The organism is Pseudomonas marginalis (genome assembly GCF_001645105.1).
Classification (GTDB): domain Bacteria; phylum Pseudomonadota; class Gammaproteobacteria; order Pseudomonadales; family Pseudomonadaceae; genus Aquipseudomonas; species Aquipseudomonas petroselini.
In genome coordinates this window covers 57,672-111,585 of sequence record NZ_LKEG01000015.1, presented here as the reverse complement: position 1 = coordinate 111,585, position 53,914 = coordinate 57,672, and the positions used below count along the sequence as shown (strand labels likewise).

Sequence of the window (53,914 nt, the reverse complement as noted above, 5' to 3'; positions counted from 1 at the left end):
AGCGACAAGATGGACAAAACCATCACCGTTTTGATCGAGCGTCGCGTTAAGCACCCGATCTACGGTAAATATGTTAAGCGTTCGACTAAGCTGCACGCGCACGACGAAACCAACCAGTGCCACATCGGCGACAAAGTCACTATTCGTGAAACTCGTCCGCTGGCCAAGACCAAGTCTTGGGCGCTGGTTGATGTTCTCGAACGCGCTGTGGAAGTCTAAGGACTAGGGGTCGGAGAAATTATATGATTCAGACTCAATCCATGCTCGATGTGGCCGATAACAGCGGCGCTCGCCGCGTTATGTGCATCAAGGTGCTGGGTGGCTCCCATCGTCGTTACGCTGGTATCGGTGACATCATCAAAGTTACCGTGAAGGAAGCAATTCCTCGCGGTAAAGTGAAAAAGGGCCAAGTGATGACTGCTGTTGTAGTCCGCACTCGTCACGGTGTACGCCGTGCTGATGGCTCCATTATCCGCTTTGATGGCAACGCTGCTGTTCTTCTGAACAACAAGCAAGAGCCGATCGGCACCCGTATCTTTGGGCCAGTGACCCGTGAACTTCGTACTGAGAAGTTCATGAAGATCGTCTCGCTCGCCCCAGAAGTGCTGTAAGGAGATCCGACATGCAAAAGATTCGTCGTGACGACGAGATCATCGTGATCGCCGGCAAAGACAAAGGTAAGCGCGGTAAGGTGCTTAAGGTTCTCGCTAATAACCGTCTGGTTATCGGTGGTCTGAACCTGGTTAAGCGTCATACCAAGCCTAACCCGATGTCGGGCGTACAAGGCGGTATCGTCGAAAAAGAAGCTCCACTGGACGCTTCTAACGTCGCCATTTTCAACGGCGAAACCAACAAGGCTGACCGCGTTGGTTTCAAAGTAGAAGATGGCAAGAAAATTCGTGTCTTCAAGTCGACCCAAAAAGCGGTTGATGCTTGAACACTGCTAGGTAGAAGACCATGGCACGACTAAAAGAGATTTACTGGAAAGAAATCGCACCGAAACTTAAGGAAGAACTTAAGCTTTCGAACGTGATGGAAGTTCCACGCGTTACCAAAATCACCCTGAACATGGGTCTTGGCGAAGCGGTCGGCGACAAAAAAGTCATCGAACACGCTGTAGCTGACCTGGAAAAGATCACCGGTCAAAAAGTCGTTGTGACTTACGCTCGGAAATCCATCGCTGGCTTTAAAGTCCGTGAAGGTTGGCCGATCGGCGTCAAAGTGACTCTGCGCCGTGAGCGTATGTACGAATTCCTGGATCGTCTGCTGTCGATCTCCCTGCCTCGGGTTCGCGACTTCCGCGGCCTGAATGCCAAGTCCTTCGATGGTCGTGGTAACTACAGCATGGGCGTGAAAGAGCAGATCATCTTCCCGGAAATCGACTACGACAAGATCGATGCTCTCCGCGGTCTGGACATCACCCTGACCACCACTGCCAAGAACGATGATGAAGGTCGCGCCCTGCTGCGTGCTTTCAAATTCCCGTTCCGCAACTGATTGGAGTAGGACCATGGCCAAGATGAGCATGAAAAACCGCGAGCTGAAGCGTCAGCTCACGGTTGCCAAGTACGCCAAGAAGCGTGCAGCACTGAAAGCAATCATCGTTGATCTGAACGCAAGTCCAGAAGCGCGTTGGGAAGCTACAGTTGCCCTGCAGAAGCAGCCACGTGACGCAAGCGCTTCGCGCATGCGTAACCGCTGCCGCCTGACCGGTCGTCCACACGGCGTTTACCGCAAGTTCGGCCTCGGCCGTAACAAACTGCGTGAAGCGGCAATGCGTGGTGACGTACCAGGTCTGGTTAAAGCCAGCTGGTAAGTACTTTCAACGTCCGGGTGGTCTGAGTCGCAAGATACTGACCGCCGGTGACCTTGAATCTGGAACAAGCCCCTTTTGGGGCTTGTTTCATTTCCGTAGTGTGTCTAAAATACGCGGCTCGCCTGAGCCCGTGTTTTTTACGCTCGGAGATTCTCGGCGACATATGTAGCCGCAAGGCTAATTTTTTTGTATTAGGAGCGTCTAGCCCATGAGTATGCAGGACCCGTTAGCGGACATGCTAACTCGTATCCGTAATGCCCAGATGGCTGAAAAGTCCGTCGTAAGCATGCCATCTTCCAAGTTGAAGGTAGCTGTTGCCAAAGTCCTGAAAGACGAAGGCTACATTGCGGGTTATCAGATCAGCAGCGAAACCAAGCCACTGCTGTCCATCGAGCTGAAGTACTTCGAAGGCCGTTCGGTCATCGAGGAAGTGAAGCGCGTTAGCCGTCCAGGCCTGCGTCAGTACAAGTCCGCCGAAGATCTGCCGAAAGTTCGTGGCGGTCTGGGTGTGTCTATCGTCTCCACCAACAAAGGTGTGATGACGGATCGTGCTGCGCGCGCTGCCGGTGTCGGCGGCGAAGTTCTTTGCACTGTGTTCTAAGGGGGGATAAGCATGTCACGCGTCGCTAAGAACCCCGTTAAGCTGCCAGCCGGTGTCGAAGTCAAATTCGCAGGCCAACAGCTTTCGGTGAAGGGTGCCAAGGGTACTCTTGAACTGAACATCCATTCGTCCGTTGAGATCGTTGAAGAAGCTGGTGAGCTGCGTTTCGCTGCTCGCAATGGCGATCAACAAACTCGCGCAATGGCCGGTACCACGCGTGCGTTGGTAAACAACATGGTCCAAGGCGTAAGCCAAGGCTTCGAGCGTAAGCTCCAGCTGGTCGGTGTTGGTTACAAAGCGCAAGCAAAAGGCACGGTTTTGAACCTGGCCCTTGGCTTCTCGCACCCAGTGGATTACGAACTGCCGGAAGGCATCACCGCTGAGACCCCTAGCCAAACCGATATCCTGATCAAGGGCATCGATAAGCAGCTGGTAGGTCAGGTGGCCGCTGAGATCCGCGACTTCCGTCCACCAGAGCCGTACAAAGGCAAAGGTGTGCGCTACGCGGACGAAGTCGTCCGTCGTAAAGAAGCCAAGAAGAAGTAGGGCATAGCAAATGACCGACAAAAAAGTTACTCGACTGCGTCGCGCTCGCAAAGCACGCCTGAAAATGCACGAACTCGAAGTCGTGCGTCTCTGCGTGTATCGCTCGTCGCAGCACATCTACGCCCAGGTCATCTCGGCCGACGGCAACAAAGTCCTGGCAAGCGCCTCGACTTTGGATAAAGAACTGCGTGATGGTGCCACTGGCAACATCGACGCGGCCACAAAGGTTGGCCAGCTGGTCGCTACGCGTGCTAAGGCCGCCGGCGTCTCGCAAGTGGCTTTCGACCGCTCTGGCTTCAAGTACCACGGTCGCGTGAAAGCGCTGGCTGATGCTGCTCGTGAAGCTGGGCTGGAGTTCTAAGTTATGTCAAATAACGACCAAAAGCGCGACGAAGGCTACATTGAGAAGCTGGTTCAAGTTAACCGCGTAGCCAAAACCGTTAAAGGCGGCCGTATCTTCACTTTCACCGCGTTGACCGTGGTAGGTGATGGTAAAGGGCGTGTTGGCTTCGGCCGTGGCAAGTCACGTGAAGTGCCTGCTGCGATCCAGAAGGCAATGGAAGCTGCTCGTCGCAACATGATCCAAGTTGATCTGAACGGCACCACTCTGCAGTACGCAATGAAATCCGCCCATGGCGCTTCCAAGGTGTACATGCAGCCTGCTTCTGAAGGTACCGGTATCATCGCTGGCGGCGCTATGCGTGCTGTCCTCGAAGTGGCTGGTGTTCAGAACGTTCTGGCCAAGTGCTACGGCTCGACTAACCCGGTAAACGTGGTTCACGCCACTTTCAAAGGTTTGAAAGCTATGCAATCTCCTGAGTCCATCGCTGCCAAGCGTGGTCTGACTGTCAAGGAGATCTTCTGATCATGGCTACCGTTAAAGTAACGCTGATCAAAAGCATGACCGGCCGCATCCCTAACCACAAACTGTGCGTTAAAGGTTTGGGTCTGCGTCGCATCGGTCACACTGTAGAAGTCCAGGATACTCCCGAGAATCGCGGGATGATCAACAAGGCTTACTACATGCTGCGTGTAGAGGGTTAATCGATGAAACTCAATGATCTGAGTCCAGCGCCGGGTTCCCGTCGCGAAAAGCATCGTCCGGGCCGTGGTATCGGTAGCGGTTTGGGTAAGACTGGTGGCCGTGGCCACAAAGGTCAAACCTCCCGCTCCGGTGGCACCATCGCTCCAGGCTTTGAAGGCGGTCAACAGCCGCTGCATCGTCGCCTGCCTAAGTTCGGTTTCGTATCCCTGAAAGCTATGGATCGCGCAGAAGTGCGTCTGTCCGAGCTGGCTAAAGTGGAAGGCGACATCGTTACTGTGCAGACCCTGAAAGATGCCAACGTGATCAACGTCAACGTACAGCGTGTGAAAATCATGCTGTCCGGTGAAGTGACTCGCGCTGTCACTATCGGCAAGGGAATCGGCGCCACCAAAGGTGCGCGTTCGGCTATCGAAGCAGCTGGCGGCAAGTTCGAGGAATAAATGGCTAAGCAAGGTGCTCTCTCAGCGCTCGGCAAAGGCGGTATGTCTGAACTTTGGGCTCGTCTGCGTTTTCTGTTCCTGGCGATTATCGTCTACCGAATAGGCGCACACATCCCGGTTCCAGGTATCAACCCGGACCGACTCGCAGACCTGTTTCGACAGAATGAGGGGACCATTCTTAGCTTGTTCAACATGTTTTCCGGCGGCGCGCTGGAACGGATGAGCATCTTTGCACTGGGGATCATGCCGTACATCTCGGCATCGATCATCATGCAACTGATGACCGCCGTCAGCCCGCAGCTGGAGCAGTTGAAGAAGGAAGGTGAAGCTGGCCGTCGCAAGATTAGCCAGTACACCCGCTACGGCACTGTCATCCTCGCCCTGGTTCAAGCTATCGGCATGTCCGTTGGCTTGGCCGGGCAGGGTGTTGCGTTCACTGGTGACTTTGGCTTCCATTTCGTCGCGGTATCCACGTTTGTGGCTGGTGCGATGTTCATGATGTGGCTGGGTGAGCAGATTACTGAGCGTGGTGTTGGTAACGGTATCTCGATGTTGATTTTCGCAGGTATCGTCGCCGGTCTTCCGAGAGCAATCGGGCAGTCTTTCGAGTCTGCGCGTCAGGGTGATATCAATATTTTCGCCCTGGTTGCCATCGGTTTGCTGGCAGTAGCGATTATCGGTTTTGTGGTGTTCATTGAGCGTGGCCAGCGTCGTATTGCTGTTCACTACGCCAAGCGTCAGCAGGGCCGTAAGGTCTTTGCTGCGCAGACCAGCCACTTGCCGCTGAAAGTGAATATGGCCGGTGTTATTCCGGCAATTTTCGCGAGCAGCATTTTGCTGTTTCCGGCTTCGTTGGGTACCTGGTTTGGTCAGTCTGAAAATATGGGCTGGCTGCAGGACCTCTCTCAGTCGATCGCTCCTGGTCAGCCGTTGAATATTCTGCTGTTTAGTGCAGGGATTATTTTCTTCTGCTTCTTCTATACGGCGTTGATGTTCAATCCGAAAGACGTAGCGGAAAACCTGAAGAAGTCCGGTGCCTTTATTCCGGGCATCCGTCCAGGTGAGCAGTCTGCGCGCTACATTGATGGCGTTCTGACTCGTTTGACCCTGTTCGGTGCTCTATATATGACGGCCGTGTGCTTGCTTCCCCAGTTCCTGGTGGTTGCAGCAAACGTTCCGTTCTACCTTGGCGGGACCTCGTTGCTGATCGTGGTCGTGGTTGTGATGGACTTCATGTCCCAAGTACAATCGCACCTCGTTTCGCACCAGTACGAATCCCTGATGAAGAAAGCCAACCTGAAGGGCTACGGCAGCGGCATGTTGCGCTGAGTACCCCATAAGGTTCGAGGAGTTGGTGATGAAAGTTCGTGCATCGGTGAAAAAGCTGTGCCGTAACTGCAAGATTATTCGCCGCGAAGGTGTTGTTCGAGTAATTTGCAGCGCGGAACCGCGTCACAAACAGCGCCAAGGCTGAGTGTGATCCGCTTGAAGCCCGGCAGCTAGTGCGCTGCCGGGTTGATTATTTGTTATTACAGCGATATTATCTCGCGCCCTATTTCTTGGCTTCCGGGGCGTAGGTAGCTGTCAATTGGAGTCCCACTGAATGGCCCGTATTGCAGGCGTTAACATTCCAGATAACAAGCACACTGTTATCTCGCTGACCTACATCTATGGTGTTGGTCGCACTACTGCGCAGAAAATTTGCGCAGATACTGGGGTAAACCCAGCCGCAAAGATCAAAGATCTGAGCGACGAGCAGATTGAGCTGTTGCGTGGCGAAGTGGCGAAGTTCACCACTGAAGGTGACCTGCGTCGCGAAATCAACATGAAAATCAAGCGTTTGATGGACCTCGGTTGCTACCGTGGTCTGCGTCATCGTCGTGGTCTTCCAGTGCGCGGTCAGCGTACCAAGACTAACGCGCGTACCCGTAAAGGTCCGCGTAAGCCGATCCGCAAGTAATCGCCCACGCGAATCGACAGGAAAATTATCATGGCAAAACCTGCTGCTCGTCCTCGTAAAAAAGTTAAAAAGACAGTGGTTGATGGCATCGCCCACATCCATGCATCTTTTAACAACACCATCGTGACCATCACCGACCGTCAAGGTAACGCGCTTTCTTGGGCTACCTCCGGTGGTTCGGGTTTCCGCGGTTCCCGCAAGTCCACCCCGTTTGCTGCTCAAGTAGCTGCTGAACGTGCTGGTCAAGCTGCGCTGGAATACGGCCTGAAAAACCTCGACGTTAACGTCAAAGGTCCAGGTCCAGGTCGTGAGTCTGCTGTCCGTGCTTTGAACGGCTGTGGCTATAAGATCGCCAGCATCACCGACGTGACGCCAATCCCGCACAACGGGTGCCGTCCGCCGAAGAAGCGCCGCGTGTAATCCAGGAGATTGTAAAGAATGGCTCGTTACATTGGTCCAAAATGCAAACTCGCTCGTCGTGAAGGCACCGATCTCTTCTTGAAGAGCGGCGTGCGCGCGATCGAATCGAAGTGCAACATTGAAGCAGCACCTGGTATCCACGGCCAACGCCGCGGTCGCCAGTCCGATTACGGCACCCAACTGCGTGAAAAGCAGAAGGTCCGTCGTATCTACGGCGTTCTCGAGCGTCAGTTCAGCGGCTACTACAAAGAAGCTGCTGGCAAGAAAGGTGCAACCGGTGAAAACCTGCTGCAACTGCTCGAATGCCGTCTGGACAACGTTGTATACCGTATGGGCTTTGGTTCGACTCGTGCCGAATCCCGTCAGCTGGTATCGCACAAATCGATCAGCGTTAACGGTCAGACCGTAAACGTTCCGTCCTACCAGGTTCGTGCTGGTGACGTGGTCGCAGTCCGCGAGAAAGCAAAAAACCAACTTCGCATTGTCCAAGCTCTCGATCTGTGTGCCCAACGTGGCCGCGTAGAATGGGTAGAAGTAGACACTGAGAAGAAGTCGGGCGTTTTCAAGAACGTTCCTGCTCGCAGTGATCTGTCCGCCGACATCAACGAAAGCCTGATTGTCGAGCTCTACTCCAAGTAAGGGCTAGAAAATAGGTGCATCCATGCAGATTTCGGTAAATGAGTTCCTGACACCCCGCCACATTGATGTGCAGGTTGTCAGTCCAACCCGCGCCAAAATTACTCTCGAGCCTCTCGAGCGTGGTTTTGGCCACACCCTGGGCAACGCGCTGCGCCGCATCCTGTTGTCCTCAATGCCCGGCTGTGCAGTAGTCGAGGCCGAGATTGACGGTGTGCTCCACGAGTACAGCGCCATCGAAGGTGTACAGGAAGACGTAATTGAAATCCTGTTGAACCTTAAAGGTCTGGCTATCAAGCTGCACGGCCGTGACGAAGTTACGCTGACCTTGTCGAAGAAGGGTTCGGGGGTGGTTACCGCTGCCGATATTCAGCTGGATCATGATGTCGAGATCGTTAACCCCGATCACGTAATCGCTAACCTGGCGTCTAACGGCGCCCTGAACATGAAGCTCACCGTAGCTCGTGGTCGTGGTTATGAACCGGCCGACTCGCGTCAGAGCGATGAAGACGAAAGCCGCAGCATTGGTCGCTTGCAGCTTGACTCTTCGTTCAGCCCGGTTCGCCGTATCGCATACGTGGTGGAAAACGCCCGTGTCGAGCAGCGTACTAACCTGGACAAGCTGGTTATTGATCTGGAAACCAACGGTACTCTGGACCCTGAAGAGGCTATCCGTCGCGCTGCAACCATCCTGCAACAGCAGTTGGCTGCGTTCGTCGACCTCAAAGGTGACAGCGAACCAGTGGTAATCGAGCAGGAAGACGAGATCGATCCGATCCTGCTTCGCCCGGTTGACGATCTGGAACTGACTGTACGTTCGGCTAACTGCCTTAAGGCGGAAAACATTTACTACATCGGTGACCTGATTCAGCGTACCGAAGTAGAACTGTTGAAGACTCCGAACCTGGGCAAGAAATCCTTGACTGAAATCAAGGACGTTCTGGCCTCCCGCGGTCTGTCCCTCGGCATGCGCCTCGACAACTGGCCGCCTGCAAGTCTTAAGAAGGACGACAAGGCGACTGCCTGATCGTCGTAATCACCGAACGTGAGTTTGGTAAGGAATGAACCATGCGTCATCGTAAAAGTGGTCGTCACCTGAGCCGTACCAGCTCGCACCGCAAGGCCATGTTCCAAAACATGGCGGTGTCGCTGTTCGAGCACGAGCTGATCAAAACTACACTGCCGAAAGCTAAAGAACTGCGTCGCGTTGCTGAGCCGCTGATCACTTTGGCCAAGACAGACAGCCTGGCTAACCGCCGTCTGGCTTTCGACCGTACTCGTTCGAAAGCTATCGTTGGTAAGCTCTTCAACGACCTGGGCAAGCGTTACGCTACCCGTGAGGGTGGCTACCTGCGCATCCTCAAGTGCGGTTTCCGCGCTGGCGACAACGCGCCTATGGCGTACGTCGAGTTGGTTGATCGTGCTACTGCCGGCGAAGCTGTAAGCGCCGAGTAAGACGACAAGCTGTAACGAAGAACCGGGCCTAGTGCCCGGTTTTTTGTGCGCGTAATAAAAGCGCGATTTGTACAAGCTTACTTGCGCTGTGCTCGGCACTATGAGGCCTGGGGATATTGGTAGTTATTTTCTATCGGTGACTACAATTTAATGAATTTGTAGACGTCATATTGATGATCAATACTCCCTCCAAGCCGATTAGCCGGCAGTTCCAAGTCCGACCTGAGGGAAATTGAGCATGAGCCAGAATAAAATCCTTACTACCGCCAGCGGAGCTCCCGTTGCGGACAATCAGAATTCCCGTTCCGCCGGCCCGCGTGGCCCGTTGCTGCTCGACGATTTTCACCTGATCGAGAAGCTTGCCCACTTCAACCGTGAAAACATTCCTGAGCGTCGTGTACATGCCAAGGGTTCGGGCGCCTATGGCACCTTCACGGTCACACAAGACATCACGCAATACACCAGCGCCAAGCTGTTTGAGTCCATCGGCAAACAAACGCCGACGTTCCTGCGGTTTTCCACGGTGGGCGGTGAGCGCGGTTCGGCTGACACCGAGCGTGACCCTCGTGGTTTCGCCCTGAAGTTCTATACCGAAGAGGGCAACTGGGACATCGTGGGTAACAACACCCCTGTGTTCTTCATTCGTGACCCATTGAAGTTTCCTGACTTCATCCACACCCAAAAGCGCCTGCCGCAAAGCAACCTGAAAAGTGCGCAGATGATGTGGGACTTCTGGTCGCACTCCCCTGAGGCGTTGCACCAAGTCACCATCCTGTTTTCGGACCGTGGTATCCCGGACGGCTACCGTCACATGCACGGCTTCGGTAGCCACACCTACAGCCTGATCAACGCCAAGGGCGAGCGTCATTGGGTCAAATGGCACTACAAGACCAAGCAAGGCATCAAGAACCTGTCGCCTGCTGACGCTGCACGCTTGGCCGGTACCGACCCTGATTACGCCCAACGCGATCTGTTTGGCGCTATCGAGCGCGGTGATTTCCCGAAATGGCGTGTGTGCATCCAGATCATGACTGAAGCCCAGGCCAGCGCTCACTACGAGAACCCCTTCGACGTGACCAAGACCTGGTCGCAGAAAGAGTTCCCATTGATCGAAGTCGGTGAGCTGGAGCTGAACCGTAACCCGCTTAACTACTTCGCTGAGGTTGAGCAGGCTGCTTTCGGTCCAAGCAACATGGTTCCAGGCGTTGGTTTGTCGCCGGACCGCATGCTGCAAGGTCGTGTGTTCGCTTACGCTGATGCCCACCGCTACCGTGTCGGCACCAACCACCAGCACCTGCCGGTGAACGCGCCACGCAGCCCGGTTAACAGCTACCAGCGTGATGGTTCGATGGCATTCGGCAGCAATGGCGGTGCGGCTCCAAACTACGAGCCAAATAGCTACGCCGATGCACCGAAGCAGGCTCCGCAGTATGCCGAGCCGGCATTGGCACTGAGTGGCGCGGCGGATCGTTATGATCATCGCGAAGACAGCGATTACTACAGCCACGCGGGTGCGTTGTTCCGCCTGATGAATGATGAGCAGAAAGCCCTGCTGATCAACAACATTGCCGGCGCCATGGCGGGCGTTTCCAGCGACGTTGTTCAGCGTCAGTTGCAGTACTTCTTCAAGGCAGATCCTGCTTATGGAGAAGGGGTCGCATCTGCACTGGGTGTATCGCTTAACTAACTCTAAACGATAAGCAGAACCGCCCTCATTTGGGCGGTTTTTGCGTTATTTCAGCTACTTTTCTCCGGAAATGTTCACTTTTCTGCCGTTGGTCCCGTGACCTTCAAGTCATCATGGTTCAAACTACAGACTTTCAAGCAGGGAGATGTAGGGCGATGCAAGGTCACCCCGACGTAATCGATTACCTCAACACGTTGCTGACGGGCGAACTGGCTGCTCGTGACCAATATTTCATCCACTCGCGCATGTACGAAGACTGGGGCTTTACCGAGCTCTACGAGCGTATCAACCACGAGATGGAAGAAGAGGCACAGCACGCCGACGCACTGATGCGCCGTATCCTCATGCTCGAAGGCACGCCGCGTATGCGTCCCGATGATCTGGATGTGGGCACCACGGTACCTGACATGCTCGCTGCCGACCTGCGCCTCGAGTACAAGGTCCGTGCCGCGCTCTGCAAGGGCATCGAGCTCTGCGAGCAGCACAACGACTATGTCACTCGGGAAATTCTACGGGTGCAGTTGAATGACACCGAAGAAGATCATACCTACTGGCTTGAAAAGCAGCTGGGCCTGATCAAGCTGGTGGGCCTGGAGAATTACCTGCAATCGCAGTTCTGATTCCGGCTATAAAAAAGCCCCTGTCACTTTGCAGTGACAGGGGCTTTTTATTGGGCCTGAATAACTCAGGCCCGGTCGCGTGCCAACAACGGTTTCAAGTAGTAACCGGTGTGCGACTGCGGCATTTCGGAGACCTGCTCCGGTGTGCCAACGGCGATGATCTGGCCACCCTTGGAGCCGCCTTCCGGGCCCAGGTCGACCAGCCAATCCGCGGTCTTGATCACATCAAGGTTGTGCTCGATCACCACCACGGTATTGCCGTGGTCGCGCAGGCGGTGCAACACGTCCAGCAGTTGCTGGATATCCGCGAAGTGCAGGCCGGTGGTCGGCTCATCGAGGATATACAGGGTCTTACCGGTATCGCGCTTGGACAGCTCGCGAGACAGCTTGACCCGCTGCGCCTCACCACCCGATAGCGTAGTCGCCGATTGGCCCAGCTTGATATACGACAAACCCACGTCCATCAGTGTCTGCAGCTTGCGCGCCAACGCCGGGACCGCATCAAAGAACACCCGTGCTTCCTCGATGGTCATTTCCAAGGTTTCGTGGATGCTCTTGCCCTTGTACTTGATCTCCAGGGTTTCGCGGTTGTAGCGCTTGCTCTTGCATACATCGCACGGCACGTAGATGTCTGGCAGGAAGTGCATCTCCACCTTGATCAAGCCATCGCCCTGGCAGGCTTCACAGCGACCGCCTTTGACGTTGAACGAGAACCTGCCAGGCCCGTAACCCCTTGAGCGGGACTCCGGCACGCCAGCAAACAGCTCACGAATAGGCGTGAACAACCCGGTGTAGGTCGCCGGGTTGGAGCGCGGCGTGCGGCCAATCGGGCTCTGATCGATATCGACCACCTTATCCAGGTGTTCCAGGCCTTTGATGCTGTCATGGGCCGCCGCTTCCAGGGTGGTCGCGCCATTCAGGGCGGTGGCACTCAAGGGGAACAGCGTATTGTTGATCAGCGTCGATTTGCCCGAGCCGGAGACACCGGTCACGCAGGTCAGCAGACCCAGTGGAATCTCCAGGTCGACGTTGCGTAAGTTGTTGCCACGCGCGCCCTTGAGGTGCAGCGCCAGCTTCTTGTTGCGCGGTGTACGTTTTGCCGGCACTGCGATCTTCACACGGCCGGAAAGGTATTTGCCGGTCAGTGAATCCGGATGAGCCATGACTTCAGCGGGCGTGCCCTCGGCGACAATATGGCCGCCATGCACGCCAGCGCCCGGGCCAATGTCGACGACGTAATCCGCCAGGCGAATCGCGTCTTCATCGTGCTCGACCACAATTACCGTGTTGCCGATATCCCGCAGGTGTTTCAACGTGCCCAGCAGGCGATCATTGTCACGCTGGTGCAGGCCGATCGACGGTTCATCAAGGATGTACAAGACGCCCACAAGGCCGGCACCAATCTGGCTGGCCAGGCGAATCCGCTGGGCTTCACCGCCGGACAAGGTATCGGCACTGCGATCCAGCGACAGGTAATCCAGGCCAACGTTGACCAGGAACTGTAGCCGTTCGCGGATTTCCTTGAGAATCTTATCGGCGATTTCCCCACGGCGACCGGTCAGCTTGAGCACACCGAAGTACTCGCAGGCATCACCAATCGGCAGGTTGGTCACCGCCGGCAAGGTTTTCTCGCCCACCCACACATGCCGGGCTTCACGGCGCAGGCGAGTACCGCGGCAATCCGGGCAAGGCTGGGTGCTGAGGAATTTCGCCAACTCTTCGCGTACGCTCGCCGACTCGGTCTCACGGTAGCGACGCTCGAGGTTCGGCACGATACCTTCGAACGGGTGTGAGCGTTTGACGATATCGCCACGGTCGTTCAGGTACTTGAAGTCGACATTCTGTGAACCGCTGCCGTGGAGAATGACCTTCTGCTGGTCCGCCGGCAGTTGGTTGAAGGGCACTTCCAGGCTGAATTTATAGTGCGACGCCAACGACCCGAGCATCTGGAAGTAATAGACGTTGCGCCTGTCCCAGCCGCGAATCGCCCCCTCCGCCAGCGTCAGGTCACCGTTGACCAGGCGCTTGATGTCAAAGAATTGCTTCACCCCCAGGCCATCACAGGTCGGGCAGGCGCCAGCCGGGTTGTTGAAGGAAAACAGCTTGGGTTCCAGCTCGCTGATGGCGTGGCCGCAGATAGGGCAGGCAAAGCGCGCGGAGAAGATGATCTCTTCGCCCGGCTCGTCATCCATCGGCGCCACCAGGGCAATGCCGTCGGCCAGCTTCAACGCGGTTTCGAAAGATTCCGCCAGGCGCTGCTGCAGGTCGGCGCGCACTTTGAAGCGGTCGACGACTACATCAATCGAGTGTTTCTTCTGTTTGTCGAGTTTCGGCGCTTCGTCCAGCTCATACAGCTTGCCGTTGATCCGCGCGCGCACAAAACCTTGCGCACGCAGCTCTTCGAAGACGGAAAGGTGTTCGCCCTTGCGCTCACGGATCACCGGTGCCAGCAGCATCAGCTTGGCGCCTTCCGGCTGGGCCAGCACCAGGTCCACCATCTGGCTGACGGTCTGGGCTTCCAGGGGAATGTCATGGTCGGGGCAACGCGGGATACCTACGCGCGCATACAGCAGGCGCAGGTAGTCATAGATCTCGGTAATGGTGCCCACGGTGGAGCGCGGGTTATGGGAAGTCGACTTCTGCTCGATGGAGATCGCCGGCGACAGGCCTTCAATGGTGTCGACGTCGGGTTTTTCCATCATCGACAGGAACTGGCGGGCGTAGGCCGACAGCGATTCCACATAGCGACGTTGGCCTTCGGCATACAGCGTGTCGAACGCCAGGGACGATTTGCCGGAGCCGGACAAGCCGGTGATGACGATCAGTTTGTCCCGGGGTAGGGTCAGGTCGATATTCTTCAGGTTGTGGGTTCTAGCCCCACGAATCAGGATCTTGTCCAAGATGGCCTCGCACGGCGGGCGTAAATAATGCCGGAGTATACGGCTAAAGACTGGATGAATATACACTGTCAAAAGGCCGCTTGCAGCCTTAGATGAAAGCTGCGCGGCAAAGCGCCGCATATACCCTCTCAATCGATGGGACTGGTAGAATCGCCGCCGGTTCACACGAGGTTTTTCCATGCACGATCCCCACAGCGAACGCATGAGTAGCGGCGAGACCCGAGCGGCAAGCGGTCTGGCCCTGGTGTTCGCCTTCCGTATGCTGGGCATGTTTATGGTGTTGCCGGTGCTGGCGACCTATGGAATGGATCTCGCAGGCGCGACCCCCGCATTGATCGGCCTGGCGATTGGCGCCTATGGCCTGACCCAGGCGATTTTTCAGATTCCGTTCGGGATCATTTCCGACCGCATTGGCCGTCGCCCGGTGATCTACCTAGGGCTGATCGTGTTTGCCCTCGGCAGTGTGCTCGCAGCCCAATCAGATTCGATCTGGGGCGTGATCGCCGGTCGTATCCTGCAAGGCGCCGGCGCGATCTCCGCGGCGGTCATGGCGCTGTTGTCGGACCTGACTCGCGAACAACATCGCACCAAAGCCATGGCCATGATCGGCATGACCATCGGCCTGTCATTTGCCGTAGCCATGGTGGTCGGCCCCTTGCTGACCCGCGCGTTCGGCCTGCACGGGCTGTTCCTGGCCACCGGCGGCATGGCGCTGTTCGGTATTGTGATCGTGGCCTTTATGGTGCCGCGTTCCACCGGGACGTTGCAGCACCGTGAGTCGGGTGTGGCCCGCAAGGTACTGTTGCCGACGCTCAAGCATCCCGACCTGTTGCGCCTGGATTTAGGTATCTTCGTGTTGCACGCGATGCTGATGTGCAGCTTTGTCGCGCTGCCCCTGGCACTGGTGGAAAAAGCCGGCCTGCCCAAGGAACAGCACTGGTGGGTCTACCTCACAGCGCTGCTGATTTCGTTCTTCGCCATGATCCCGTTCATCATCTATGGCGAGAAAAAACGCAAAATGAAACGAGTTCTGCTCGGCGCCGTCGCGACGCTGATGCTCACTGAGCTATTCTTCTGGCAGTTCGGCGACAGCCTACGGGCGCTGGTCATCGGCACGGTGGTGTTCTTCACCGCGTTCAACCTGCTGGAGGCGTCATTGCCTTCGCTGATCAGTAAGGTTTCACCGGCGGGCGGCAAAGGCACGGCCATGGGGGTGTACTCCACCAGCCAGTTCCTGGGTTCGGCACTGGGCGGCATCATGGGTGGCTGGATGTTCCAGCATGGCGGTTTGTCGGTTGTCTTCCTCGGATGCGCCGGGCTGGCTGCACTTTGGCTCGCCTTTGCTGTTACCATGCGCGAACCTCCCTACGTCACAAGTCTGCGTCTGCCGCTATCGCCTGAGGCGATCCGTGAAAGCGGCCTGGTAGAGCGCCTGAAGGCCGTCGTAGGGGTAACAGATGCAGTTGTGGTCGCAGAAGAGGCGGCCATTTACATCAAATTGGACACCGAATTATTGGATCGCGCGACGCTCGAGCAACTGGTCAACCCAGTGCCGACAGCGCGCCCAGCCTAGGAGAACGTTATGGCCCGTGGGGTTAACAAAGTCATATTGGTCGGTACGTGCGGCCAGGATCCCGAAGTTCGCTACTTGCCTAACGGTAACGCCGTGACCAACCTGAGTCTGGCGACCAGCGAGCAGTGGACCGACAAGCAGAGCGGCCAGAAGGTCGAGAAAACCGAATGGCACCGTGTGTCGATGTTCGGCAAGGTTGCAGAGATCGCCGGTGAATACCTGCGTAAAGGTTCGCAGGTCTACATCGAAGGCAAACTGCAAACCCGCGAGTGGGAAAAAGACGGCATCAAGCGTTACACCACCGAAATCGTGGTCGACATGCAAGGCACCATGCAACTGCTGGGCGGCCGTCCACAGGGCGACCAACAGGGCCAGGGCGGCATGTCCAACTCGGCACCGCGTCCACAGCAGTCGCGTCCACAGCCAAGCCAGCAGCCACAACGTGAGTCGCGTCCAGCGCCACAACAGGCCGCTCCGCAACCGGCTCCGGATTTCGACAGTTTTGATGACGATATCCCGTTCTAGGATACGGCTCAGAGACTTGATGTAGAGTTTTACCCTGAAAGCCCCGGTGCATAAGCATCCGGGGCTTTTTATTTGCCTGCGAGAAAGTAAAGATCACATGGCTGGCCACGCTGTAGACCTCAGCAGGGGCCGCATGATGTAAGCCACTTTTGGAGGGGGATAGCTAGCAATGAGGGCATTACCTAAACGTCCAGCCTCTCACGTCATAGGGACTTTGGCTGAGTCTCTGGTAGAACGGGCTATCACGGCGAGGGGCTGGATTTATCGCCGTCTGGAAAAAGATAAAGACTATGGCATCGACGGCGAGGTTGAAGTATTCAGCGAGCGTGGTCATGCGACTGGGATCCTCTTCAAGGTTCAAGTCAAAGGCTCCAGGAAGAAGGTACGAGCCCTGAAACTCAAGCAAAGTACTGAAAACTACCTTTCTATTTCGCCACTGCCGGTCTTCCTTTTCGTGGTTGAAGTGGAGAGCGGCACGATCAGGTTTCTGCTGGCCGAGCGCAATCGGGCAAACCATGGCGCGATTAGTCTGGATGAGTCCGAGGAACTGGATGAGAGTGGCTTCGCATTGCTTGAGGAGATTGCCGGCGAACACTGTCAGGCGTGCTTAACGATGGGTGATTACACGTTGCACAACGCGTCGGCGCAGCTCATCAGGTGCCTTGATCTGATGTTGAATTTTGGTGGTGATGTGGAGGCGATGGTTAAGTGGTTACGTTTTTTTGCGTCAGATGAAGTGTTAACCCTTTCCTATGGGTACGCGGTGTTTTTGAGAAATGAAATAAAGCGAGACGAAGGTTTACTCGAGAGAATTCGTGAGTGGGTGATTGAATTTTTCCCTGAGTGCCAGGAGGAAATCGATCAGGCCATAGCGGCCTTTGATCGTGGAGAGGTGATGGGGCGGCGTCTGGAGGTTGCTTACCTTTGATTGGCGACGATGCTCTTTCCGCCGGCATGAACAGGCACTGGCGTTTGTGCATTGCAGGTCACAAGAATTAGGCTGTCGCCCACCCTCAAAAACAAGGAAAGCCGTGATGACCTGGTCAGCCCAGCAGTACACGATGTTCGAACAGCAGCGCACCCGTCCTGTCCGTGACCTGGTCGCGGCCATTCCGAATGCTGAAGTGCGCCATGCCGTGGACTTGGGCTGCGGTCCCGGCAACTCCACGGAGGTGCTGGCCGCGCGCTTCCCGCACGCGCACGTCACCGGCATGGACAGCTCCGACGACATGCTGGTCGACGCCCGTAAACGCCTGCCCGCGCTGAACTTCGAGCTGGCGGATATCGGTGCCTGGAACCCCGCGCAAGCCTTCGATGTGATCCTGGCCAACGCGTCCCTGCAATGGCTGCCGGACCACGCCACGCTGTATCCGCACCTGGTCAAGCACCTGACGCAAGGCGGCACGCTGGCGGTGCAAACCCCGGACAACCTTGATGAACCCGCCCACCGTCTCGCCCGCGAAGTCGCGGCCGAAGGCCCATGGTCTGCCAAAATCGGCGCGGTCAAACACAATGAGCGCCACACCGCGAGTGACTACTACGAGCTGCTGAGCACACATTGCAGCACCGTCGATGTGTGGCGCACTACCTACCAGCACCCGCTGGCGGACCACGGCGCCGTGGTGGAATGGTTCAAGGCCTCAGCCCTACGTCCATTCCTGGCGCCGTTGAGTGATGACGAAAAAGCCGCTTTTCTTCAGGCATACAAAGCGCGGATCACCCAGGCTTACCCAGCGCTGGCTGACGGCACCGTACTGCTGCCATTCCCGCGCTTGTTCATCATCGCGACTCGCTGATATGCCCTGAGCAAGCGGTGGTCAAGACGCCGCTTGCGCCTTCAAGTATTCATCCGCCGACACCACGCCCGCATAACCAAACGCCAGCGACGCCATATAAGCCCCATGCACCTGCGCCGCTGGAATCACCGTGCCATTAAATTCCAGATCCCGCGTCGCACACGCATCATGAATCACCGTGACCTTGTAACCCAGGTCCGCCGCCGCCCGTACCACGCCGTCAATACACATGTGGCTCATGCTGCCGACTACCACCACTTCGGTGATGCTGCGTTGCTCCAGTAAGGCACGCAGGTTGGTCTCGCGAAACGCATTCACGAAATGCTTGAGCACCACCGGCTCATTGCCCTCGTTCAGCACTTTGCTGTGCAGGTGCGCGCCCTCGGAGCCTGGCGTGAAGAACGGCGCTTCATCGGACGTGAACTCATGACGCACATGAATCACTGCATCGCCAGCCTGACGGAAAGCCTGCAGCACCTGCGCGGCTTTGTCTGCCGCGGCCTCCACGCCGTCGAGTGGCCACTTGCCCTGGGGGAAGTAGTCGTTCTGGATATCGATTAGGATGAGCGCTTGCTTGGCCATGTGTGTTGCCTCGTGATGGGTTGATGGGCCCAGTATGTTAGCTGGCGCCTGCACTTAGGATTGGCTGCACCGACAATAACAGGGGGAAAACTGACAATGGTCGTTGTTGAGCTGGGCGTGTTGATCTACCAAGGCGCGCAATGGGCGGCCGTGCATGGCCTGACCGACCTGTTCGGCGTGGCCAATCGCATCGCCGCCGAGCATCAGTCCGCGCAATTGCCGTTGCTGCGGGTCAGCCATTGGCAGGTGGAGGCGAGCGGCACACCCGTGCGCGTATTCAGCAGTGCCCCCGGCCCCGATCAACCGTTGATGGCCGTACTGGTGCCGCCGTCGATGGGTGAGTTCACCGAAGACCAGGCGCCCCCTGCGCTACTGGAATGGCTTCGCCGGCAACACACGGCCGGCACGGTGTTGGGCGGCGTGTGTGTGGGCTCAATCATGCTGGCGCGCAGTGGACTGCTCGACGGGCGCAGCGCCACCACCCATTGGTCTTCCGCCGAATCCTTCGCGGCCCGCTACCCGGCCGTACGCCTGGAGGCGAACAAACCCATTGTCGATGACGGCGACCTGATCACCACCGCCGGTTTGATGGCCTGGTCCGAGCTCGGCTTGCGCCTGGTCGATCGCCTGATGGGCCCAAGTGTCGCGGCCGACACAGCGCGTTTCCTGGTGATCGAGCACAGTGACAGCGCCAGCCAGTGCGGCAGTAACTTCGCGCCCATTCTCGGCCACGGTGACGCAGCCATCCTCAAGGTTCAGCATTGGCTGCAGGCCAGCGGTGCGGTGGATGTGTGCGTGGCGGCGATGGCTCAGGAGGCGGGCCTGGAAGAGCGTACGTTCCTGCGGCGTTTTCGCAACGCCACCGGCTTGAAACCCACCGAATACTGCCAGCACCTGCGCGTGGGCAAGGCACGGCAGATGCTTGAGTTCACCAACGGCACTATCGACCATATTGCCTGGACCGTGGGTTACCAGGACCCCAGTGCCTTTCGCGCTATCTTCAAGAAGATCACCGGCATGGCGCCCAGCGATTACCGCAGCCGCTTTGGCGTCTGAATCGTGCAGAACGCCGCGACGCTGAAGCACTGTCGTGCAGAATGAGGCAGGCCAACTGCCATCGGTTTTTCGGCAACTGCTTGATTTGAAAACCTTCTCCCCTGAAACAGCCTTGGCCTGATCCCTGCAGCCTTCTCTGCACACACATGGCTGGATGGCCAAGGGGGACGCATGACCCCGATTCAACGCAAGAAGCTGGTAGTCGCGCATTCCATACGCGAGGGCGCGCCGCTGCATGAGGTCGAGACCAACCGCGCCCTGGCGCGCTGGCTGGCACAGATCCTGGGGCTCAAATTCGGCGGCAGCTATGACCCCGACCTGCATGCGGGGCGAGCACTGTACCTGCTGCCCACGCAAACCCTGGTCGGCCCGGCGCAGGCTCGAACGCTCAATATCAAAGGGCTGGAGGATTTGTGGGGCGGCTACGTCGACCACGACTTCATGTGCACTAAGGCCATCAGTCATGGCTTGCTCGGCCCCGAGGCCAAAGCGCCGGAAGGTTGGTCTGCGCTGTTCTGCGAGCGTGTGCGAAACGTCGTGCTGGATGGCTTGAGCGTTTTCGCCCTTGAGGACGCACGGCCTGCCGCCACACGCTTGCTCTACAGCGGGCCAATCCGCATAAAACCTGTGCACGCCTGTGCGGGGCGCGGGCAGGAAGTTATCCACAGCCTCGACGAATTCGACGCTGTGCTGGCGCGACCTGACGCTGCGAAGCTGTTCAGCGAAGGCGTGGTGCTGGAGCAGGACCTGCACGATGTGGTCACCCACAGCGTCGGCCAAAGTTTTATCGGCGGGTACGTGTTCAGTTACTGCGGCGAGCAATACCTGACGAAAGACGGGCAGGGCGAAGACGTCTACGGCGGCTCCGACCTGCTGGTGGTGCCGGGAGGCTACGCCGACCTGTTGCTGCTCGACTTACCCGACGACGTGCGTGAAGCCATTGAGCAAGCCCAGGTTTTCGACAATGCCGCCGATGAGGCCTACCCTGGCTTTTATGCCTCACGGCGCAACTACGACATCGCCCAAGGCCTGGACAGTGACGGCCAGCGTCGCAGCGGTGTGCTCGAGCAGTCCTGGCGTATGGGCGGGGCGAGCAGTGCGGAAGTCGCGGCGTTGCAGAGTTTTATCAACAACCCTGGCCTGCGCGCGATCCATGTGTCCTCGGTGGAAACCTACGTGGACGAACCGTTGCCGGCTGATGCCATCGAGGTGTATCGCGGCCCGGCGGAAAACAGCGGGTTTCTTCTCAAGTACGTGACGGTTAAATCTTATGACGGCTAGAAGCGAAAGCATTGCGATCGATATCGACGACGAACAGATGAGCGGCACCTTCCTCAGCCCCAAATCCAAAGTGCCGGGGGTGTTGTTCGTGCACGGCTGGGGCGGGAGCCAGGAGCGCGACCTTGAACGTGCCAAGGGCATCGCCAGCCTCGGGTGCGTGTGCCTGACCTTCGACCTGCGAGGTCACGCCGGCTCTGGCATTCCGTTAGCCCGCGTGACCCGCGAAGACAACCTGCGCGACTTGCTGGCGGCGTACGACCGGCTGTTGTCACACCCGGCCATCGACACCTCGGCGGTGGCCGTCGTCGGCACCAGTTACGGTGGATACCTGGCGGCGATTCTCACCGCCTTGCGTCCGGTGCGCTGGCTGGCGTTGCGCGTGCCTGCGTTGTACCGCGACGACGAATGGCTTAAGCCCAAGCGCGACCTGGACAAGATGGATTTGATGGATTACCGCAGCACCCTGGTCCACGCCGAGACCAATCGCGCCTTGCACGCGTGTTCGGCGTTTACCGGCGACGTGCTGATCGTCGAGTCGGAAACCGACGACCATGTGCCCCACGCCACCATCATGAGTTACCGCGCGGCGTGCCAGCAGACGCATTCACTGACTCACCGCATCATCGACGGGGCCGATCATTCCCTCAGCGATCCGGTGTCCCAGCAGGCCTACACCTCCATCCTGGTGGACTGGATCACGGAGATGGTGGTGGGTGAGCGGTTGAGCATCATCCAGGCTCAATAGTTTAGATCGCTATCGCCGGCTGGCCTGCGATAGCGCTTGATCAACCCACACTCTTTCAAGCCGGTGTTTTCTTCACCCGCAATGCCTTGGCCTTGGCTTCCACGCCGAGGTACATCACCAGCGCAATCAGCAGCGGCACAATAAAGTAGATCGCCCGATAAGCGATCAACCCCGCCAGCAAACTGCCCCGCGACGCCTCGTGCTGCAACAGCGCAATAAACACTGCCTCCAGCACCCCAAGCCCGGCCGGTATGTGAGTGAGCACCCCGGCAATCGCGCTGATCAGCAACACGCCCAGCACCAGTGGATAGTCCAGCTTGGCCGGCAGCAGGGTGAAAATCACCGCAGCCATCAGCGACCAGTTCAGCGCGCCCAACATCAATTGCAAACACGCCATGCGCAGCGACGGCAGGTTGATTTCCATGCCGCGAATCGTCCACGCACGCTTTTTCGAATATTGGCAAGCCGCCAGATACCCGAGGCTGACCAGCACTAACACCGCACCAATGCCTTGCAATGCAAGGGTACTGACCTTCCACCCCGGCGGCATCGTGACCAGGCCGCTGCTGAAGATCACTCCGGCTATCGCCATGTAGCCAAACCAGTTGGTGGCCAGGCTCAGGCCCAGGATCTTGGCGATATTGCTGTTGCTCACGCCCAGCCGTGAATACAGCCGATAGCGCATCGCGATGCCCCCGACCCACGCACTCAGGTTGAGGTTGAACGCATAGCTGATGATGCCCACCGGCAGGATCTGCTTCCACACCAGGGGCTGGCGAATATAGGTACGGCCGATCAGGTCGAAACTGGCGTACACCAGAAAACTGCATAACGTCAGCGTGCCTGCGATCACCAGCGTGCGCAGTTTGAAATCGCCCAAGGTCTGCACCACTTCGCTCCAGTCGATACGCCGGGCGAGCATGGTGAACAGTACGATCAGCAGCAGGAAGAAGGCGATGGTCAGCGGTTTCTTCCAGCGCTTGAACCGCGAACCTTTGGTTTCAGACGTCATGGGACGGGCTCTCGAAAGGTTTCAAACGGGGCTTGTGCGCCGGCAACCAACCCGTCAGCGCGGGAAAGTGGCGCATCACATGGAACACCAGGAACCCCACGGTCAATCGCCAGAGCCACAGGCGCGGCTTACGGTTTTCCGGCATCGTCTGGCAATGATTTTTTGCCAGGGTTTCCAGGCGTTCATACAGCTGCTGATTGAACGCACGGTCGCGGATCAGCACGTTGGCTTCCAGGTTCAGCGACAGGCTCAACGGGTCCAGGTTGCTCGAACCGACGGTGCTCCATTCGTCATCCACCAACGCGACTTTGCCATGCAGCGGGCGCTGGCAGTATTCGTGAATCACCACGCCATCCTTGAGCAGATAGTCGTAGAGCATGCGCGCCGCCAGCTTGGCCAGCAGCACATCGGGCTGGCCCTGCATGATCAGTTGCACCTGCACGCCACGGCGCGCTGCATTGCGGATTTCGCGCAGCAAGCGGTAGCCGGGGAAGAAGTAAGCGTTGGCGATCACCACCCGATGTTGTGCCTTGCTCAATGCATACACATACGCTTCTTCGATGTCGTCGCGGTGCTGCAGGTTGTCGCGGTAGATCAAGCGCACCTGGCCGTCGCTCTTGTCGGTGGACCACAACGCCGGTCGCTGCTGGCGCCGCCGCCAACCGCGCCGCGTGCGTACCTGGCGACCGCTTTGGGCAAGGGCGAAATGATGCACGTCCGCCACCGCCGGGCCGGTCACCCGAACCGCGTAGTCCTGCTTGGCCTCAGGCCCATAGTCACCCAAGTGATCGGCGGAAAAATTGATCCCGCCGATGAACGCCACCTCGGCGTCCACCACCACAATCTTGCGGTGCAGGCGGCGGAACCAATTGGTACGAATGCCGAGGGTTTTCGGCGCAGGGTCGAACATCTGCACCGCCACGCCCGCCTCGGCCAGCTCACCGAGAAACACCGGGCTCAACTCGCCGCAGCCAAAACCGTCGAGGCTGACCACCACGTTCACGCCGCGCTGCGCGGCCTCGATGAGAATGCCCTGCAGCTCGTGGCCGACCTTGTCTTCGAAGAGAATGAAGGTCTCCAGCAGGATCTCCCGCCGCGCCGCGCGCAGTGCCTCGAACACCTTGGGAAAGTACGCCTCGCCATTCTCCAGCAACTCAACCTGGTTGCCGCTCTGCCAGCCGTAATCCAGGTCACGGGCCTTGGCTTCGTCCGGCGGCTGGTCAGTGGAAATATGTTCTACGGCAACGTTCATAGTTCGATCTCCACCGACAGCGGCACATGGTCGGACAAATGCGACCAAGGCCGTGAGGTCAGCACCCGAGGGTTATGCACTTTCACATTGCGCACATAGATGCGGTCCAGTGGCAGCAAGGGCAGGCGCGCCGGGAAGGTGCGCGGGAGTTTGCCGTGGGTTTCGATGAAGACTTCCCGCAGTCCGCTTTGACTGAGGTCGGCCTTCTGGCGCCAGTCGTTGAAGTCGCCCGCGACCACCAGCGGTGCATCTGCCGGGATCTCGCTGATGCGCTGCTCCAGCAAGCGCAACTGTTGCTGGCGATGCACCTCACGCAGGCCCAGGTGGATGCAGATCGCGTGCACTTCCTGCCCGGTGCCCGGCAAGCGCAGCACGCAATGCAGCAGCCCACGGTTTTCATGCCCGCTTTGGGAGATATCGAGGTTGTCGTAGTGCACGATCTGGAATTTCGACAGCAGGGCATTGCCGTGGTCGCCGTGGGGGTAGACCGCATTGCGCCCGTAGGCGAACTGCGGCCAGATGCTGTCGGCAAGGAACTCATACTGAGGCATGTTCGGCCATTCGCTGAAGCGCTGGGGGTGACGCTCATGAGTGCCGTGAATTTCCTGCAGGAACACCATGTCGGCGCCCACACTGCGCACCGCCTCACGTAGCTCGGGCAGGATGAAGCGTCGATTGAGGGCGGTGAAACCCTTGTGGATATTGACCGTCAGCACCGTGAAGCGACTGATGGCGACGCTGGGGGTTACGGGCACCCAGTCAGGGATCGCAGCCATAATTGCTCCTGTGAAAAAGTGGGGGCCTGGCCCCCGTTTATGGCTGACTATGATTTTTGGCTGAAAGTTTCCACCTTCCTACAGACGGCATAGAACCCATGTGGGAGGGGGCTTGCTCCCGATAGCAGTCGATCAGTCGACACCTGCATCAACTGCCCCACCGCTATCGGGAGCAAGCCCCCTCCCACATTGGATGTGTATGGCTGCTGATTCAGTGCCGGCGACTATCCGCGTCGAACGCTCTGTGTACACCGGCCCCAACTGATCCAGGCCGTGTGGATCAGCCCCATATGCGTCACGATCAACCCGCCGCCCCAGGCGCCACCGGCGATCCTCAGGTTAAAGGCAATGGGCATGGCTGCAACTCCGGTGGGTTTCAATCAGGAGCGCAGTGTCGAGTGTTGGCTGTTGCGGAAAAAGCCAGGGATTGGCATTTGATAGTTGCCTGCAAGTCAAAGATGCCGCAAACGGGGAACGATCAAGGCTCAAACCCGTCAGTTCCTTACAGACCCTTCTGAAGGAGCCCGGTGTTTTGCTGAATCTAAAGACTGCATTACTGCTCGGCGCGCTGCTGTTTTGTCCCAGTGCCGCACTGCAAGCCGCGGCCACCGCGTCGGAACCTGAAGCGCCGGCCAAGCCGGAATTGCTGGTCGAGGGCGGCCTGCTCGGCGCGATCAGCTCCAGCATCGATGATGTGCAAGAGAAACTCGACCTCAACCAGAACCTGATCGACGCCTGGCGCCTGCGGGCCGACCGTGCGGCGGATGAAGTCGGGAGGCTGGTCGACCAGACGTCCGAGCGTTCGCCATGGACCATCGCAGGGAACTTCCTGCTGTTGTCAGGGGTGTGGATCGGCGCCTTTACCCTGCTGACGCTGCTGGGGCGTTTTATCGTCCAACGCATGAGCCGGCGCCCATTTGTCGCCCGGCGCGGGCGCCTGCAAGCGGTGCTTGGGTATGTGCTGCCCTACACGATTCCCGCGCTGATCTGCCTGCCGCTGACGCTGTATGTCAGCCACTTTTTACCCTCATCGATAGGGCGTGCGCTGGCGTTGTGTTTTGCCTACGCCACCAGCAGCGGTATTTTTTCCACGTCGATGCTGTTGTGCGTGATTGTGATGTTCAATGTCGGCCACAAGCGCCCGGCGGTGCAGATCATCCGCAGCTACTGCCCCACGCCGTTGTTCCTGATCGGCTTTCTCGCCGCCCTCAGCGACGCGCTGACCAGCCCGCAAATCGCCCGTCAGTTCGGCGGCAATATCACCAGCAGCATTGCGGTGTTTACCGGGCTATTCGCCGCCGTGATCTTCGGCGTGCTGGTGGTGCGCCTACGTCGACCGGTGGCCCACCTGATCCGCAATCGACCGTTGACTCAACGCCTTAAACACCCGGCGTTGCAGCAATCACTGCGGGTGTTTTCCGGGTTGTGGTACTGGCCGATCCTGTTGATGGTGCTGGTCTCGGCGATCAACTTGATCGGGGCCGGCGACGATAACCAGAAGGCCCTGCGCTGTGCGTTGTTCACCACCATTTTGCTGATTGGTACAGTGTTCCTGAGCACCGTGCTGCAACACCTGTTCAAATCCCGCAGCCAGGTCGCGATCCAGCGCAGCAGCGCCTACAAGGAACGCTTCCTCAGCTTGTTGCACGCGATCCTGCGTATCGTCATGGCCATCGCCTTTATCGAGATTCTTGGACGAATCTGGGGCGTGTCGCTGTTCGAATTTGCCCAGCGTAACTCGGTGGGCCGGGCGATCAGCGACTCCCTCAGCAGCATCGGCCTGATCCTGCTGATGACCTGGCTGTTCTGGGTGGTGCTCGACACGGCGATCCAGGAAGCGCTCAAGCCACCGGTCAATAAACGCTCCAGCCGCCAGCCCAGTACGCGGGTCAAAACCATCCTGCCGCTGCTGCGCAACGCGGTGAAAATCATCCTGGTGGTGATCTGCGCGATCACCACCATGGCCAACCTCGGGATCAACGTCGCGCCGCTGCTGGCGGGGGCCGGGGTGGTCGGCCTGGCCATCGGCTTCGGGTCGCAGCAACTGGTGCAGGATGTGATCACCGGCCTGTTCATCATCATCGAAGATACCCTGTCCATCGGCGACTGGGTGGTGCTTGACTCCGGCCACGCCGGCACCGTCGAAGGCCTGACCATCCGCACCCTGCGCCTGCGCGACGGCAAGGGCTTTGTGCACTCGGTGCCGTTCGGGCAGATCAAGGCGGTCACCAACCAATCGCGGCAATTTGCCTATGCATTCTTCTCAGTGCAGTTCACCTACGACACCGACGTGGACAAGGCGGTGGAGCTGATTCGCGAAGCGGGGCAGTCGATCCGTGATGACGTGTTTCTCAAGTACAACCTGCAAGGGCCGCTGGAGGTGTTCGGCGTCGACAAGATGGACCTCAATGGCGTGGTGCTTACCGCGCAGTTCCGCACGGTGTCGGGCGGGCAGTATGCAGTGAGTCGCGCGTTCAATCAGCGCCTCAAAAAGCTTGTGGATAACTGTGATGAGGTGCACTTCGCGCAGACTTATCCACAGCAGGTGCTGTTGCCTAAACGTGCGGCGCAGGTGGATGAGCCGGATGAGGAGGTGCCCGCATCGGTGGTGCTTACCGAGCAGCCCAGGCCTCAGTAATTCTGCGGTGACTGGGCCGACGCCTTCACGAGCAAGCCCGCTCCCACAGGTGGGCCCTATTCCAAGGTTGGACTCGGTCCACCTGTGGGAGGGGGCTTGCCCCCGATGAGGCCCTTGGAAGTCACCCCAACACTCAATGCCTGATCAGCCTCTCCTGCACCGCCTGCCGATCCACCTCTACTAACACCTGCTGCTTGCCCGCCACCATGACCGCCGCGGGCAACCCATCCCGGTACACAATCCGATTGCCACTCACCGCCGGCACCTTGGTGCCCGGTAACAGCGTGCCCACCAGGTTCAACGGGTCCGCGCCACACACCGCAATCAAACTCCCATCATGGGGTCGACGCCGCACTTCACGCAGCAACGGAATCGCCTCCGGCAACGCAAACTGTTCCCCCGCCAAACCACTGACAAACCGCCCACCCCGAATCTCCCCGCGCGTCTCCAGCCGATGGAAAGTGCGCAGCAACTCGCGCCAGCTCGGCAGCCACTCCGCCTCGCGCTCCAGCAAGCGCCAGAACACCACGCCATAGCGGCGCAGCAAGGTCATCGCCACATGCTCCAGGGTCTCGGCGGAAGGCGGACCTGCGGCAGTCGACGGGCGTCGGATCAGTGCCCAACGCCCTGCATCGTCCATGCCGCCGATAAACGCGCCGCGCCCGCGCCGACTGCTGCGCGCCTGGCGTTTGCTCGCGGGGGTGGTCAGCGCACGCAACCCGGCAAAGCTGTCGGCGTTCACCAAACCGGCACCGACCAGTTCCTGCAAAGCGGTTTCCAGTTCGCTGCGCAGTAAGTGGGCTTCATGCACCAGTTCATCAAAAAACAACGCGCCGTGGTCGCGCAGGGCTTGATGCACCTTCTGCGTCTTGGGCGACAGCGTGGTGGCGTCTGTGGGTTCGGTCAGTCCGCCCCACAGCCCCACTTGGTTGCGTGGCAGCAACACCACCGGAGTGCTGCGCAATGCCATGGCGCTGGTCTTGTTGCTCAAGCGCGTCCACACCAGTTTGCCGCTGCGGCATAACTCATCGAGCCAGGTCGAGGAGTAATCCTTGAGCCGCGCACTGAGCAAATCGCTGTCCCAGGCGGAAGTGGCGGCGGCGTACCCTTCGAACTGCCCGACGATCTGCGGCAACATCGCGCTGCCCTGGCCACGGGTGCCGTCGGACAAATGCTGCCAATCGAACAGAAAACGCATGAAGTCCTGCAACGCCACCGGCTCGATTTCCCGGCGTAGGCGCTTAACCGTGTAACGATGAATGCGCGCCAGCAGATGGCGTTCGCACCATTGCTCCTGGGTGGCGCCGGGGCTGAAATGCCCGCGCAGCACTTAGCCTTCCTGCTCCAGACGGGCCAGTGCCTGGGTGACATCCGCCACCGGCAAGGCCAGGGGCGCGGCGATCTCGATCAGGCTCAGCGGGCCGAACCCATCGAGGCGCGCGCGCAGCACTTCCGTCACGGCCTCCTCAACGGTCCAGGGCTCATCGAAGCCGGGCAGCAACGGCACGTTGCCGGGGTAGATCGTCTGCACACAACTCAGGCGTTCGACGGCGACCCACAGGCGGGTGTCTAAGTGAGTGTGCAGTTGATAGGCGCGGCCACCCTTGGCCAATGCGTGCAGCCAAGTCGCCCATTGCGGCGTGACTTCGTTATCGGCGATGCACGCCAGGCTCATCAACGCCTCATGCATTTCGTCCGGCCCGTTGGGCGCCGGCCAGGCTTCTTCGCGCACGCCGGCGATGGCATCCGCATCCAGTGCGCCGAGGTCGTCGGTGCTCTGCGGGTCGCTCCAGCGCCGGTTGAGCACGGCCTGGGTGCGGCGCTCTTCCAGGGGGGCATCGTCGAGAAAGGTGTAGGGGCGGGCGCTGAGGATTTCTGCGGCCATGGGCGAGGGCGCGGGCAGGTCGCGGCTGATCAGGCGCACCTCGCCGCGTTCCATGCGCCGCAACAGCGCCAGCCAACCCTCGCTGTCCATGGCTTCGTGCAGGCAGTCGTCGAGCGTCTGTTCCACCAGCGGGTGCTCAGGCACCTCGCGCTCGCCGGCGAGGTTTTCCAGGCAGGCGATCTGGTCGGGGAAGACGCTGGCGATCAGGTCTTCGCTTTTCATGCGCTGAATCTGCGGCGCCACTTTGCGCCCCCCGGTATAGCGCGGCAACGCCAGCGCCACCCCGGCATTCCAGCGCCAGCGCACGCCGAACAGCGGCGCATCCAGCACCGCTTGTATCAGGATGTGCTCGGCACTCTGGCTATTGAGGTAACGCCACACCTCGTCCAGCTCGAAACTGTGGCTGGTGGACAGCGACAGCACGATTGCGTTTTCGCTGGCCGCCGCCTGCAATTCAAAATTGAACGTGCGGCAAAAACGCTTGCGCAGGGCCAGGCCCCAGGCGCGGTTGACGCGGCTGCCGAACGGCGTGTGGATGATCAGTTGAGTGCCACCGGACGCGTCGAAAAACCGCTCCATTATCAACGTGTCCTGGGACGGCAACGCACTCAGGGCCAGGCGAGCGCGGGCCAGGTAATCGAGGATCTGTTCGGCGCTGGCGCGGTTCAGGCCGAGGGTGTCGGTAAGCCAATCCTGTGCGGCGTGCAGGTCACCCGGCGTGGCGCTGAGCAGCGTGTCCATCTGACCTTGAAGGCGCGCCACCGCCGCTGACAATTCGTGGCTGCGCCCCGGCGTCTCACCGAGCCAGAAGGGGATGGTCGGCGGTTGGCCGTGGGCGTCCTCGACGCGCACTTTGCCGGCTTCGACCCGCAAGATGCGATACGAGGTGTTGCCCAGCTGGAAGATATCCCCGGCGATGCTTTCCACCGCGAAGTCTTCGTTGACGCTGCCGATGTTCAGGCTCTGGGGTTCGAGCAACACGCTGTAGTCGGCGTTGTCGGGGATGGTGCCGCCACTGGTGACGGCGGTCAGCTTGGCGCCCCGTCGACCGCGCAGGGTACGAGTCAGGGCATCGCGGTGCAGGTAGGCGCTGCGGATGCCCTGGCGACCGTTGTAACCGTCGGAGAGCATTTGCAGCAGTGCCTGGTAGTGGCGCTCATCCAGCGTGGCGTAGGGCGCGGCGCGGTGGATGAGCGCCAGCAAGGCCTGCTCGGACCATTCCTGGGCGCTGACCTCGGCGATGATCTGCTGGGCCAGTACATCCAGGGGCGCCACGGGAATCTGCAGCGTGTCGAGTTCGCCCCGGCGCACGCAGTCGAGCGGGGCGGCGCATTCAATCAGGTCGTCGCGGGTGGTGGCGAACAGGCGTCCCTTGGGCGTGCCGCCCACCTGGTGGCCGGAGCGGCCGACTCTTTGCAGAAAGCCGTTGATGGAGCCGGGGGAGCCGATCTGGCAAACCAGATCGACATCGCCGATATCAATCCCCAACTCCAGGGACGCGGTGGCGATCAGCACCTGCAGCTCGCCGCCCTTGAGGCGCTGTTCGGCGTCCAGGCGCATTTCCTTGGCCAGGCTGCCGTGGTGGGCGGCCACGGCAGTTTTGCCCAGGCGCTCGCTCAAATGCCGGGCCAGGCGCTCGGCCAGGCGCCGGGTGTTGACGAAAATCAGCGTGGTACGGTGTTCGCGGGCCAACTCGGCGAGGCGGTCGTAGACCTGCTCCCACACATCGTTGGCCATCACCGCAGAGAGCGGCACGGGCGGCACCTCGATATCCAGGTCGCGCGGGCGGGCGTGGCCGATATCCACAATCGCGCACGCCCGGCCGCTGCCGACGAGGAACCGCGACACCGCGTCGATGGGCTTTTGCGTGGCCGACAAGCCGATGCGCATCAGTGGCTCGGCGCACAAGCCTTGCAGGCGTTCCAGGCTCAAGGCCAGGTGGCTGCCACGTTTGCCGGCGGCGATGGCGTGGATTTCATCGATGATCACCGTGCGCGTGCTGGCGAGCATCTGTCGGCCGGAGTCCGAGCCCAGCAGCACGTAGAGCGATTCCGGGGTGGTCACCAGGATATGCGGCGGGCGCTTGCGCATCAGTGCGCGGTCTTTTTGCGGGGTGTCACCGGTGCGCACGGCGGTGCGGATGGCCAGCGGCGGCAGGCCCAGGTTCCGCAGGTGCTCAGTGATCCCGGCCAGCGGGTTTTGCAGGTTGATCTGGATGTCGTTGGACAGCGCCTTGAGTGGCGACACATAGACCACCAGGGTTTCATCCGGCAGTTCACCGCCGTTGGCCAGGCCTTGGTGGACCAAGTCATCCAGCACCGCCAGGAACGCTGTGAGCGTCTTGCCGGAGCCGGTGGGCGCGGCGATCAGTGTTGATTGGCGCTGGCGGATCAGCGGCCAGGCCTGGGCCTGGGCGCCTGTCACCGAGGGGAAGGTGCTGCGGAACCAGGTGCTGACGGCGGGGTGGAAGCCGGTCAATGCGGTGTCGGTGGATTCAGGAAGGTTCATGGAGTGATTGATAGCCCCTGTTCCAACAAGTTGCAATCGCGCACTTTATCCGTGACGGTTGCGCTACAAACCCGCAAAATGCAACGATTCTGACAAATACCTGAAAACCTTCGTTCCACACAGACCGGGCCTGCTCAATCTATGCGAATGCGCCTTATGTTACTGGGCGGCGGGAATGCCCTCGGGCAGGCGCTGATTCGCCTCGGTGCAGAGGAAGACATCGGTTTCCTCGCCCCCAAACCGCCCAAAGACGGCTGGGATGCCGCGAGCCTTACCCAACTGCTCGACGACACCCGTCCCGATGCGTTGATCAACCTCGCCTACTATTTCGACTGGTTCCAGGCCGAGGTGGTCAGCGAAACCCGTTTGGCCGCCCAGGAATTTGCCATCGAGCGCCTGGCCGAACTGTGCCAGCACCACAACATCACCTTGCTGCAACCGTCCAGCTACCGCGTGTTCGATGGCTCTCGCGCCACCGCCTACAGTGAAAAAGACGAACCGGTGCCCCTGGGCCTGCGCGGCCAGGCGTTGTGGCGAATCGAACAGAGTGTGCGCGCCACCTGCCCACAACATGTGCTGTTGCGTTTCGGCTGGCTGCTGGATGACAGCGTCGACGGCACCCTCGGGCGCTTCCTGGCGCGGGCCGAGAAGCCGGATGAATTGCTGATGGCGGACGACCGTCGCGGCAACCCGACGCCGGTGGATGACGCGGCGCGGGTGATCATCTCGGTGCTCAAGCAACTCGATTGCGCGGCGCCGTTGTGGGGCACGTACCACTACGCCGGGCATGAGGCGACCACACCGTTGGCGCTGGGCCAGGCGATTTTGACTGAAGCACGTACCTTCCACCCGCTGGCGATCGAATCCCCCACCGCCCAGGCCCATGCGGCCCGGCCGGATGCGGCGGATGAGCCGCAACACGCGGTGCTGGCTTGTAAGAAAATCCTTCACACCTTCGGCATCAAGCCACGGGCGTGGCGGGCGGGGTTGCCGGCGTTGCTGGACCGGTTCTACCGTCACAGCTGATCCCGCACACAAACCTAATGTGGGCACGAGCCAAATGTGGGAGGGGGCTTGTCCCCGATAGCGGTGGTTCAGTCAAATATGTGTTGGCTGACACACTGCAATCGGGGGCAAGCCCCCTCCCACATTGAGTGTTGTGTTGCTGGTTAGGTTGGTGTCAGAACTTGTAGCCGATACCCACCATGTAGACCATCGGGTCGACGTCCACATTGACCTTGGCGCGAGTGCCCTGGCCCAGGGCATTGTTGTCCACCGTCGCTTTGGTGCTGATGTCGATGTAGCGCGCCTGGGCGTTGATCATCCACTTGTCGTTGATCATGTAGTCGGCACCGATCTGCGCCGCCCAGCCCCAGGAGTTTTCGGCCTTGAAGTTGCTGAAGCCTGCGTCCGATGCGCGGCTGCCGACGTGTTCGTCATAGATCCAGGTGTAGTTGATACCGGCGCCCACGTACGGCTGGAAAGCCGACTTGTTGTCCAGTGGGTAGTACACGACGCTCAGGGTCGGCGGCAGGTGTTTCAGGGTGCCGAGTTTGCCGTTCGCGGCGCCTAGGGCGGTGTTCTTGATCTTCACGTCATGCTCGAACGGTGTGGCCGCCAGCAGTTCGATACCGACGTGGTTGGTCAGCATGTAGGCGAAGTTCAAGCCCAACTGAGTGTCGCTGCTCATGGTCGCCTTGCCGCCTAGATTGGCGCCGGCCAGTGGGCCCTGGTCAACCTTGACGCTGCTGCTGTCTGCCTTCGGGTTCACGGTGATTGCACCGGCGCGAATCAGAATGTCGCCCGCTTCGTGAGCGTGTACAACAGGGGCAGCGAGGGCGAGCGCGAAGAGGGACGCGCCAAGCAGAGACTTGTTCATGGGAGCTCCAAAGGACGTTTAAAAGTTGTACGTCCAATGGTAAAGATCGTTCCGTTCGGTCTTTTGACTCAGCTCAATGAAAGGGCGATCAGCGCTATTCCGGCAGCTCGTACATGTAAATTTTCTCGGCATCCATCTGGTAACCGGCATCGGCGAGTTCGCTGGTGGACGGTTTGACTTGCATCGCGCCTTCGATCCAGTACGGCTGGTAGAGCTCATCGAGCTTCACGCCGATCTCGCTTTTGACATGCACGATCTGGTTCGACGGCGGCGGCGGCACATGGATGCACGCGCCGAAATACGGCACCAGCAGAAACTCGGTGGTACGGCCTTCTTCGCTGACTTCCAGCGGCACGATATAACCCGGTAAACGGATGTGCTGACCGTCGAGGCTCTGCACCACCGGCGCGTTGGGCAAATCCTGTTTGGCGGCCGGCGCCGCCTCGACGGACAACGCATCGGCCATGTTCGACAGGTCGTGCAGCGGTTTCATATTGGGAATTTCCGGCGGCGCGTCCGGCGGGATCATTTCCTGCCAGGACAAGTCCTTGGGCTGATCTTCCGCCCAGGCGGGCAGGGCAATCAGCAGAAACAGGGCAAGCAGGGCGCGACGCATCAAAGCCTTCCTCATAAACGTATGGACAGGCCATCGGCCAGGGATTGTCGATAGGCGCGCCACGCGGGCACGCTGCCCATCAACAGCGCTGCCGCCAGGATACCGGCGAGCAACGTCCATTCATATTCGCTGGGCCACGACATCGGCAAGTCCAGGCCGTAGTTGGCCTGCAGGTACCCGCGCGACGCGGCCATGCACACGTACAGCAAACCCACGCCCGCGATCACGCCAGACAGCGCCAGGGCGAAGGCTTCGAAGACCAGCAGCGTCGCGATATGCCACGGGCGGGCGCCCACCGAACGCAGGATCGCCATTTCGCGGCGGCGTTCGTTGAGGCTGGTGAGGATCGCCGTGAGCATGCCGATCAGGCCGGTGAGCACCACGAACAGCGAGATCACGAACAGGGCTTTTTCGGCGGTGCCCATCATGCTCCACAGCTCTTGCAGTGCCACGCCGGGCAGGATCGCCAGCATCGGTTCACCGCGGAATTCGTTGATCTCCCGTTGCAGGGCGAAGGTGGAAATCTTGTTGTTCAGGCCGAGCATGAACGCGGTGATGGCCTGCGGTGTAAGGTCCATGTTACGTGCCTGGTCGGCGCTGATACGGCCTTTGCCCTGCGCGGGCACGCCGTTGTGCCAGTCGATATGGATCGCTTCCATGCCGCCGAGGCTGATGTGCAACGTGCGGTCCACCGGCGTGCCGGTGCGCTTGAGAATGCCGACCACGGTGAACGGTTTGTCGTCGTGCTTGACCAGGCTGACCACCGCCACGCCGTGGGCGAGCACCAGTTTGTCGCCGAGTTTGTAATGCAACGCGTCGGCGACCTCGGCACCGAGCACCACTTCGAACGGGTCGGTCGCGAAGGCGCGGCCGCTGGCCAGTTCGAGGTTTTGCTTGCGCCCGTATTGGTAGTGTTCGAAGTAGGACGCGTTGGTGCCCATCACGCGGTAGCCGCGATGGGAGTCGCCGAGGGACATCGGGATCGCCCACTTCACCTGGGGGCTGGCGGCAAAGTGTTCGAAACTGTCCCAACGGATGTTGTTGGTGGCGTTGCCGATGCGAAACACCGAGTACAGCAGCAGGTTGACCGAGCCCGAGCGGGCGCCGACGATCAGGTCGGTGCCGCTGATGGTGCTGGCGAAACTGTTGCGCGCCTCAACGCGCACGCGCTCCACCGCGAGCAACAAGCAGACTGAAAGCGCGATGGCGAAAGCAGTGAGGATCGCGGTAAAGCGGCGATTAGCCAGGCTGGCCATGGCTAGACGGAACAGATACATCTCAAACCTCTGCGGGCGTGGCGGCGCGATTGAGCTCGGCCAGCGACAGGTTGCGGTCGAACAGCGAAGCCAGGCTCTGGTCATGGCTGACAAACAACAGGCTGGCGCCCGCTTCGCGGCATTCGGCGAACAGCAGTTGCAGGAAGGCTTCGCGGGCGTCGTAGTCCAGGGCCGAGGTAGGCTCGTCGGCGATCACCAGTTCCGGCTGGCCGATCAACGCACGGGCGGCGGCCACCCGTTGTTGCTGGCCGATGGACAGCGAGTCGGCACGCCTTTCGAGCAGGTCTTTGTCTTTCAAACCCAGGTGCGCGAGCAACGCAGCGGCGGCCTGGTCGACACTGCCGTGGCGCTGTTTTGCTCGTTGCGCGCGCAGCGTGGAAAAGTGGCACGGCAATTCGACGTTCTCGCGCACCGACAGGAACGGCAGCAGGTTGAACTGCTGGAAGATGTAGCCGGTGTGGTCGACGCGGAAACGGTCGCGGGCACCGGCCGAGAGCTCAGTCAGCTCCTGGCCGAGCAGGCGGATGCTGCCTCGGCTGGGTTTCTGCACGCCGCCGAGCAGGCCCAGCAGTGTGGTTTTGCCACTGCCGCTCGGGCCTTTGAGAAACAGGGTTTCCCCCGCTTCCAGGCGGAACGCGGGGATGTCCAGCAACTGTGGGTGCCCAGGCCAGTTGAAGCCCAGGTCAGACAGTTCGATCAATGCGTGGGTCATGGGGACTCAGAACTTCAGGGTGGCTGCGGTGGCCGTCGCTTCAACACCTTGCTGGCCGCTCGGGCCGATCAGTTGTACCTGAATTTTCTGGGTGGCGGGGAAGGTCTTGAACACCTGGGTCAGGTCAAGAGTACTCAGGGCCGTCGGTGTGGCACAGGTGAACTGGTAGTGGGCGTGGATTTCGCTGTGGTCGTGAGGGTGTTCGTGGGCGCCGTCTTTGGCGTCGTCATCATCGTCGTCATGGTCGGCTTCGGGTTTATCGCCGAACAGCGGGCTGTTGAGCTCCTGGGTGCTGATCACGCAACCGGCAGCCTTAGGCAGGTTGAACAGGGCGACGGGGTTCTCCAGTTGCTTGCGCGCGGCGGCGACCTTGGCTTTGTCCGCCGGGGTGGTGGCCAGGTGTTCGAAACCCACCAGGTTCATTGCCGGGCTGTCCAACTCAAGCTCCAGGGCCTGGCCGTCGAGCACTGCGTTGAGGCGGCCGACGCCATGCTCGTGGGCGCCGAGGCTGCCGTGTTCATGGTCGTGGTCGTCATGAGCATGGGCAACCGCCAATGGCAGCAGGGCAAACGGCAAAGCAAGCAACAAACGGCGCATGAGAAGACTCCAGAACATGAAAGTTTTGTTATGTGATCTTATAACAATTGGCCGAGAGTTTGACCGCCCGCTTGGCGTTGCGCAAGCCGCATGGGAGCATGCTTGTCGGAAAAATGCAGGAGTAAGGACGATGTTGCGAATTCGTGGAACGGTCGGCGACCTGCCGGTGGACTTGACCCTGGAGCTCGATGACGGCGATTGGGCACGGCTGGGCGCGCACTTGCAGGCCACGCCCGTCGCCAGCCCGGCCGCTGCGCCCGTGGCTCCGGTCAAACACAATGATGAGCTGTGGCAGGGCGCCCAGGCGCTGTTGCGCAAGGCCGGACAGCTCAGTGGCCTGGAGTTGCTTGACCAGTTGGAAGGCCTGGCCGGCGACGCCTCGGCAGGCAAGCGCCTTTTGGTACGCCTGCGCCACAGCGCCCAGGTGAAGGTTGCCAGCGGCGGGGATACGCCGCTGTACAGCTGGGTCGGCGATTAGTACAGCGCGGCGAACAACTTGCGGCGGTACACGGTCACCAACGGGTGGTCGTTGCCCAGCAGTTCGAACACCTGCAGCAAGGTCTTGTGCGGTAGGCCTTCGCTGTAGCTGCGGTTGCGGATAAACAGCTTGAGCAAACCTTCCAGCGCCGCGTCGTACTGTTGGCGCGCCAGTTGCTGGATCGCCAACTGATAGGCCGCTTCGTCGTCCTGCGGGTTTTGCGCCAGGCGGCTTTTCAAGTCGGCGGCGTCCGGCAGGTCGGCAGCCTGGCGCAGGAAGGTGATCTGCGCCTTGGCCCCGGCGAGGGCGGCTTTGTGATCGTCGCTCTTCACCGCGTCCAGCACGGTCTGGGCTTCACCCAATTCACCGCGTTCGGCCAGGCAGCGGGCGTACAGGATCAACGCCGCGGCGTTAGTGTTGTCTTCGCCCAGCAGCGTCACCAGCACGGCTTCAGCATCGCTGATGCGACCTTCGGCAAACAGTGCCTGGGCCTGCTCCAACGGATCCGCCGCTGCCGGTGGCGGCATCTGCACATGCGGCTCGAGCATCGCCCGCACCGCCGACTCCGGCTGCGCTCCGGCGAACCCATCCACCGGCTGCCCATCCTTGAACAGCACCACCGTCGGCAGGCTCTGAATGCCAAACCGCGCAACGATGTCCTGCTCGGCCTCGCAATCGACCTTGGCCAGCAGCAACTCGCCCTGATAACTCTCGGCAACCTTCGCCAGCATTGGCATCAACGCCTTGCACGGCGCGCACCACTCGGCCCAGAAATCCACCAGCACGGGTTTTTCGAAGGAGTTCTGGATCACGGCCTGGTCGAAATTGGCGGTGGTGACGTCGAAGATATACGGCGTGGGTTCACTCATGGGGCGTCTCGAATAAAGCGGGAATGGGGCAACTATAAGGGCTGGCGCTGGCTACCGGAAGCGGCTTGGAGTTCAAACGCGTGATGCCTGCCACTGTAGTGAGCGGGCTTGCCCCGCGCTGGGTGGCGAAGCCGCCCCAATCCGGTCACCGCAACCTTCCAGACAGAATTCAGCCGCCTGTTTTGGGGCGGCTCCGCCACCCGGCGGGGGGCAAGCCCGCTCACTACAGAAGGGATGCTTTCAAGAGCGCCGCGAGTGGTAAAGACTCACCTTGCGAAACTCCCAAGGCTCGGCCAAGTCCGGCAATGTCAGCGCATCAAGGATCTCCAGCCGCTGGTAATCCGGGTGCTGGAAGTCACGCACGCGTGAATCTGCCACCAGTGCTTCGCGGCCTCGGGTCAGGAACTGATCCAGCAGCGGCAGGTTCGCCCGGTCGTAGAGCACATCGGCGACCAGGATCAGGTCGAAGCGGTCGGCTTCGGCGAAAAAATCGGCGGAGTAGCCCAGCTCTACATCGTTAAGCTCGGCATTCGCCCGGCATGACGCCAAGGCCAGTGGGTCCAAGTCGCAGGCCACCACTTCCCGTGCGCCAGCCTTGACCGCTGCAATCGCGGCCACGCCGGAGCCCGCGCCGAAGTCCAGCACGCGTTTGCCCGCGACCCACTCAGGGTTCGCCGCCAGGTAGCGCGCCAGCGCCAGGCCGCTGGCCCAGCAAAAACTCCAGTAGGGCGGTTCATGCAGAATGCGGCGGGTTTCTTCGGGGCTGAAGGCGCGGTCCATGTTGTCGGCATCCAGCAGCCACAACGACAGCTCGGTGCCCGGCAACGGGCAGGGCACCAGCTGTGCGTCGCCGATCAGTTCGCTCAGCGCCGCTTGCAGGTCCAACGGTGGCGTCATGGTGCCTTGACGAGTTGCAGGGGGCCGGTGCTCTGGGTGATCGCCTGGGTGATGCGCACGGCGGGCAGGTGCAGGATCAGCTGGCCGGACTGGCTGGCGCGGCCGCGCAGTTCAACCCGCGCACCGGCGGGGAAGGCTTCGGGGTTGTAGCGCAGGCGGAAGGCCAGGGGCTGGCCATTGCCGGTCAGCACACTGCTGGCCAGCAGTTGTTGCGGACGCGAACGGTCGTCGATCACCAGCAACGCCATCTCGACTTCAGCGCCGGCCGGCACGTTGGTCAGGCTGCCGCTGATTTCACGCTGGTAGGCGGGCAGGGGACCGGTGTCTTCAATGCCGGGGACTTTTTTCTCTTGCGCCGGTGCCGGTTGAGGGGCGGCAGGCTTGGGGGCTTCGCTGCTGCAGGCGACCAGGACACTGAACAGGGTGAGCAAAACAAGTGGTCGTAACTGCATGTACGGCTCCAGAAAGGACAAAATCCGTGGCTTGAAAAATATGAAACATAATAGCCAGCCTATATACCGTAAAGGCTATGGCTTGTCTTGCCACGGGGATGCGCTACCATGGCCCTCCCTTTATTTGTTGCCTGCCCACCATGCACTGTCCCTTCTGCGGTGCCAACGACACCAAGGTCATTGACTCGCGACTGGTCGCCGAGGGCGATCAAGTGCGTCGCCGGCGCGAATGCCTGGCCTCTGGCTGCGGTGAACGTTTCACCACCTTCGAAACCGCCGAACTGGTGTTGCCACGGCTGATCAAGTCCGACGGCAGCCGCCAACCCTTCGACGAAGAAAAATTGCGCGCCGGTATGCAGCGCGCCCTGGAAAAACGCCCGGTGAGTGTCGAGCGGCTGGAGGCGGCGCTGGTGCATATCAAGCACAAGCTGCGTGCGACCGGCGAGCGCGAGGTCAAGAGCCTGGTGGTTGGAGAACTGGTAATGGGCGAGCTGCAAAAGCTCGACGAAGTTGCCTATATCCGTTTCGCCTCGGTGTATCGACGCTTCCAGGACCTCAATGAGTTCCGCGAAGAGATCGACCGCCTGGCCCGTGAGCCTGCCAAAGAATGAATTCACCCTCTGCCGAACAAGCTGTGCTCGACGCCCATTACATGGCCCGCGCCCTCGAACTGGCGCGCAAGGGTCTGTACACCACCCACCCCAACCCTCGGGTGGGCTGCGTGATTGTGCGCGATGGGCAGGTCGTCGGCGAAGGCTGGCACGTGCGCACCGGCGAGCCCCATGCCGAAGTTCATGCCCTGCGCGCTGCCGGTGACAAGGCGCGCGGCGCCACCGCCTATGTGACCCTCGAACCTTGCAGTCACTATGGGCACACCCCGCCGTGCGCCGATGCGCTGGTGAGTGCCGGGTTGGCGCGGGTGGTCGCGGCGATGCAGGACCCTAACCCGGAAGTCGCCGGGCGCGGCATGCAGCGCCTGGCCCAGGCCGGGATCGACGTGCGCAGCGGTGTGTTGGAAAGTGAAGCGCGGGCCCTCAACAGAGGGTTCCTCAAGCGCATGGAGCAGGGCCTGCCGTTTGTGCGGGTCAAGCTGGCGATGAGCCTGGACGGCCGCACCGCGATGGCCAGCGGCGAAAGCCAATGGATCACCGGCCCCGCCGCCCGCGCTGCCGTACAGCGCCTGCGCGCCGAGGCCAGCGTGGTGCTGACCGGCGCCGATACGGTGCTGGCCGACGGTGCGCGCCTGACCGTGCGCGCCGCCGAACTCGGCCTGGATGACGCCACCACCGCCCTGGTCATGTCGCGCCCGCCATTGCGCGTGCTGATCGACGGCCGCCTGCGAGTGCCGCTCAACGCGCCGTTCTTCAAGGCTGGCCCGGCGTTGGTCATCACCTGCGTGACTGCCGAAAATCAGTTCCCCCGTGGCCCTGAGTGCCTGGTGGTGCCAGGTGTCGAAGGCCAGGTCGACTTGCGCTCGGCACTGGTCGCGCTGGCTGCGCGTGGCGTCAACGACGTGCTGGTGGAAGCCGGTCCAAGCCTGGCGGGTGCGTTTGCCCAACAAGGCCTGGTAGACGAATACGTGATATTCGTCGCAGGCAAGTTCCTCGGCTCCGCCGCCCGGCCTTTGCTGGACTGGCCGCTTGATAAACTGGCCGATGCCCCCCAACTCAAGATCACTGAAATGCGCGCTGTAGGCGACGACTGGCGGGTCACTGCCATCCCTGTGCCAGCAGCGAGCGTATAATTCCCGGCCTGCGCTTGAGCGTCAGCCCCTCGTTTTCAGGAGAACGAAATGTTCACCGGCATTATCGAATCCATCGGCAGCATCCGTGCAATGACCCCCAAAGGCGGCGACGTGCGCCTGCTGGTTGAAACCGGCAAGCTCGACCTCGGCGACGTCAAACTGGGCGACAGCATTGCAGTCAGCGGCGTGTGCCTGACCGTCATCGAACTGCCGGGCAACGGTTTTGCCGCCGACGTCAGCCGGGAAACCCTGGACTGCACCGCGATGAACGATCTCAAGGCCGGCAGCCCGGTCAACCTGGAAAAAGCCCTGACCCCGACCACCCGCCTGGGCGGTCACCTGGTCAGCGGCCACGTCGACGGCGTCGGCGAAGTGGTCGCCCGCAGCGAAAATGCGCGGGCTGTGGAATTTCGCATCCGCGCGCCCAAAGAGCTGGCCAAATACATCGCCCATAAAGGCTCGATCACCGTCGATGGCACTAGCCTGACCGTGAACGCCGTGAACGGCGCCGAATTCGAACTGACCATCATTCCCCACACCCTCAGCGAAACGATCATGGCCTCGTACCAGCCGGGTCGCCGGGTGAACCTGGAAGTCGACTTGCTTGCCCGTTACCTGGAGCGCCTGTTGATGGGCGATAAGGCCGCAGAGCCAACATCCGGGAACATCACCGAAAGTTTTCTGGCCGCTAATGGCTACCTGAAATCCTGACCAAGGGGGTGCCCTGTGGCGCTCAATAGTATCGAAGAACTGGTTGAAGACATCCGCCAAGGCAAGATGGTCATCCTGATGGATGACGAAGACCGCGAGAACGAAGGCGACATCATCATGGCCGCCGAGGCCTGCCAGGCTGAGCACATCAACTTCATGGCCAAGCATGCCCGTGGGCTGATCTGCATGCCCATGAGCCGCGAGCGTTGCGAGTTGCTCAAGCTGCCATTGATGGCGCCGCGTAATGGGTCGGGTTTTGGTACCAAGTTCACCGTGTCGATTGAAGCGACTACTGGCGTGACCACCGGTATTTCTGCCGCTGACCGCGCGCGCACGGTGCAAGCCGCCGCCGCCAAAGACGCCAAGGCCGAAGACATCGTCAGCCCAGGCCACATTTTCCCGCTGATGGCCCAACCGGGCGGCACCCTGGCCCGCGCCGGCCACACCGAAGCCGCCTGCGACCTGGCACGCATGGCCGGTTTCGAGCCAAGCGGCGTGATCTGCGAAGTGATGAACGACGACGGCACCATGGCTCGTCGTGCCGAACTCGAAGCCTTTGCCGCCGAACACAACATCAAGGTGGGCACCATTGCCGACCTGATTCACTACCGGATGATCCACGAACGTACCGTTCAGCGGATTGCCGAGCAGCCACTCGACAGCGAACTGGGCCAATTCAATTTGGTCACCTACCGTGATTCAGTGGAAGGCGACGTGCACATGGCCCTCACCCTGGGCACCATTTGCGCCGAAGAGCCGACCCTGGTACGCGTGCACAACATGGACCCGCTGCGTGACCTGCTGATGGTCAAGCAACCGGGCCGCTGGAGCCTGCGCGCCGCGATGTCCGCGGTGTCCGAGGCGGGCAGCGGTGTGGTGCTGCTGCTCGGCAACCCGGTGGATGGCGACGTCTTGCTGGCGCATATCCGCGAAACGGCTGACCACGCGCCGGTGAAAAAGCCGACCACCTACAGCATCGTCGGTGCCGGTTCGCAGATCCTGCGGGACCTGGGTGTGCGCAAAATGCGCCTGATGAGCGCACCGATGAAATTTAATGCGATATCCGGTTTCGACTTGGAAGTAGTAGAATACGTGCCCTCCGAATAAAGGCTGGCGGTTTTCGCCCTTTGTTCGCGGTTCAAATATCACTAAGGGACGCGTCATACACGCGTCCCGGCTCTTTAAGAGATTTGTCGAATGACCCTGAAGACCATCGAAGGTACCTTCATCGCCCCCAAAGGCCGCTACGCCCTGGTGGTTGGCCGCTTCAACAGCTTCGTGGTTGAAAGCCTGGTAAGCGGTGCCGTGGACGCCCTGGTTCGCCACGGTGTGAGCGAGAGCGACATCACCATCATCCGTGCCCCTGGCGCCTTCGAAATTCCACTGGTTGCGCAAAAAGTTGCCCAGCAGGGTGAATACGCGGCGATCATCGCCCTGGGCGCGGTCATTCGTGGCGGTACCCCGCACTTCGAATACGTGGCCGGCGAATGCACCAAGGGCCTGGCCCAGGTGTCCATGGAGTTCGGCGTACCGGTCGCTTTCGGCGTACTGACCGTTGATTCCATCGAGCAAGCCATCGAGCGCTCCGGCACCAAGGCCGGTAACAAAGGCGCTGAAGCTGCCCTGTCCGCGCTGGAAATGGTCAGCCTGCTGTCGCAGTTGGAGGCCAAGTGATTTCCGACGAGAGCGACAACTTCAACCCGCGTGACCCACGCCCAGCCGATGCCGGCAAGCCATCCAAGAACGAGAAGCGTCGCGCTGCTCGGCAGTTGGCGACCCAGGCGCTGTATCAGCGTCAGATAGCGGGCGCTTCGTTGAACGAAATCGAGGCACAGTTTCGCGTCGACAACGATTTCACCCTCGCCGACCTGCCGTACTTCCACGACATCCTGCACGGTGTGCATGCCCACCTGACCGAGATCGATGCAGCCCTGGTGCCATGCCTGGACCTGACCATCGACGAGCTGGACCCGGTTGAGCTGTGCGTGATGCGCCTGTCCGCCTGGGAGCTGCTGTATCGCGTTGACGTGCCGTACCGCGTGGTGATCAACGAAGGTATCGAACTGGCGAAAGTCTACGGTTCGACCGACGGCCACAAGTTCGTCAACGGCGTGCTCGACAAGCTGGCACCACGCCTGCGTGAAGCCGAAGTGAAGGCGTACAAGCGCTGAATCGCGCTTGAAACCTGAATGGGCGAGTTTGAGCTGATCCGCAACTACTTCGCCGCCGCGCCTTGTGCGCAAGGCGGCGAGGGGATTGCCCTGGGGATCGGCGATGACTGCGCCTTGCTGGCGCTCCCCACCGGGGAGCAGTTGGCAATCTCCACCGATACACTGGTGGCCGGGGTGCATTTTGCCGACCCCTGCGACCCCTTCCTGCTGGGCCAGCGCTCGTTGGCCGTGGCGGTGAGTGACCTGGCCGCCATGGGCGCCCATCCCCTCGCGTTTACCCTTGCCCTTACCACACCGACGGTCGATGCCGATTGGCTGCAACGCTATGCCCAAGGGTTGAATGCCATGGCGCAACGTTGCGGCGTGGGGTTGGTGGGCGGTGATACCACGCGTGGTCCGCTGAGCCTGACCTTGACCGTGTTGGGTCGTGTGCCGGCCGGGCAAGCCTTGACTCGCAGCGGCGCGCGAGCGGGCGACCTGCTGTGTGTCGGCGGCGAACTGGGCAACGCCGCCGGCGCCTTGCCGCTGGTATTGGGCCAGCGCAGCGCCGATGCGGCGATCGCCGATCCGTTACTGGCTCATTACTGGTCGCCGCAACCGCAGTTGGCCTTGGGGCTGGCGTTGCGCGGTAAAGCCACATCGGCGATGGATATTTCCGATGGGCTCCTGGCCGATTGCGGGCATATCGCCACGGCATCACAGGTCAGCCTGTTGATTGAGCGCCAGCGTTTGCCGTTGTCCACGGCGCTGCTGGCGTTCGTCGGTGATGACGAAGCGCGGGTGGCGGCCCTGAGCGGGGGGGACGACTACGTGCTGGCGTTCACCCTGCCGCCCGCCGAACTGGCACCACTGCTGGCCGATGGGTTGCCGATCCATGTGATCGGCCGGGTCGAGCCGGGGCAGGGCGTAACCCTACTCGACGCACACGGGCACGACATCACCCCAGCCATTCGTGGCTATCAACACTTTCGAGAGGCGCCGTAACCGGGCGACCTGCGCTACCCTATAGCCTCATACGGATGCAATACCTGTAGGAGGTCATCATTATGGATGTGCGCCGCTGGCTGAGGATTCTGCTGTGTTGCGTCGCCCCCTTGGCGCAGGCACAGGAGGCCGCGGTGGCTCCCGGTAAAGTGTCGCTGGCCAGTGAGGCCTGGGATGACTACACCAATGCCGATGGCAGCGGCCTGGCCTGGGACTTACTGCGACAGGTATTTGAGCCCGCTGGGTTCAAGCTGCAAACCCGCTCTGTGCCCTACACCCGCTCGGTCGGCCTGGCCCAACGCGGCGAGGTGGATGGCTGGGTTGGTTCCTATCCGGGCGAAGTCAAAGGCGTGGTGTACCCGCACTGGCGCTTCGATTCCGACCACATTTATGCGCTGGGGCTGGCGACCACACCCACGCCGACCCTGACCACGCTGGCCAACTACCGCTTGGCGTGGGTGCGCGGCTACAAGTTCGAGGCGTACTTGCCGAATGTACAACGCTTCAACCAGATCGAACGCCGCGATGGCATCCTGCCGATGCTCCAGCACGGCAGAGTGGACTTTTATATCGACTCCCTCACCGAGTCCAAATTCGTACTCAGCCAGGCGAAAGACCCCACACAGTTTAAGCTCACCCCTGTCGTTGAGTTGCCGCTCTACGTCGGGTTTACCGACAGCGAGCGAGGGCGGGTGTTGGCGGGCGTGTTCGACCAGCGTATGGACGCGTTAGTAAAAAGCGGCGAGCTGAGACCGATTTTCGAGCGCTGGCACCAGGCCTATCCCTTCTAACCTGCATAGAACCAGGACGAAGGCCAATCGAACCGATTGATCTTTATCAGCGATAATTCAGCTTAAGCGTCTGTAGGAACCTGCTGTTACAATGGCCGCCTTTGTAAAAACTGAAATCAGGAGCACACGGTGCCCGTCGTTTTCGTCGCTGCTTCCAAGCTGCCTACCCCTTTTGCCACGTTCACCATGAACGGCTTTCTCGAAGAAGCCACCGGGCGCGAGCACGTTGTGCTTAGCCTGGGCGATATCGCTGATGGCGCGCCGGTACTGGGCCGGGTGCACTCCGAATGCCTGACCGGCGATGCGCTGTTCAGCCAGCGTTGCGACTGCGGTTCGCAACTGGAAGCAGCCATGCGGGCCATCGCCCGTGAAGGCCGGGGCGTGCTGTTGTACTTGCGTCAGGAAGGCCGTGGCATTGGCCTGATGAACAAGATCCGCGCCTATGAGCTACAAGATGGGGGTGCCGATACCGTCGAGGCCAACGAGCGCCTGGGCTTTGCCGCCGACCAGCGTGACTACGCGATCTGCCTGCCGATGCTGGAGTACCTGGGCGTCAGCTCCCTGCGCCTGATGACCAACAACCCGCGCAAGGTCAAAGCCTTGACCGAGATGGGCATCACGGTGGCCGAGCGCGTGCCGCTGCACACCGGACACAATCCGCACAACAAACTCTACCTGGCCACCAAGGCCAGCAAGCTCGACCACATGATGGGTAACGAGCACCAAGGCGAGGTCGACCGCGCGTGACCCGTGGCCAGGTGAAACGGCGGCTGTCCTTCAATTGGTGGCAGTACCTGGCCCTGGCGTTGCTCCCCTTGTTTGTGATCAACCTGGTGTTTGGCCAAGCCGAGTCCCTGCTACCCGTGCTGGCCATGCCCTTCTTTATCGCCGGCGTGGCCTCGATGTTCCTCAGCCTGCGTTATTTCAACGGTTATAAACACGCGTTGATCGCCACCTCCAAAGCCCTCGATACTCCCGAAGAACCGGCTGCCTGGATCACCCTGGCGGCCCGTCGGCGCACGGCGTTGCTGATCGCTGCCGTGCCGGCCTGGATCGGTGCGTTGTCGGTGTTCGTCGGCCTGGAAGCGGTGCCGCTGTTCCTGCTGGCGCTGTCGACCGTGGTGCTGTTCTACCTCTACCGCATTCCCCGTCAACTGGGATGAGGTGTCACTGGCTGGCGGTGGTGCTGCTGGCATTCAGTGCCCAGGCGCTGGCGGTCGAACGGGTCGTGAGCCTGGCGCCGTCGCTTTCTGAAATCGTGGTCGAACTGGGCGCCGCCGATCTGCTGGTGGGCGTGCTCGACGGCGGCGAGCGCCCGGCGGCGCTGGCGCAAGTGCCGTCGGTAGGGCATTACGGCCAGTTGGACATGGAGCACCTGCTCAGCCTCAAGCCCGACCTTATCCTGCTCTGGCCCGGCAGTGTCGGTCCCGCCCAGCGTGAGCAGTTGCAGCGCCTGAATATCCCGGTGTACGTCGCCGAACCCCATAGTCTTGAACAACTCACCACTCAGGTCCAGGCCATCGCCGAGCAATTGGATCGCCCTGAGGCCGGACGGCAACTGGCCGCGCAATTGCGCAAACGCCTGGCCGAACTGCGCCAGCGCTATCAGCGTGCCGAGCCGTTGCGGGTGTTTTACCAAGTCTGGAATCAGCCGCTGTACACCGTGGGCGGTGGGCAGATCATCAGCGATGCGCTGACGGTGTGCGGTGCGCGCAATGTGTTCGATGACCTCAAGCTGCCCGCGCCGCAGGTCAACATCGAGTCGGTGCTGCAGCGTAATCCCGAGATGATCCTGGTGGGTGATCAGGCTCAGCAGGCGGCCTGGAAGGTCTGGCCGACGATGGCGGCGCGGGTGCGGTTAGTGCCGGACAAAGGCCTGGAGAGGCCCAGTGGGCAGATGTTGGAGGCGGTGGGGCGGTTGTGTCAGGTGATTGCGCCGAACCTGTGATACCGCCATCGCAGGCACCTCAGATCTCAGGCGTCCACGTCACCCCAAACATCCACACCCGACCCTCTTCGCGATAATCCTGATTGTTTAAAAAGCCCGGGTCGTTATAGCTGTAACGCGCCCGCGCATAGGACCTGTCCAGCAGGTTATCGACCTTCAACGATAGCGCCACTTGCCGATTCAGCGCCCAACTGCTGCGCAACCCAAGCAAGGCATAGCCGCCCAGGCGGTGGGTGTTGTCTTCATCGTCATAGCTGCTGCTGATGGCCTGCCAGCTGGCGCCCAGCCCCAGCGTGTCGAATTGCCGATCCAGATCCAGGTTCAACGTCCGCCGCGCCCGGCGGGCCAACGTGTGGCCGCTGTCGCGGTCGCGTGGGTCGATGAGCGACAACCCAAGGTTGCCTTGCCAGCCAAACAGCTCCTGCTTGAGTGCGGCCTCAAAGCCGTTGATACGCGCCGACGCCACGTTCTGCGGCTTGCCGGAGCGGTCGAGGATGATCGCATCGCTCAAGTCGGTGCGGTACAGCGAGGCTTCAAGGCGCGTGCTGTCGCTCAATTGACTGCGCCATTGCAACTCGTAGCTTTTGGAGGTTTCGGGCTGCAGGTCGGGGTTGCTGTACTGCGTGTCGGGGTAGTACAGGTCGTTGAAGGTCGGTGCACGGAAGCCTTCGCTGTAGGTCAGCAGCAGGTCGTTGTCCGGGTTGACCGGCACTGTCACAGTGCCGCTCCAGCTGTTCTGCCCGCCGAACTGCTGGTTTTGGTCGCGCCGTAGCCCCAGCTCGGTGGAAAACCACTCGCCATGGAAGCGATGCTGTACGAAGGCGGCGCGGTTCCAGCGACTGTTTTCGGTGAAGGTGGTGGAGCCGTGGAAGCGATCTTCGTACCAGTCGCCGCCAAGTATCAGGCTGTTCTGGTCATTCAGCGTCAGGTCGTTCTGCCAGTTGACCGAATCGCGGTAGGTGTTGAACACGCTGAAGTCATCGCTGAGGGTGTCGCGCTTGGTATCGCGGTTCTCGCTATGGCCCAGCTCCAGGCGCGATTGCCAGTGCTCGTTGAGCGTGGCATCGACATAGCCGCTGGCGCTGCTCACGGCGTAGTCGGTGTAGGGCTTTTGCCCAACTGTTTGCCCGGTGGCGAGGTCGTAGCGGCCGAAGCTGTTGTCGTATTCCGATTTGCCACGGTTATCCAACAGGTTGAAACCCGCCTCCAGCGCATCGCTGAAGGAATGGCTGAGGTTCAGGCTGAGGGACTGGTTGCGGTAGGCATCATGGTCGCCATCGCTGGGGAATGAGGTGTGCGTCGAGTTGATCCCGGCGGTGTCATCCAGGCTCGCCCCCAGGTTGAAACGCGTTTGTTCGTCGCCGCCGGAGAGGCCGAGGCTGCGCTCCCAGGTCTGATGGCTGCCAAACCCGAGTTTCAAGCGCGGCTGCACGCCTGGCTCGGCGTTGCGCCGGGTAAACACCTGGATCACCCCGCCAATCGCATCGCTGCCATAGATCACCGAGCGTGAGCCGCGCAGCACTTCCACCCGTTCGATCTGGTCGACATTGAGGTATTGCAGGCCGCTGTCGCCGGAGGTGGTATTAGCGATGCGCTGGCCGTCCACCAGCACCAGGCTTTGCGCGGATTTGGTGCCACGCATATAAATCCCCGGCAGGCTGCCACGGCCACCGCTGGGCGCGACTTGTACACCGGGCACGCGGCTGAGGAGGTCGGTGAGGCGGGTTGGCTGCAGGCGGTCGATGTCGTCGCGGGTGAACACCGTGTTGGCGGCGCTGCTGTCGTTGCGGGCCTGCACCTGGCGGTTGGCGCTGATGACGACGTTGGGGAGTTTCAGCGCGTCGTCGCGGGTATCGGCCAGCAGGTCCGGGGCGCAGAGAAGCAGCAAGGGCAGGGCAAGGCGAAGGCGATTCATCGGCTGTCCGTAGCTTCAAACGTGATACATAACCCATGTGGGAGGGGGCAAGCCCCCTCCCACCTGTTGAGCCGGTTTCTACAGCCCCAGCAGTGTCATGCGCTCGCGTACTGAGGTTTCAATGCCCGCTTCATCCAACCCACACTCCGCCAGCATCTGCGCCGGCTTGGCGTGTTCGACATACACATCCGGCAAGCCCAGGTGCAGCACGGACTTGAGGATATTCTCCCGCGCCAGGAACTCGCTGACCGCCGCACCCGCGCCGCCCATGATGGCGTTTTCTTCGACGGTCACCAGCAGTTCATGGCTGCCGGCGATCTCGCGCACCAAGGCCTCATCCAGGGGTTTGACGAAGCGCATGTCGACCACGGTGGCGTCGATCTTCTCGGCGACCTTCAGTGCTTCGGCCAATTGCACGCCGAACACCAGGAACGCGGTCTTGCTGCCTTGGCGACGCACGATGCCCTTGCCGATCTCGATAGGCTCCAGGTCCTTCTCGATCACGGCATTCGGGCCATTGCCACGCGGGTAGCGCACGGCGGCGGGGCCGTTGTACAAGTGGCCGGTGCTGAGCATCTTGCGCAGTTCGTTCTCGTCGCTCGGCGTCATCACCAGCATGCCGGGGATGCAGCGCAGGTAGGACAGGTCGAAGCTGCCGGCGTGAGTCGGGCCGTCTTCGCCCACCAGGCCGGCGCGGTCGATGGCGAACAGTACGTCGAGGTTCTGCACCGCGACGTCATGCACCAACTGGTCGTAACCGCGTTGCAGGAACGTCGAGTAGATCGCCACCACCGGCTTGGCGCCTTCACAGGCCATGCCGGCGGCAAAGGTCACCGCGTGCTGCTCGGCAATCGCGACGTCGAAGTAGCGCAGCGGGAAACGCTCGCTGAACGCCACCAGGTCGGAGCCTTCCTTCATCGCCGGGGTAATGCCTACCAGGCGTGGGTCGGCAGCTGCCATGTCACACAGCCATTCGCCGAACACACCGGAATACTTCGGCCCGCTGGCCTTTTTCGGTGCAGCGGCGGGAGCGTTCAGTGGGTCGAGCTTGGTGATTGCGTGGTAACCAATCGGGTCGACCTCCGCCGGGGCGAAGCCTTTGCCTTTTTTGGTGACGATATGCAGGAATTGCGGGCCCTTGAGGTCACGCATATTGCGCAGCGTGGCGATCAGGGTGGGCAAGTCATGGCCGTCGATCGGGCCGATGTAGTTCCAACCCAGTTCTTCGAACAGGGTGCCGGGGACCAGCATGCCCTTGGCATATTCTTCGGTGCGCCGGGCAATTTCCCATGCGCCTGGCAGACGCGAGAGCACCTTCTTACTGCCTTCACGCATGCTTGCATACGTGCGGCTGGAGAGGATTTTTGCCAGGTAATTGGACAGCCCGCCGACATTGCGCGAGATCGACATGTCGTTGTCGTTGAGGATCACCAGCATGTTGGCGTCCACTTCCGGCGCATGGTTCAGCGCTTCGAAGGCCATACCGGCGGTCAGCGCGCCGTCACCAATCACGGCAATCGCCTTGCGATCGCTGCCCTGCAGGCGGGCGGCAATCGCCATGCCCAGCGCTGCACTGATGGAGGTGCTGGAGTGGCCGACGCCAAAGGTGTCGTATTCGCTCTCGGCGCGGCGCGGGAAGGCGGCAATGCCGTCCTTCTGGCGCAGGGTGCCCATTTGCTCGCGGCGGCCCGTGAGGATTTTGTGCGGATACGCCTGATGGCCCACGTCCCACACCAGCCGGTCATCCGGGGTGTCGAACACGTAATGCAGGGCGATGGTCAGCTCGATGACGCCCAGGCCGGCACCAAAATGCCCACCGGTCTGGCCGACCGTGTAGAGCAATTCCAGGCGCAACTCATCGGCCAGGGTTTCCAGCTCGGCTTCACCCAGTCGACGCAGGCCGACCGGCGTGACAGCACGGTCAAGCAGGGGCGTGGACGGGCGCTTGCGGGGAATCTCTTGAAACGTCGTGGGCATCAGGCGAATCGTTATAGGTATAGAAGAGGCGGCAGTTTACCTCAAGCATCGCAAACTGCCCACGCAGAGCGCCGAACTTGGCCGATATGCGGCCGTAAAGGCCGCGCGTGTCAGTGGCGGCGTTCGACGATATACCGCGCCAGGTCACGCAGTGGCTCGGCCGCCGCGTCGAATGGTCGCAGGGCGTCCAGGGCCTGGTCACGCAGCTCCAGGGCATAGGCTTTGGCCGCAGTAAGCCCGAGCAGCGCAGGGTAAGTCGGTTTGTCCCGTGCGATATCGGCGCCCTGGCGTTTGCCCAGGGTTGCGGTGTCACTTTCTACGTCAAGAATGTCGTCCTGCACCTGGAACGCCAGGCCGATGGCCAGGGCGTAGGTCTTCAGCGCCGCCAATTGAGGCGCTTCAGCCCGCCCGCTGGCCAGCGCGCCCAAGTGCACGGCGGCTTCGATCAAGGCGCCGGTCTTGTGGCGGTGCATGTGTTCAAGGGCTTGCTGGTCCAGCTTGAGGCTGACCGAACCCATGTCGATCGCCTGCCCGCCCACCATGCCTGCCGGGCCCGCAGCATGGGCGAGTGCAGTCACCATGCGCAGGCGGAGCTCGGCATTGACGCTGCTCAGCGCCGGGTCCAGCAACGCGCTGAACGCCAGGCTCTGCAAACCGTCACCGGCCAGGATCGCATACGCTTCATCGAAGGCTTTGTGGGTGGTGGGTTGGCCGCGCCGCAAATCGTCGTCGTCCATCGCCGGCAAATCGTCATGCACCAGGGAGTAGGCGTGAATCAGCTCGACCGCGCAGGCCGCGCCGTTCGCCTGTTCGGCCGGCGCACCGAGTGCTTCACAGGCCGCATACGCCAGCAACGGGCGCACACGCTTGCCGCCATTCATCACGCTGTAGCGCATGGCCTCATAGAGGCGCTTCATTTCCGGGCTTGGCGCAACAAACAAGGGTTCCAATGCCGCATTGACCCGGGCTTGGCTACTGGCCTGATACGCGTCGATCATTCGGGCTGTTCCGCATCGAAAGGTTCTTCGGCCAACTCCCCGTCACGTTCCAGCAGTACTTGCACCTTCTGCTCCGCCTGCGCGAGCGCGCTCTGGCAGTCACGGGTCAGGCCGATGCCTTGCTCAAACGCGGTCAACGAGTCTTCCAGCGACAACTCACCGTTCTCCAGACGCTCGACCAGGGTTTGCAGGTCGGCGAGGGATTGTTCGAAATCGAGTGCAACTTTTTTGCGGGCCATGGCGGCTATTCCGGTAGACGGTAAACCGGCGCGACACTAGCAGACATGGGGATTCTGGGCAAATGAGTGGGGGTGTCACCTGTTCGCTGTATTGACTTGATACCGCGTGCTGCGGCCGCCTCCGGGGAGTCGGACCAGGCAGTTCTTTTCCAGCAAATCAGCCAGATGACGCGTCGCTGTGGCCTTGGACACCTTTGCCACTGCTTGGTACTGCGCCGCGCTGATACCGTGCTCAAAACCCTTTTCACCGCCATCGAGCAGGCGGTTGAGCACCTTGATCTGTTCGGCAGACAACGCGAGGTCGCGGTGCTGCTGCCAGAACCGGCTTTTGTCCAATACCCGGTCAATCCGCACCATGGCTTGCTGCAGGCTGCGCAGCAGGGTCTTGAGGAACCATTCCAGCCAGTCGGTAATATCCAGCGTGGCTTTTTGGCTGGACTCCAACGCTTTGTAATAGCCTGCGCGGTCCTCAAGAATGCTGGCCGACATGGCGTAAAAGCGGATGGCCTGGTGTTCGCCCTGGGCCAACGCCAAGTCGGTGATGGTGCGTGTCAGTCGACCATTACCGTCATCGAAAGGGTGTAGCGTGACAAACCAGAAATGCGCCACACCGGCGCGGACCAGCGGGTCCAGTTCCGGTTGATTTCGGCTGGTTTCGAACCACTCGAGGAAGTCTTCCAGCGCTTGCTCCAGGCCTTTGCGCGGCGGTGCCTCGAAGTGCACCATCGGCCGATCAAGCCGCCCCGACACCACCTGCATCGGCTCATCGCCACGCAATGCTCCAACATTCAGTGCACGTGCGGCATAACCCGCTTCCGGTGCTGGAAACAGCCAATGATGCCAATTCAAAAGACGGGCGAGGGTAAAGGGCTGGGCGTATTGCTCGGTGGCGTCCATCATAAGA

At 60.6% G+C, this 53,914-nt stretch carries 59 protein-coding genes and 2 pseudogenes (2 of these 61 only partly in view); 41 read left to right on the top strand and 20 right to left on the bottom strand.

The window, feature by feature from the left end:
* The 20 genes from rpsQ to bfr all read left to right on the top strand — a co-directional run.
* Nucleotides 1-219: the 3' portion of a 30S ribosomal protein S17 gene (gene rpsQ / locus AO064_RS01925; RefSeq protein WP_003176419.1), read on the top strand. The gene continues 48 nt to the left of window position 1, outside the view; only the last 219 of its 267 coding nucleotides appear in the window; its start codon lies beyond the left edge, outside the window; the stop codon is at nucleotides 217-219.
* 23 nt (nucleotides 220-242) lie between these two features.
* Nucleotides 243-611, top strand: coding sequence for a 50S ribosomal protein L14 (rplN, locus tag AO064_RS01920; protein WP_002555479.1), 369 nt, complete (start codon nucleotides 243-245; stop codon nucleotides 609-611).
* Nucleotides 612-622: 11 nt separating this feature from the next.
* Nucleotides 623-937 (top strand): 50S ribosomal protein L24, encoded by a 315-nt coding sequence (gene rplX, locus AO064_RS01915; protein ID WP_003176416.1) that lies wholly within the window; start codon nucleotides 623-625, stop codon nucleotides 935-937.
* Between the two features lie 20 nt (nucleotides 938-957).
* The gene (rplE, locus tag AO064_RS01910) at nucleotides 958-1,497 is read left to right on the top strand and encodes a 50S ribosomal protein L5 (protein ID WP_003176415.1); all 540 of its coding nucleotides are present in this window, start codon (nucleotides 958-960) and stop codon (nucleotides 1,495-1,497) included.
* A 13-nt stretch (nucleotides 1,498-1,510) separates the two neighbouring features.
* The gene (gene rpsN / locus AO064_RS01905; RefSeq protein WP_003176414.1) at nucleotides 1,511-1,816 is read left to right on the top strand and encodes a 30S ribosomal protein S14; all 306 of its coding nucleotides are present in this window, start codon (nucleotides 1,511-1,513) and stop codon (nucleotides 1,814-1,816) included.
* A 208-nt stretch (nucleotides 1,817-2,024) separates the two neighbouring features.
* On the top strand, nucleotides 2,025-2,417 hold the full coding sequence (rpsH, locus tag AO064_RS01900) for a 30S ribosomal protein S8 (protein WP_010566853.1): 393 nt from the start codon (nucleotides 2,025-2,027) through the stop codon (nucleotides 2,415-2,417).
* Nucleotides 2,418-2,429: 12 nt separating this feature from the next.
* On the top strand, nucleotides 2,430-2,963 hold the full coding sequence (rplF, locus tag AO064_RS01895) for a 50S ribosomal protein L6 (RefSeq protein ID WP_003176412.1): 534 nt from the start codon (nucleotides 2,430-2,432) through the stop codon (nucleotides 2,961-2,963).
* Between the two features lie 10 nt (nucleotides 2,964-2,973).
* Complete coding sequence (rplR, locus tag AO064_RS01890) at nucleotides 2,974-3,324, top strand: 50S ribosomal protein L18 (RefSeq protein WP_015886135.1); 351 nt, start codon at nucleotides 2,974-2,976, stop codon at nucleotides 3,322-3,324.
* A gap of 3 nt (nucleotides 3,325-3,327) precedes the next feature.
* Nucleotides 3,328-3,828: a 30S ribosomal protein S5 gene (gene rpsE, locus AO064_RS01885; protein ID WP_003176409.1), complete on the top strand. Its 501-nt coding sequence runs from the start codon at nucleotides 3,328-3,330 to the stop codon at nucleotides 3,826-3,828.
* 2 nt (nucleotides 3,829-3,830) lie between these two features.
* Entirely contained in the window at nucleotides 3,831-4,007 is a 177-nt protein-coding gene (gene rpmD, locus AO064_RS01880) for a 50S ribosomal protein L30 (protein ID WP_003176408.1), read from the top strand.
* Between the two features lie 3 nt (nucleotides 4,008-4,010).
* Nucleotides 4,011-4,448 carry a 50S ribosomal protein L15 gene (gene rplO / locus AO064_RS01875; RefSeq protein ID WP_003176407.1) on the top strand — a complete coding sequence of 146 codons (438 nt, stop codon included), beginning with the start codon at nucleotides 4,011-4,013 and terminating at the stop codon, nucleotides 4,446-4,448.
* A complete protein-coding gene (gene secY / locus AO064_RS01870; protein ID WP_003176406.1) occupies nucleotides 4,449-5,777 on the top strand; it encodes a preprotein translocase subunit SecY in 1,329 nt (442 codons plus the stop codon).
* A gap of 28 nt (nucleotides 5,778-5,805) precedes the next feature.
* A complete protein-coding gene (rpmJ, locus tag AO064_RS29930) occupies nucleotides 5,806-5,922 on the top strand; it encodes a 50S ribosomal protein L36 (RefSeq protein ID WP_002555468.1) in 117 nt (38 codons plus the stop codon).
* A gap of 129 nt (nucleotides 5,923-6,051) precedes the next feature.
* Entirely contained in the window at nucleotides 6,052-6,408 is a 357-nt protein-coding gene (gene rpsM, locus AO064_RS01865) for a 30S ribosomal protein S13 (protein ID WP_003210063.1), read from the top strand.
* Nucleotides 6,409-6,438: 30 nt separating this feature from the next.
* Nucleotides 6,439-6,828 (top strand): 30S ribosomal protein S11, encoded by a 390-nt coding sequence (gene rpsK / locus AO064_RS01860; RefSeq protein ID WP_002555466.1) that lies wholly within the window; start codon nucleotides 6,439-6,441, stop codon nucleotides 6,826-6,828.
* An 18-nt stretch (nucleotides 6,829-6,846) separates the two neighbouring features.
* Entirely contained in the window at nucleotides 6,847-7,467 is a 621-nt protein-coding gene (gene rpsD / locus AO064_RS01855; protein ID WP_003176404.1) for a 30S ribosomal protein S4, read from the top strand.
* A 22-nt stretch (nucleotides 7,468-7,489) separates the two neighbouring features.
* Nucleotides 7,490-8,491 carry a DNA-directed RNA polymerase subunit alpha gene (locus tag AO064_RS01850; protein WP_003176403.1) on the top strand — a complete coding sequence of 334 codons (1,002 nt, stop codon included), beginning with the start codon at nucleotides 7,490-7,492 and terminating at the stop codon, nucleotides 8,489-8,491.
* 41 nt (nucleotides 8,492-8,532) lie between these two features.
* Entirely contained in the window at nucleotides 8,533-8,919 is a 387-nt protein-coding gene (gene rplQ / locus AO064_RS01845) for a 50S ribosomal protein L17 (protein ID WP_003176402.1), read from the top strand.
* A 238-nt stretch (nucleotides 8,920-9,157) separates the two neighbouring features.
* Nucleotides 9,158-10,606: a catalase gene (locus AO064_RS01840; RefSeq protein ID WP_015886134.1), complete on the top strand. Its 1,449-nt coding sequence runs from the start codon at nucleotides 9,158-9,160 to the stop codon at nucleotides 10,604-10,606.
* A 155-nt stretch (nucleotides 10,607-10,761) separates the two neighbouring features.
* Nucleotides 10,762-11,226, top strand: coding sequence for a bacterioferritin (bfr, locus tag AO064_RS01835; RefSeq protein WP_015886133.1), 465 nt, complete (start codon nucleotides 10,762-10,764; stop codon nucleotides 11,224-11,226).
* 65 nt (nucleotides 11,227-11,291) lie between these two features.
* On the opposite strand, the gene uvrA is transcribed toward bfr, so the two are convergent.
* Entirely contained in the window at nucleotides 11,292-14,126 is a 2,835-nt protein-coding gene (gene uvrA / locus AO064_RS01830; protein ID WP_015886132.1) for an excinuclease ABC subunit UvrA, read from the bottom strand.
* A 178-nt stretch (nucleotides 14,127-14,304) separates the two neighbouring features.
* Between uvrA and AO064_RS01825 the strand changes: the two genes are divergently transcribed.
* The 4 genes from AO064_RS01825 (at nucleotide 14,305) to tam (ending at nucleotide 18,020) form a co-directional block, all read left to right on the top strand.
* Nucleotides 14,305-15,699 carry an MFS transporter gene (locus AO064_RS01825; RefSeq protein WP_064052234.1) on the top strand — a complete coding sequence of 465 codons (1,395 nt, stop codon included), beginning with the start codon at nucleotides 14,305-14,307 and terminating at the stop codon, nucleotides 15,697-15,699.
* Between the two features lie 9 nt (nucleotides 15,700-15,708).
* The gene (locus AO064_RS01820; RefSeq protein ID WP_015886130.1) at nucleotides 15,709-16,224 is read left to right on the top strand and encodes a single-stranded DNA-binding protein; all 516 of its coding nucleotides are present in this window, start codon (nucleotides 15,709-15,711) and stop codon (nucleotides 16,222-16,224) included.
* Between the two features lie 169 nt (nucleotides 16,225-16,393).
* Entirely contained in the window at nucleotides 16,394-17,152 is a 759-nt protein-coding gene (locus tag AO064_RS01815; RefSeq protein ID WP_064052233.1) for a DUF4365 domain-containing protein, read from the top strand.
* Between the two features lie 106 nt (nucleotides 17,153-17,258).
* The gene (gene tam / locus AO064_RS01810) at nucleotides 17,259-18,020 is read left to right on the top strand and encodes a trans-aconitate 2-methyltransferase (RefSeq protein ID WP_064052232.1); all 762 of its coding nucleotides are present in this window, start codon (nucleotides 17,259-17,261) and stop codon (nucleotides 18,018-18,020) included.
* 21 nt (nucleotides 18,021-18,041) lie between these two features.
* Here tam and AO064_RS01805 read toward each other — a convergent pair whose 3' ends face one another.
* Entirely contained in the window at nucleotides 18,042-18,602 is a 561-nt protein-coding gene (locus tag AO064_RS01805) for a cysteine hydrolase family protein (protein ID WP_064052231.1), read from the bottom strand.
* A 96-nt stretch (nucleotides 18,603-18,698) separates the two neighbouring features.
* Here AO064_RS01805 and AO064_RS01800 point away from each other — a divergent pair, with 96 nt between their 5' ends.
* The 3 genes from AO064_RS01800 (at nucleotide 18,699) to AO064_RS01790 (ending at nucleotide 21,684) form a co-directional block, all read left to right on the top strand.
* Nucleotides 18,699-19,658, top strand: coding sequence for a GlxA family transcriptional regulator (locus tag AO064_RS01800; protein ID WP_043205977.1), 960 nt, complete (start codon nucleotides 18,699-18,701; stop codon nucleotides 19,656-19,658).
* Nucleotides 19,659-19,829: 171 nt separating this feature from the next.
* Nucleotides 19,830-20,939: a DUF3182 family protein gene (locus AO064_RS01795; RefSeq protein WP_064052230.1), complete on the top strand. Its 1,110-nt coding sequence runs from the start codon at nucleotides 19,830-19,832 to the stop codon at nucleotides 20,937-20,939.
* Nucleotides 20,929-21,684, top strand: a complete 756-nt coding sequence (locus AO064_RS01790) for an alpha/beta hydrolase family protein (RefSeq protein ID WP_064052229.1) — start codon at nucleotides 20,929-20,931, stop codon at nucleotides 21,682-21,684. The genes AO064_RS01795 and AO064_RS01790 overlap by 11 nt, the downstream gene beginning before the upstream one ends.
* A 55-nt stretch (nucleotides 21,685-21,739) precedes the next feature.
* On the opposite strand, the gene AO064_RS01785 is transcribed toward AO064_RS01790, so the two are convergent.
* The 4 genes and pseudogenes from AO064_RS01785 to AO064_RS31110 all read right to left on the bottom strand — a co-directional run.
* Nucleotides 21,740-22,696 (bottom strand): lysylphosphatidylglycerol synthase domain-containing protein, encoded by a 957-nt coding sequence (locus AO064_RS01785; RefSeq protein WP_015886123.1) that lies wholly within the window; start codon nucleotides 22,694-22,696, stop codon nucleotides 21,740-21,742.
* The gene (clsB, locus tag AO064_RS01780; protein WP_064052228.1) at nucleotides 22,686-23,948 is read right to left on the bottom strand and encodes a cardiolipin synthase ClsB; all 1,263 of its coding nucleotides are present in this window, start codon (nucleotides 23,946-23,948) and stop codon (nucleotides 22,686-22,688) included. Before clsB ends, AO064_RS01785 begins: the two co-directional genes overlap by 11 nt.
* Nucleotides 23,945-24,724, bottom strand: a complete 780-nt coding sequence (locus AO064_RS01775; RefSeq protein WP_064052227.1) for an endonuclease/exonuclease/phosphatase family protein — start codon at nucleotides 24,722-24,724, stop codon at nucleotides 23,945-23,947. The genes clsB and AO064_RS01775 overlap by 4 nt, the downstream gene beginning before the upstream one ends.
* 132 nt (nucleotides 24,725-24,856) lie before the next feature.
* Nucleotides 24,857-25,071: pseudogene (locus tag AO064_RS31110) on the bottom strand (hypothetical protein); the annotation flags it as partial.
* A gap of 185 nt (nucleotides 25,072-25,256) precedes the next feature.
* Here AO064_RS31110 and AO064_RS01770 point away from each other — a divergent pair.
* A complete protein-coding gene (locus tag AO064_RS01770) occupies nucleotides 25,257-27,362 on the top strand; it encodes a mechanosensitive ion channel family protein (protein WP_064052226.1) in 2,106 nt (701 codons plus the stop codon).
* Between the two features lie 133 nt (nucleotides 27,363-27,495).
* Here the strand turns inward: AO064_RS01770 and AO064_RS01765 are convergent.
* A pseudogene (locus AO064_RS01765) lies at nucleotides 27,496-31,755 on the bottom strand (Lhr family helicase).
* Between the two features lie 141 nt (nucleotides 31,756-31,896).
* Here AO064_RS01765 and AO064_RS01760 point away from each other — a divergent pair.
* A complete protein-coding gene (locus tag AO064_RS01760) occupies nucleotides 31,897-32,781 on the top strand; it encodes a sugar nucleotide-binding protein (protein WP_015886118.1) in 885 nt (294 codons plus the stop codon).
* A 154-nt stretch (nucleotides 32,782-32,935) separates the two neighbouring features.
* Here the strand turns inward: AO064_RS01760 and AO064_RS01755 are convergent, their stop codons facing one another.
* The 5 genes from AO064_RS01755 to AO064_RS01735 form a co-directional block, all read right to left on the bottom strand.
* Nucleotides 32,936-33,634 (bottom strand): OmpW/AlkL family protein, encoded by a 699-nt coding sequence (locus tag AO064_RS01755; RefSeq protein ID WP_064052225.1) that lies wholly within the window; start codon nucleotides 33,632-33,634, stop codon nucleotides 32,936-32,938.
* Nucleotides 33,635-33,728: 94 nt separating this feature from the next.
* Entirely contained in the window at nucleotides 33,729-34,250 is a 522-nt protein-coding gene (locus AO064_RS01750) for a DUF3299 domain-containing protein (RefSeq protein WP_015886116.1), read from the bottom strand.
* A gap of 11 nt (nucleotides 34,251-34,261) precedes the next feature.
* Nucleotides 34,262-35,527 carry an ABC transporter permease gene (locus AO064_RS01745; protein WP_064052224.1) on the bottom strand — a complete coding sequence of 422 codons (1,266 nt, stop codon included), beginning with the start codon at nucleotides 35,525-35,527 and terminating at the stop codon, nucleotides 34,262-34,264.
* A gap of 1 nt (nucleotide 35,528) precedes the next feature.
* Nucleotides 35,529-36,239: an ABC transporter ATP-binding protein gene (locus tag AO064_RS01740; protein WP_015886114.1), complete on the bottom strand. Its 711-nt coding sequence runs from the start codon at nucleotides 36,237-36,239 to the stop codon at nucleotides 35,529-35,531.
* Between the two features lie 6 nt (nucleotides 36,240-36,245).
* Nucleotides 36,246-36,836, bottom strand: coding sequence for a DUF2796 domain-containing protein (locus AO064_RS01735; RefSeq protein WP_064052223.1), 591 nt, complete (start codon nucleotides 36,834-36,836; stop codon nucleotides 36,246-36,248).
* A 130-nt stretch (nucleotides 36,837-36,966) separates the two neighbouring features.
* On the opposite strand from AO064_RS01735, the gene AO064_RS01730 reads away from it, so the two are divergent.
* Nucleotides 36,967-37,314 carry a hypothetical protein gene (locus tag AO064_RS01730; protein WP_015886112.1) on the top strand — a complete coding sequence of 116 codons (348 nt, stop codon included), beginning with the start codon at nucleotides 36,967-36,969 and terminating at the stop codon, nucleotides 37,312-37,314.
* On the opposite strand, the gene trxA is transcribed toward AO064_RS01730, so the two are convergent.
* The 3 genes from trxA to AO064_RS01715 form a co-directional block, all read right to left on the bottom strand.
* Nucleotides 37,311-38,183, bottom strand: a complete 873-nt coding sequence (gene trxA / locus AO064_RS01725) for a thioredoxin (protein ID WP_015886111.1) — start codon at nucleotides 38,181-38,183, stop codon at nucleotides 37,311-37,313. The two genes, AO064_RS01730 and trxA, sit on opposite strands and share 4 nt — an antisense overlap.
* Before the next feature lie 240 nt (nucleotides 38,184-38,423).
* Nucleotides 38,424-39,080 carry a class I SAM-dependent methyltransferase gene (locus AO064_RS01720; protein ID WP_064052222.1) on the bottom strand — a complete coding sequence of 219 codons (657 nt, stop codon included), beginning with the start codon at nucleotides 39,078-39,080 and terminating at the stop codon, nucleotides 38,424-38,426.
* Complete coding sequence (locus AO064_RS01715) at nucleotides 39,077-39,532, bottom strand: YbaY family lipoprotein (protein WP_015886109.1); 456 nt, start codon at nucleotides 39,530-39,532, stop codon at nucleotides 39,077-39,079. The genes AO064_RS01720 and AO064_RS01715 overlap by 4 nt, the downstream gene beginning before the upstream one ends.
* Before the next feature lie 140 nt (nucleotides 39,533-39,672).
* Between AO064_RS01715 and nrdR the strand changes: the two genes are divergently transcribed.
* The 11 genes from nrdR to AO064_RS01660 all read left to right on the top strand — a co-directional run bounded on the left by nrdR (nucleotide 39,673) and on the right by AO064_RS01660 (nucleotide 47,881).
* On the top strand, nucleotides 39,673-40,143 hold the full coding sequence (gene nrdR, locus AO064_RS01710) for a transcriptional regulator NrdR (protein ID WP_015886108.1): 471 nt from the start codon (nucleotides 39,673-39,675) through the stop codon (nucleotides 40,141-40,143).
* Nucleotides 40,140-41,276, top strand: coding sequence for a bifunctional diaminohydroxyphosphoribosylaminopyrimidine deaminase/5-amino-6-(5-phosphoribosylamino)uracil reductase RibD (gene ribD / locus AO064_RS01705; protein ID WP_064052221.1), 1,137 nt, complete (start codon nucleotides 40,140-40,142; stop codon nucleotides 41,274-41,276). The genes nrdR and ribD overlap by 4 nt, the downstream gene beginning before the upstream one ends.
* A gap of 48 nt (nucleotides 41,277-41,324) precedes the next feature.
* The gene (locus AO064_RS01700; protein WP_015886106.1) at nucleotides 41,325-41,987 is read left to right on the top strand and encodes a riboflavin synthase; all 663 of its coding nucleotides are present in this window, start codon (nucleotides 41,325-41,327) and stop codon (nucleotides 41,985-41,987) included.
* Nucleotides 41,988-42,002: 15 nt separating this feature from the next.
* The gene (gene ribBA / locus AO064_RS01695) at nucleotides 42,003-43,094 is read left to right on the top strand and encodes a bifunctional 3,4-dihydroxy-2-butanone-4-phosphate synthase/GTP cyclohydrolase II (RefSeq protein WP_015886105.1); all 1,092 of its coding nucleotides are present in this window, start codon (nucleotides 42,003-42,005) and stop codon (nucleotides 43,092-43,094) included.
* 90 nt (nucleotides 43,095-43,184) lie between these two features.
* On the top strand, nucleotides 43,185-43,661 hold the full coding sequence (gene ribH, locus AO064_RS01690) for a 6,7-dimethyl-8-ribityllumazine synthase (protein ID WP_003176356.1): 477 nt from the start codon (nucleotides 43,185-43,187) through the stop codon (nucleotides 43,659-43,661).
* Nucleotides 43,658-44,158, top strand: coding sequence for a transcription antitermination factor NusB (nusB, locus tag AO064_RS01685; protein WP_064052220.1), 501 nt, complete (start codon nucleotides 43,658-43,660; stop codon nucleotides 44,156-44,158). The genes ribH and nusB overlap by 4 nt, the downstream gene beginning before the upstream one ends.
* An 18-nt stretch (nucleotides 44,159-44,176) precedes the next feature.
* A complete protein-coding gene (thiL, locus tag AO064_RS01680; RefSeq protein ID WP_064052219.1) occupies nucleotides 44,177-45,142 on the top strand; it encodes a thiamine-phosphate kinase in 966 nt (321 codons plus the stop codon).
* Nucleotides 45,143-45,204: 62 nt separating this feature from the next.
* Nucleotides 45,205-45,933 (top strand): type 2 periplasmic-binding domain-containing protein, encoded by a 729-nt coding sequence (locus AO064_RS01675; protein WP_064052218.1) that lies wholly within the window; start codon nucleotides 45,205-45,207, stop codon nucleotides 45,931-45,933.
* Between the two features lie 129 nt (nucleotides 45,934-46,062).
* Entirely contained in the window at nucleotides 46,063-46,680 is a 618-nt protein-coding gene (gene ribA, locus AO064_RS01670) for a GTP cyclohydrolase II (protein ID WP_064052217.1), read from the top strand.
* Nucleotides 46,677-47,096 carry a nuclear FMR1 interacting 1 family protein gene (locus AO064_RS01665; RefSeq protein ID WP_015886100.1) on the top strand — a complete coding sequence of 140 codons (420 nt, stop codon included), beginning with the start codon at nucleotides 46,677-46,679 and terminating at the stop codon, nucleotides 47,094-47,096. Before ribA ends, AO064_RS01665 begins: the two co-directional genes overlap by 4 nt.
* Entirely contained in the window at nucleotides 47,093-47,881 is a 789-nt protein-coding gene (locus tag AO064_RS01660) for a cobalamin-binding protein (RefSeq protein WP_064052216.1), read from the top strand. The genes AO064_RS01665 and AO064_RS01660 overlap by 4 nt, the downstream gene beginning before the upstream one ends.
* 19 nt (nucleotides 47,882-47,900) lie before the next feature.
* On the opposite strand, the gene AO064_RS01655 is transcribed toward AO064_RS01660, so the two are convergent.
* From AO064_RS01655 to AO064_RS01635, 5 genes are all read right to left on the bottom strand, one after another.
* Nucleotides 47,901-49,796 carry a TonB-dependent receptor domain-containing protein gene (locus tag AO064_RS01655; protein ID WP_064052215.1) on the bottom strand — a complete coding sequence of 632 codons (1,896 nt, stop codon included), beginning with the start codon at nucleotides 49,794-49,796 and terminating at the stop codon, nucleotides 47,901-47,903.
* 78 nt (nucleotides 49,797-49,874) lie between these two features.
* Nucleotides 49,875-51,773 (bottom strand): 1-deoxy-D-xylulose-5-phosphate synthase, encoded by a 1,899-nt coding sequence (gene dxs / locus AO064_RS01650; RefSeq protein ID WP_064052214.1) that lies wholly within the window; start codon nucleotides 51,771-51,773, stop codon nucleotides 49,875-49,877.
* Nucleotides 51,774-51,883: 110 nt separating this feature from the next.
* Nucleotides 51,884-52,771 carry a (2E,6E)-farnesyl diphosphate synthase gene (gene ispA / locus AO064_RS01645; RefSeq protein ID WP_064052213.1) on the bottom strand — a complete coding sequence of 296 codons (888 nt, stop codon included), beginning with the start codon at nucleotides 52,769-52,771 and terminating at the stop codon, nucleotides 51,884-51,886.
* Nucleotides 52,768-53,010 carry an exodeoxyribonuclease VII small subunit gene (locus tag AO064_RS01640; RefSeq protein WP_003176346.1) on the bottom strand — a complete coding sequence of 81 codons (243 nt, stop codon included), beginning with the start codon at nucleotides 53,008-53,010 and terminating at the stop codon, nucleotides 52,768-52,770. The genes ispA and AO064_RS01640 overlap by 4 nt, the downstream gene beginning before the upstream one ends.
* A gap of 75 nt (nucleotides 53,011-53,085) precedes the next feature.
* Nucleotides 53,086-53,914, bottom strand: the 3' portion of a protein-coding gene (locus AO064_RS01635) for a Fic family protein (protein ID WP_064052212.1). The gene runs 317 nt beyond the window's last position; only the last 829 of its 1,146 coding nucleotides appear in the window; its start codon lies off the right edge, out of view; its stop codon occupies nucleotides 53,086-53,088.

What these genes read in the sequence shown, in the direction of transcription:
- rplN (WP_002555479.1), top strand. Translation starts at nt 243, where the DNA reads ATGATTCAGACTCAATCCATGCTCGATGTGGCCGATAACAGCGGCGCT.
- rplX (WP_003176416.1), top strand. Translation starts at nt 623, where the DNA reads ATGCAAAAGATTCGTCGTGACGACGAGATCATCGTGATCGCCGGCAAA.
- rplE (WP_003176415.1), top strand. Translation starts at nt 958, where the DNA reads ATGGCACGACTAAAAGAGATTTACTGGAAAGAAATCGCACCGAAACTT.
- rpsN (WP_003176414.1), top strand. Translation starts at nt 1,511, where the DNA reads ATGGCCAAGATGAGCATGAAAAACCGCGAGCTGAAGCGTCAGCTCACG.
- rpsH (WP_010566853.1), top strand. Translation starts at nt 2,025, where the DNA reads ATGAGTATGCAGGACCCGTTAGCGGACATGCTAACTCGTATCCGTAAT.
- rplF (WP_003176412.1), top strand. Translation starts at nt 2,430, where the DNA reads ATGTCACGCGTCGCTAAGAACCCCGTTAAGCTGCCAGCCGGTGTCGAA.
- rplR (WP_015886135.1), top strand. Translation starts at nt 2,974, where the DNA reads ATGACCGACAAAAAAGTTACTCGACTGCGTCGCGCTCGCAAAGCACGC.
- rpsE (WP_003176409.1), top strand. Translation starts at nt 3,328, where the DNA reads ATGTCAAATAACGACCAAAAGCGCGACGAAGGCTACATTGAGAAGCTG.
- rpmD (WP_003176408.1), top strand. Translation starts at nt 3,831, where the DNA reads ATGGCTACCGTTAAAGTAACGCTGATCAAAAGCATGACCGGCCGCATC.
- rplO (WP_003176407.1), top strand. Translation starts at nt 4,011, where the DNA reads ATGAAACTCAATGATCTGAGTCCAGCGCCGGGTTCCCGTCGCGAAAAG.
- secY (WP_003176406.1), top strand. Translation starts at nt 4,449, where the DNA reads ATGGCTAAGCAAGGTGCTCTCTCAGCGCTCGGCAAAGGCGGTATGTCT.
- rpmJ (WP_002555468.1), top strand. Translation starts at nt 5,806, where the DNA reads ATGAAAGTTCGTGCATCGGTGAAAAAGCTGTGCCGTAACTGCAAGATT.
- rpsM (WP_003210063.1), top strand. Translation starts at nt 6,052, where the DNA reads ATGGCCCGTATTGCAGGCGTTAACATTCCAGATAACAAGCACACTGTT.
- rpsK (WP_002555466.1), top strand. Translation starts at nt 6,439, where the DNA reads ATGGCAAAACCTGCTGCTCGTCCTCGTAAAAAAGTTAAAAAGACAGTG.
- rpsD (WP_003176404.1), top strand. Translation starts at nt 6,847, where the DNA reads ATGGCTCGTTACATTGGTCCAAAATGCAAACTCGCTCGTCGTGAAGGC.
- AO064_RS01850 (WP_003176403.1), top strand. Translation starts at nt 7,490, where the DNA reads ATGCAGATTTCGGTAAATGAGTTCCTGACACCCCGCCACATTGATGTG.
- rplQ (WP_003176402.1), top strand. Translation starts at nt 8,533, where the DNA reads ATGCGTCATCGTAAAAGTGGTCGTCACCTGAGCCGTACCAGCTCGCAC.
- AO064_RS01840 (WP_015886134.1), top strand. Translation starts at nt 9,158, where the DNA reads ATGAGCCAGAATAAAATCCTTACTACCGCCAGCGGAGCTCCCGTTGCG.
- bfr (WP_015886133.1), top strand. Translation starts at nt 10,762, where the DNA reads ATGCAAGGTCACCCCGACGTAATCGATTACCTCAACACGTTGCTGACG.
- AO064_RS01825 (WP_064052234.1), top strand. Translation starts at nt 14,305, where the DNA reads ATGCACGATCCCCACAGCGAACGCATGAGTAGCGGCGAGACCCGAGCG.
- AO064_RS01820 (WP_015886130.1), top strand. Translation starts at nt 15,709, where the DNA reads ATGGCCCGTGGGGTTAACAAAGTCATATTGGTCGGTACGTGCGGCCAG.
- AO064_RS01815 (WP_064052233.1), top strand. Translation starts at nt 16,394, where the DNA reads ATGAGGGCATTACCTAAACGTCCAGCCTCTCACGTCATAGGGACTTTG.
- tam (WP_064052232.1), top strand. Translation starts at nt 17,259, where the DNA reads ATGACCTGGTCAGCCCAGCAGTACACGATGTTCGAACAGCAGCGCACC.
- AO064_RS01805 (WP_064052231.1), bottom strand. Translation starts at nt 18,602, where the DNA reads ATGGCCAAGCAAGCGCTCATCCTAATCGATATCCAGAACGACTACTTC.
- AO064_RS01800 (WP_043205977.1), top strand. Translation starts at nt 18,699, where the DNA reads ATGGTCGTTGTTGAGCTGGGCGTGTTGATCTACCAAGGCGCGCAATGG.
- AO064_RS01795 (WP_064052230.1), top strand. Translation starts at nt 19,830, where the DNA reads ATGACCCCGATTCAACGCAAGAAGCTGGTAGTCGCGCATTCCATACGC.
- AO064_RS01790 (WP_064052229.1), top strand. Translation starts at nt 20,929, where the DNA reads ATGACGGCTAGAAGCGAAAGCATTGCGATCGATATCGACGACGAACAG.
- AO064_RS01785 (WP_015886123.1), bottom strand. Translation starts at nt 22,696, where the DNA reads ATGACGTCTGAAACCAAAGGTTCGCGGTTCAAGCGCTGGAAGAAACCG.
- clsB (WP_064052228.1), bottom strand. Translation starts at nt 23,948, where the DNA reads ATGAACGTTGCCGTAGAACATATTTCCACTGACCAGCCGCCGGACGAA.
- AO064_RS01775 (WP_064052227.1), bottom strand. Translation starts at nt 24,724, where the DNA reads ATGGCTGCGATCCCTGACTGGGTGCCCGTAACCCCCAGCGTCGCCATC.
- AO064_RS01760 (WP_015886118.1), top strand. Translation starts at nt 31,897, where the DNA reads ATGCGAATGCGCCTTATGTTACTGGGCGGCGGGAATGCCCTCGGGCAG.
- AO064_RS01755 (WP_064052225.1), bottom strand. Translation starts at nt 33,634, where the DNA reads ATGAACAAGTCTCTGCTTGGCGCGTCCCTCTTCGCGCTCGCCCTCGCT.
- AO064_RS01750 (WP_015886116.1), bottom strand. Translation starts at nt 34,250, where the DNA reads ATGCGTCGCGCCCTGCTTGCCCTGTTTCTGCTGATTGCCCTGCCCGCC.
- AO064_RS01745 (WP_064052224.1), bottom strand. Translation starts at nt 35,527, where the DNA reads ATGTATCTGTTCCGTCTAGCCATGGCCAGCCTGGCTAATCGCCGCTTT.
- AO064_RS01740 (WP_015886114.1), bottom strand. Translation starts at nt 36,239, where the DNA reads ATGACCCACGCATTGATCGAACTGTCTGACCTGGGCTTCAACTGGCCT.
- AO064_RS01735 (WP_064052223.1), bottom strand. Translation starts at nt 36,836, where the DNA reads ATGCGCCGTTTGTTGCTTGCTTTGCCGTTTGCCCTGCTGCCATTGGCG.
- AO064_RS01730 (WP_015886112.1), top strand. Translation starts at nt 36,967, where the DNA reads ATGTTGCGAATTCGTGGAACGGTCGGCGACCTGCCGGTGGACTTGACC.
- trxA (WP_015886111.1), bottom strand. Translation starts at nt 38,183, where the DNA reads ATGAGTGAACCCACGCCGTATATCTTCGACGTCACCACCGCCAATTTC.
- AO064_RS01720 (WP_064052222.1), bottom strand. Translation starts at nt 39,080, where the DNA reads ATGACGCCACCGTTGGACCTGCAAGCGGCGCTGAGCGAACTGATCGGC.
- AO064_RS01715 (WP_015886109.1), bottom strand. Translation starts at nt 39,532, where the DNA reads ATGCAGTTACGACCACTTGTTTTGCTCACCCTGTTCAGTGTCCTGGTC.
- nrdR (WP_015886108.1), top strand. Translation starts at nt 39,673, where the DNA reads ATGCACTGTCCCTTCTGCGGTGCCAACGACACCAAGGTCATTGACTCG.
- ribD (WP_064052221.1), top strand. Translation starts at nt 40,140, where the DNA reads ATGAATTCACCCTCTGCCGAACAAGCTGTGCTCGACGCCCATTACATG.
- AO064_RS01700 (WP_015886106.1), top strand. Translation starts at nt 41,325, where the DNA reads ATGTTCACCGGCATTATCGAATCCATCGGCAGCATCCGTGCAATGACC.
- ribH (WP_003176356.1), top strand. Translation starts at nt 43,185, where the DNA reads ATGACCCTGAAGACCATCGAAGGTACCTTCATCGCCCCCAAAGGCCGC.
- thiL (WP_064052219.1), top strand. Translation starts at nt 44,177, where the DNA reads ATGGGCGAGTTTGAGCTGATCCGCAACTACTTCGCCGCCGCGCCTTGT.
- AO064_RS01675 (WP_064052218.1), top strand. Translation starts at nt 45,205, where the DNA reads ATGGATGTGCGCCGCTGGCTGAGGATTCTGCTGTGTTGCGTCGCCCCC.
- AO064_RS01660 (WP_064052216.1), top strand. Translation starts at nt 47,093, where the DNA reads ATGAGGTGTCACTGGCTGGCGGTGGTGCTGCTGGCATTCAGTGCCCAG.
- AO064_RS01655 (WP_064052215.1), bottom strand. Translation starts at nt 49,796, where the DNA reads ATGAATCGCCTTCGCCTTGCCCTGCCCTTGCTGCTTCTCTGCGCCCCG.
- dxs (WP_064052214.1), bottom strand. Translation starts at nt 51,773, where the DNA reads ATGCCCACGACGTTTCAAGAGATTCCCCGCAAGCGCCCGTCCACGCCC.
- ispA (WP_064052213.1), bottom strand. Translation starts at nt 52,771, where the DNA reads ATGATCGACGCGTATCAGGCCAGTAGCCAAGCCCGGGTCAATGCGGCA.
- AO064_RS01640 (WP_003176346.1), bottom strand. Translation starts at nt 53,010, where the DNA reads ATGGCCCGCAAAAAAGTTGCACTCGATTTCGAACAATCCCTCGCCGAC.